57 protein-coding genes, 1 tRNA gene and 1 pseudogene (2 of these 59 cut by a window edge) are annotated in these 54,954 nt (G+C 61.1%); 33 read left to right on the forward strand and 26 right to left on the reverse strand.

Features of this window, described 5'->3' with window-relative positions:
* On the reverse strand, positions 1-324 hold the 5' portion of the coding sequence (locus AU074_RS25320; protein ID WP_076017038.1) for a helix-turn-helix domain-containing protein. 528 nt of this gene lie to the left of the window's left edge; 324 of the gene's 852 nt are visible here — the first part of the coding sequence; the start codon lies at positions 322-324; its stop codon lies beyond the left edge, outside the window.
* A 109-nt stretch (positions 325-433) separates the two neighbouring features.
* Between AU074_RS25320 and AU074_RS25325 the strand changes: the two genes are divergently transcribed.
* Positions 434-844, forward strand: a complete 411-nt coding sequence (locus AU074_RS25325; RefSeq protein ID WP_076017039.1) for a hypothetical protein — start codon at positions 434-436, stop codon at positions 842-844.
* On the opposite strand, the gene AU074_RS25330 is transcribed toward AU074_RS25325, so the two are convergent.
* The gene (locus tag AU074_RS25330; RefSeq protein ID WP_076017040.1) at positions 838-1,833 is read right to left on the reverse strand and encodes a LacI family DNA-binding transcriptional regulator; all 996 of its coding nucleotides are present in this window, start codon (positions 1,831-1,833) and stop codon (positions 838-840) included. The genes AU074_RS25325 and AU074_RS25330 overlap by 7 nt on opposite strands.
* 167 nt (positions 1,834-2,000) lie before the next feature.
* On the opposite strand from AU074_RS25330, the gene AU074_RS25335 reads away from it, so the two are divergent.
* The 3 genes from AU074_RS25335 to AU074_RS25345 are packed head-to-tail and all read left to right on the forward strand — an operon-like array spanning position 2,001 to position 5,464.
* Positions 2,001-3,131, forward strand: a complete 1,131-nt coding sequence (locus tag AU074_RS25335) for a Gfo/Idh/MocA family protein (RefSeq protein WP_173860408.1) — start codon at positions 2,001-2,003, stop codon at positions 3,129-3,131.
* 14 nt (positions 3,132-3,145) lie between these two features.
* On the forward strand, positions 3,146-4,198 hold the full coding sequence (locus tag AU074_RS25340) for a sugar phosphate isomerase/epimerase (RefSeq protein WP_076017042.1): 1,053 nt from the start codon (positions 3,146-3,148) through the stop codon (positions 4,196-4,198).
* Between the two features lie 42 nt (positions 4,199-4,240).
* Positions 4,241-5,464: a nucleoside permease gene (locus AU074_RS25345; RefSeq protein WP_083676725.1), complete on the forward strand. Its 1,224-nt coding sequence runs from the start codon at positions 4,241-4,243 to the stop codon at positions 5,462-5,464.
* A gap of 150 nt (positions 5,465-5,614) precedes the next feature.
* Here the strand turns inward: AU074_RS25345 and AU074_RS25350 are convergent, their stop codons facing one another.
* Positions 5,615-6,112, reverse strand: a complete 498-nt coding sequence (locus AU074_RS25350) for a signal peptidase II (protein WP_076017150.1) — start codon at positions 6,110-6,112, stop codon at positions 5,615-5,617.
* 171 nt (positions 6,113-6,283) lie between these two features.
* On the opposite strand from AU074_RS25350, the gene glsB reads away from it, so the two are divergent.
* Positions 6,284-7,192 carry a glutaminase B gene (gene glsB / locus AU074_RS25355; protein ID WP_010171887.1) on the forward strand — a complete coding sequence of 303 codons (909 nt, stop codon included), beginning with the start codon at positions 6,284-6,286 and terminating at the stop codon, positions 7,190-7,192.
* A gap of 45 nt (positions 7,193-7,237) precedes the next feature.
* Here glsB and AU074_RS25360 read toward each other — a convergent pair whose 3' ends face one another.
* Positions 7,238-7,573 (reverse strand): DUF6124 family protein, encoded by a 336-nt coding sequence (locus tag AU074_RS25360; RefSeq protein WP_076017044.1) that lies wholly within the window; start codon positions 7,571-7,573, stop codon positions 7,238-7,240.
* Positions 7,574-7,964: 391 nt separating this feature from the next.
* Here AU074_RS25360 and AU074_RS25365 point away from each other — a divergent pair, with 391 nt between their 5' ends.
* The gene (locus AU074_RS25365) at positions 7,965-8,651 is read left to right on the forward strand and encodes a M24 family metallopeptidase (protein ID WP_076017045.1); all 687 of its coding nucleotides are present in this window, start codon (positions 7,965-7,967) and stop codon (positions 8,649-8,651) included.
* 62 nt (positions 8,652-8,713) lie between these two features.
* On the opposite strand, the gene AU074_RS25370 is transcribed toward AU074_RS25365, so the two are convergent.
* From AU074_RS25370 to AU074_RS25385, 4 genes are read right to left on the reverse strand one after another with little or no spacing between them, the layout of a single operon-like run.
* Positions 8,714-9,979 (reverse strand): FAD-binding oxidoreductase, encoded by a 1,266-nt coding sequence (locus AU074_RS25370; RefSeq protein ID WP_076017046.1) that lies wholly within the window; start codon positions 9,977-9,979, stop codon positions 8,714-8,716.
* Entirely contained in the window at positions 9,976-10,728 is a 753-nt protein-coding gene (locus tag AU074_RS25375) for an amino acid ABC transporter ATP-binding protein (protein ID WP_076017047.1), read from the reverse strand. The genes AU074_RS25370 and AU074_RS25375 overlap by 4 nt, the downstream gene beginning before the upstream one ends.
* On the reverse strand, positions 10,725-11,393 hold the full coding sequence (locus AU074_RS25380; protein ID WP_076017048.1) for an amino acid ABC transporter permease: 669 nt from the start codon (positions 11,391-11,393) through the stop codon (positions 10,725-10,727). Before AU074_RS25380 ends, AU074_RS25375 begins: the two co-directional genes overlap by 4 nt.
* Positions 11,390-12,172: an ABC transporter substrate-binding protein gene (locus AU074_RS25385; protein WP_076017049.1), complete on the reverse strand. Its 783-nt coding sequence runs from the start codon at positions 12,170-12,172 to the stop codon at positions 11,390-11,392. The genes AU074_RS25380 and AU074_RS25385 overlap by 4 nt, the downstream gene beginning before the upstream one ends.
* 215 nt (positions 12,173-12,387) lie before the next feature.
* Here AU074_RS25385 and AU074_RS25390 point away from each other — a divergent pair, with 215 nt between their 5' ends.
* The 3 genes from AU074_RS25390 (at position 12,388) to AU074_RS25400 (ending at position 15,817) form a co-directional block, all read left to right on the forward strand.
* Positions 12,388-13,167, forward strand: a complete 780-nt coding sequence (locus AU074_RS25390; RefSeq protein ID WP_076017050.1) for an IclR family transcriptional regulator — start codon at positions 12,388-12,390, stop codon at positions 13,165-13,167.
* Between the two features lie 250 nt (positions 13,168-13,417).
* Positions 13,418-13,492, forward strand: a tRNA-Lys gene (locus tag AU074_RS25395).
* Between the two features lie 51 nt (positions 13,493-13,543).
* A complete protein-coding gene (locus AU074_RS25400) occupies positions 13,544-15,817 on the forward strand; it encodes a hypothetical protein (RefSeq protein ID WP_076017051.1) in 2,274 nt (757 codons plus the stop codon).
* A gap of 201 nt (positions 15,818-16,018) precedes the next feature.
* Here the strand turns inward: AU074_RS25400 and AU074_RS25405 are convergent, their stop codons facing one another.
* Positions 16,019-17,263, reverse strand: a complete 1,245-nt coding sequence (locus AU074_RS25405) for a saccharopine dehydrogenase family protein (RefSeq protein WP_017475085.1) — start codon at positions 17,261-17,263, stop codon at positions 16,019-16,021.
* 29 nt (positions 17,264-17,292) lie between these two features.
* A complete protein-coding gene (locus AU074_RS25410; RefSeq protein ID WP_003211413.1) occupies positions 17,293-18,390 on the reverse strand; it encodes a carboxynorspermidine decarboxylase in 1,098 nt (365 codons plus the stop codon).
* A gap of 184 nt (positions 18,391-18,574) precedes the next feature.
* Between AU074_RS25410 and AU074_RS25415 the strand changes: the two genes are divergently transcribed.
* The 7 genes from AU074_RS25415 (at position 18,575) to AU074_RS25445 (ending at position 25,103) form a co-directional block, all read left to right on the forward strand.
* On the forward strand, positions 18,575-19,243 hold the full coding sequence (locus AU074_RS25415) for a DUF2268 domain-containing putative Zn-dependent protease (protein WP_076017052.1): 669 nt from the start codon (positions 18,575-18,577) through the stop codon (positions 19,241-19,243).
* Between the two features lie 360 nt (positions 19,244-19,603).
* Positions 19,604-20,608 (forward strand): LacI family DNA-binding transcriptional regulator, encoded by a 1,005-nt coding sequence (locus AU074_RS25420; protein WP_076017053.1) that lies wholly within the window; start codon positions 19,604-19,606, stop codon positions 20,606-20,608.
* Entirely contained in the window at positions 20,608-21,612 is a 1,005-nt protein-coding gene (locus AU074_RS25425) for an ABC transporter substrate-binding protein (RefSeq protein WP_076017054.1), read from the forward strand. The genes AU074_RS25420 and AU074_RS25425 overlap by 1 nt, the downstream gene beginning before the upstream one ends.
* Entirely contained in the window at positions 21,613-22,434 is an 822-nt protein-coding gene (locus tag AU074_RS25430) for an iron ABC transporter permease (protein WP_076017055.1), read from the forward strand.
* Positions 22,431-23,225: an ABC transporter permease gene (locus tag AU074_RS25435; RefSeq protein WP_076017056.1), complete on the forward strand. Its 795-nt coding sequence runs from the start codon at positions 22,431-22,433 to the stop codon at positions 23,223-23,225. The genes AU074_RS25430 and AU074_RS25435 overlap by 4 nt, the downstream gene beginning before the upstream one ends.
* Positions 23,222-24,253 (forward strand): ABC transporter ATP-binding protein, encoded by a 1,032-nt coding sequence (locus tag AU074_RS25440; protein ID WP_076017057.1) that lies wholly within the window; start codon positions 23,222-23,224, stop codon positions 24,251-24,253. Before AU074_RS25435 ends, AU074_RS25440 begins: the two co-directional genes overlap by 4 nt.
* A gap of 16 nt (positions 24,254-24,269) precedes the next feature.
* Positions 24,270-25,103 carry a phosphodiesterase gene (locus tag AU074_RS25445; RefSeq protein ID WP_076017058.1) on the forward strand — a complete coding sequence of 278 codons (834 nt, stop codon included), beginning with the start codon at positions 24,270-24,272 and terminating at the stop codon, positions 25,101-25,103.
* A 42-nt stretch (positions 25,104-25,145) separates the two neighbouring features.
* On the opposite strand, the gene AU074_RS25450 is transcribed toward AU074_RS25445, so the two are convergent.
* Together AU074_RS25450 and AU074_RS25455 are read right to left on the reverse strand one after the other, a co-directional pair.
* A complete protein-coding gene (locus tag AU074_RS25450) occupies positions 25,146-25,595 on the reverse strand; it encodes a hypothetical protein (RefSeq protein ID WP_076017059.1) in 450 nt (149 codons plus the stop codon).
* A complete protein-coding gene (locus AU074_RS25455; protein WP_371916655.1) occupies positions 25,595-26,056 on the reverse strand; it encodes a GNAT family N-acetyltransferase in 462 nt (153 codons plus the stop codon). Before AU074_RS25455 ends, AU074_RS25450 begins: the two co-directional genes overlap by 1 nt.
* A gap of 217 nt (positions 26,057-26,273) precedes the next feature.
* Between AU074_RS25455 and metE the strand changes: the two genes are divergently transcribed.
* The 5 genes from metE (at position 26,274) to AU074_RS25480 (ending at position 33,703) form a co-directional block, all read left to right on the forward strand.
* Positions 26,274-28,562, forward strand: coding sequence for a 5-methyltetrahydropteroyltriglutamate--homocysteine S-methyltransferase (gene metE / locus AU074_RS25460; protein WP_076017061.1), 2,289 nt, complete (start codon positions 26,274-26,276; stop codon positions 28,560-28,562).
* Between the two features lie 248 nt (positions 28,563-28,810).
* The gene (locus tag AU074_RS25465) at positions 28,811-29,308 is read left to right on the forward strand and encodes a sigma-70 family RNA polymerase sigma factor (protein WP_076017151.1); all 498 of its coding nucleotides are present in this window, start codon (positions 28,811-28,813) and stop codon (positions 29,306-29,308) included.
* The gene (locus tag AU074_RS25470; protein WP_076017062.1) at positions 29,305-30,252 is read left to right on the forward strand and encodes a FecR domain-containing protein; all 948 of its coding nucleotides are present in this window, start codon (positions 29,305-29,307) and stop codon (positions 30,250-30,252) included. Before AU074_RS25465 ends, AU074_RS25470 begins: the two co-directional genes overlap by 4 nt.
* A gap of 88 nt (positions 30,253-30,340) precedes the next feature.
* Positions 30,341-32,782 (forward strand): TonB-dependent receptor, encoded by a 2,442-nt coding sequence (locus AU074_RS25475; RefSeq protein WP_076017063.1) that lies wholly within the window; start codon positions 30,341-30,343, stop codon positions 32,780-32,782.
* A gap of 372 nt (positions 32,783-33,154) precedes the next feature.
* Positions 33,155-33,703 (forward strand): DUF924 family protein, encoded by a 549-nt coding sequence (locus AU074_RS25480; protein WP_076017064.1) that lies wholly within the window; start codon positions 33,155-33,157, stop codon positions 33,701-33,703.
* On the opposite strand, the gene AU074_RS25485 is transcribed toward AU074_RS25480, so the two are convergent.
* Complete coding sequence (locus tag AU074_RS25485; RefSeq protein WP_076017065.1) at positions 33,700-35,130, reverse strand: hypothetical protein; 1,431 nt, start codon at positions 35,128-35,130, stop codon at positions 33,700-33,702. The two genes, AU074_RS25480 and AU074_RS25485, sit on opposite strands and share 4 nt — an antisense overlap.
* A gap of 171 nt (positions 35,131-35,301) precedes the next feature.
* On the opposite strand from AU074_RS25485, the gene yfcF reads away from it, so the two are divergent.
* Positions 35,302-35,934, forward strand: coding sequence for a glutathione transferase (gene yfcF / locus AU074_RS25490; protein WP_076017066.1), 633 nt, complete (start codon positions 35,302-35,304; stop codon positions 35,932-35,934).
* Positions 35,935-35,967: 33 nt separating this feature from the next.
* The gene (locus AU074_RS25495) at positions 35,968-36,699 is read left to right on the forward strand and encodes a GntR family transcriptional regulator (protein ID WP_076017067.1); all 732 of its coding nucleotides are present in this window, start codon (positions 35,968-35,970) and stop codon (positions 36,697-36,699) included.
* Positions 36,700-36,714: 15 nt separating this feature from the next.
* Here the strand turns inward: AU074_RS25495 and AU074_RS25500 are convergent, their stop codons facing one another.
* Positions 36,715-36,978, reverse strand: coding sequence for a hypothetical protein (locus AU074_RS25500; RefSeq protein ID WP_076017068.1), 264 nt, complete (start codon positions 36,976-36,978; stop codon positions 36,715-36,717).
* Between the two features lie 143 nt (positions 36,979-37,121).
* On the opposite strand from AU074_RS25500, the gene AU074_RS25505 reads away from it, so the two are divergent.
* Both AU074_RS25505 and AU074_RS25510 read left to right on the forward strand, forming a co-directional pair.
* Positions 37,122-37,766: an ATPase gene (locus AU074_RS25505; RefSeq protein ID WP_076017069.1), complete on the forward strand. Its 645-nt coding sequence runs from the start codon at positions 37,122-37,124 to the stop codon at positions 37,764-37,766.
* Positions 37,767-37,797: 31 nt separating this feature from the next.
* Positions 37,798-38,139: a hypothetical protein gene (locus AU074_RS25510; RefSeq protein ID WP_076017070.1), complete on the forward strand. Its 342-nt coding sequence runs from the start codon at positions 37,798-37,800 to the stop codon at positions 38,137-38,139.
* Between the two features lie 173 nt (positions 38,140-38,312).
* Here the strand turns inward: AU074_RS25510 and AU074_RS25515 are convergent, their stop codons facing one another.
* Entirely contained in the window at positions 38,313-39,062 is a 750-nt protein-coding gene (locus tag AU074_RS25515) for a creatininase family protein (RefSeq protein ID WP_076017071.1), read from the reverse strand.
* Between the two features lie 86 nt (positions 39,063-39,148).
* Positions 39,149-39,862: a murein L,D-transpeptidase catalytic domain family protein gene (locus AU074_RS25520; protein ID WP_076017072.1), complete on the reverse strand. Its 714-nt coding sequence runs from the start codon at positions 39,860-39,862 to the stop codon at positions 39,149-39,151.
* A gap of 37 nt (positions 39,863-39,899) precedes the next feature.
* Here AU074_RS25520 and AU074_RS25525 point away from each other — a divergent pair, with 37 nt between their 5' ends.
* The gene (locus AU074_RS25525) at positions 39,900-41,465 is read left to right on the forward strand and encodes a murein L,D-transpeptidase (protein WP_076017073.1); all 1,566 of its coding nucleotides are present in this window, start codon (positions 39,900-39,902) and stop codon (positions 41,463-41,465) included.
* On the opposite strand, the gene AU074_RS25530 is transcribed toward AU074_RS25525, so the two are convergent.
* Together AU074_RS25530 and AU074_RS25535 are read right to left on the reverse strand one after the other, a co-directional pair.
* Positions 41,462-41,962 (reverse strand): AAA family ATPase, encoded by a 501-nt coding sequence (locus tag AU074_RS25530; protein WP_076017074.1) that lies wholly within the window; start codon positions 41,960-41,962, stop codon positions 41,462-41,464. The two genes, AU074_RS25525 and AU074_RS25530, sit on opposite strands and share 4 nt — an antisense overlap.
* Before the next feature lie 45 nt (positions 41,963-42,007).
* Positions 42,008-43,066: an alginate lyase family protein gene (locus AU074_RS25535; RefSeq protein WP_076017075.1), complete on the reverse strand. Its 1,059-nt coding sequence runs from the start codon at positions 43,064-43,066 to the stop codon at positions 42,008-42,010.
* A 130-nt stretch (positions 43,067-43,196) separates the two neighbouring features.
* On the opposite strand from AU074_RS25535, the gene dapF reads away from it, so the two are divergent.
* From dapF to AU074_RS25560, 5 genes and pseudogenes are all read left to right on the forward strand, one after another.
* Positions 43,197-44,030 carry a diaminopimelate epimerase gene (gene dapF / locus AU074_RS25540; RefSeq protein WP_076017076.1) on the forward strand — a complete coding sequence of 278 codons (834 nt, stop codon included), beginning with the start codon at positions 43,197-43,199 and terminating at the stop codon, positions 44,028-44,030.
* Positions 44,027-44,536, forward strand: a complete 510-nt coding sequence (locus AU074_RS25545; RefSeq protein WP_076017077.1) for a GNAT family N-acetyltransferase — start codon at positions 44,027-44,029, stop codon at positions 44,534-44,536. Before dapF ends, AU074_RS25545 begins: the two co-directional genes overlap by 4 nt.
* A 52-nt stretch (positions 44,537-44,588) precedes the next feature.
* Positions 44,589-45,818, forward strand: coding sequence for a YgcG family protein (locus AU074_RS25550; protein WP_076017078.1), 1,230 nt, complete (start codon positions 44,589-44,591; stop codon positions 45,816-45,818).
* Positions 45,819-45,940: 122 nt separating this feature from the next.
* Positions 45,941-46,467 (forward strand): annotated as a pseudogene (locus AU074_RS25555) (N-acetyltransferase family protein).
* A gap of 45 nt (positions 46,468-46,512) precedes the next feature.
* Positions 46,513-46,725, forward strand: a complete 213-nt coding sequence (locus AU074_RS25560) for a hypothetical protein (protein ID WP_076017152.1) — start codon at positions 46,513-46,515, stop codon at positions 46,723-46,725.
* Positions 46,726-46,735: 10 nt separating this feature from the next.
* Here the strand turns inward: AU074_RS25560 and AU074_RS25565 are convergent, their stop codons facing one another.
* Positions 46,736-47,161, reverse strand: coding sequence for an N-acetyltransferase (locus tag AU074_RS25565; RefSeq protein WP_076017079.1), 426 nt, complete (start codon positions 47,159-47,161; stop codon positions 46,736-46,738).
* A 47-nt stretch (positions 47,162-47,208) separates the two neighbouring features.
* Entirely contained in the window at positions 47,209-47,925 is a 717-nt protein-coding gene (locus AU074_RS25570; protein WP_076017080.1) for a hypothetical protein, read from the reverse strand.
* Positions 47,926-48,130: 205 nt separating this feature from the next.
* Here AU074_RS25570 and AU074_RS25575 point away from each other — a divergent pair, with 205 nt between their 5' ends.
* Positions 48,131-49,117 (forward strand): NAD-dependent epimerase/dehydratase family protein, encoded by a 987-nt coding sequence (locus AU074_RS25575; RefSeq protein WP_083676727.1) that lies wholly within the window; start codon positions 48,131-48,133, stop codon positions 49,115-49,117.
* On the opposite strand, the gene AU074_RS25580 is transcribed toward AU074_RS25575, so the two are convergent.
* The 3 genes from AU074_RS25580 to AU074_RS25590 all read right to left on the reverse strand — a co-directional run bounded on the left by AU074_RS25580 (position 49,035) and on the right by AU074_RS25590 (position 51,598).
* Complete coding sequence (locus AU074_RS25580; RefSeq protein WP_076017081.1) at positions 49,035-49,439, reverse strand: MerR family transcriptional regulator; 405 nt, start codon at positions 49,437-49,439, stop codon at positions 49,035-49,037. The genes AU074_RS25575 and AU074_RS25580 overlap by 83 nt on opposite strands.
* Positions 49,440-49,470: 31 nt before the next feature.
* Complete coding sequence (locus AU074_RS25585) at positions 49,471-49,962, reverse strand: GNAT family N-acetyltransferase (protein WP_076017082.1); 492 nt, start codon at positions 49,960-49,962, stop codon at positions 49,471-49,473.
* Between the two features lie 220 nt (positions 49,963-50,182).
* Entirely contained in the window at positions 50,183-51,598 is a 1,416-nt protein-coding gene (locus tag AU074_RS25590; protein ID WP_076017083.1) for a cytosine permease, read from the reverse strand.
* Between the two features lie 250 nt (positions 51,599-51,848).
* Between AU074_RS25590 and AU074_RS25595 the strand changes: the two genes are divergently transcribed.
* The gene (locus tag AU074_RS25595) at positions 51,849-52,760 is read left to right on the forward strand and encodes a LysR family transcriptional regulator (protein WP_076017084.1); all 912 of its coding nucleotides are present in this window, start codon (positions 51,849-51,851) and stop codon (positions 52,758-52,760) included.
* Between the two features lie 117 nt (positions 52,761-52,877).
* Here the strand turns inward: AU074_RS25595 and argE are convergent, their stop codons facing one another.
* The 3 genes in view from argE to AU074_RS25610 are tightly spaced (at most 16 nt apart) and all read right to left on the reverse strand, a layout consistent with a single transcriptional unit that may run on beyond the window.
* Positions 52,878-54,023, reverse strand: coding sequence for an acetylornithine deacetylase (gene argE / locus AU074_RS25600; RefSeq protein WP_076017085.1), 1,146 nt, complete (start codon positions 54,021-54,023; stop codon positions 52,878-52,880).
* Entirely contained in the window at positions 54,020-54,697 is a 678-nt protein-coding gene (locus tag AU074_RS25605) for a DUF1028 domain-containing protein (RefSeq protein WP_076017086.1), read from the reverse strand. Before AU074_RS25605 ends, argE begins: the two co-directional genes overlap by 4 nt.
* 16 nt (positions 54,698-54,713) lie before the next feature.
* Positions 54,714-54,954, reverse strand: partial view of a RidA family protein gene (locus AU074_RS25610; RefSeq protein WP_076017087.1) — the 3' portion only. It continues 170 nt past the right edge of the window; only the last 241 of its 411 coding nucleotides appear in the window; the start codon falls outside the window, past its right edge; its stop codon occupies positions 54,714-54,716.

Here is a 54,954-nt window from a genome sequence, read left to right on the forward strand (position 1 = left end):
GCATTGCCGTGGCAGGGCGCCGGCAGCGTCTGGGTCGACCAGCAGGCAGTACACATCTGCTGCACCGGAACCGCGTGCGGCATGGGAAAGGCCGCCGGGAATCCATAGTGCGCACTGGGGTGGCACGATCCAGATACCTTCTTCGATGACGCAATGAATCACCCCGCGCAAGGTGTACATCAACTGGCCTTTGCGGTGCTGGTGCGGCGCGTGCTCCCAGCTGGCGGAGGTGCTCGAGGCGCTCACCGCGACCACGGCACGGGGAATTGCGTCGGCAAGGGCCGGGCGCAACGGGTCGCGGGTTTCGAGGCGATGGTTGTACATGGCGGGGACGGGTCTTGGCTGGAATGCGAAACATTCTGGCTATTCTGTGCAATGGCGTCCAGTGATGGCACGGCTATTATGAGAAACATTCTCGTTAAAGGTGCTTCCCATGCAACTCGACAGTTCTACATTCCCGGTGGTGAAAATCGTTTTCGACGCCCCCAGCGACACGCCACCGCAAGACACCTTTGTGGCGTTCGAGGCGTTGTTGCAGCGCGAAGAACCCTTCGTACTGCTGCATGAAAAGGCCGTGGACGAAAGCACTCACGAGCACTTCCACGAAGAACGCAAACACGCTTCTATCTGGATGAAGAAGAACAAGGTGGCCCTGCGTGCTTTCGTCAAAGGCATGATTCAGGTGGAGCCCAGCGCGGCCAAGCGCCTGGCGCTCAAGCCGTTTGCGGTGATGTTTGGCAAGGCGTGGGGCTACCCGTTATTGGTAGTCGAATCCACCGATCAGGCCTGGGCACTGGCGCGGGACGTGCTGGATACCCAGGTGTCGGACGTGGCGCACTATTGAGTCTTGGGCGCTGCCGTGCTGCCACGCAAGGTGAGCTCGAATGGCAATACCACCTGGCGTTCTGGCAGTGGCGTTTTCTCGATCAGGGCGATGAGCATCTCGACCGCCTTGCGCCCAAAGGTTTCGGCAGGCTGGGCAATGGTGGTCAGCGGCGGGTCGCAGTAGGCGGCGAAGGGGATGTCATCAAAGCCCACCAGGGAAATATCCTGGGGCACGCGCAGGCCCTGTTGCTTGATGCGCTTCAAGGCACCGATGGCCATTTCGTCGTTTTCGCAGAACAGCGCGGTGGGGCGTTCGGCCAGGTCGAGCATGCTGCCGGCACCCTCGAAACCGGCGTGCAAAGTGAAGTCGCCGTGGCAGATGAGTGCCGGGTCGCGGGGGATGCCTGCGGCGTGCAAGGCGTCTTCATAACCGGCCACGCGGTCTTGGGTCAGTGGGCTGCTTTTCGGGCCTTTGATCAAGCCGATGCGGCGGTGGCCGAGGTCGATCAAATGCTGGGTCATGGCCATGGCCGCGCCGCGGTTGTCGAGGCTGATGGTGGGATGACGGCCGTTCTGGATCACTTCGCAGGCGTTCACCAGCGGTGGTGATTCGCTGCAATCGCTGAAAGGGTCGGATGCGCGCAACTGAATCACCCCATCGGCCTGATGGGCGTGGACCAGTTCGGCGAACTGCTTTTCGATTTCAGCCTGGCCCCGGGTGTCGCACAACAGCAACCGATAGCCCGACGCCTGCGCCGCTTGCTGTGCGCCGCTGATCACCCGGGCGAAAAACGTGTTGGCAATCGCCGGTACCAGAATCACCAGGTTGCCGGTGCGCCGCGAGCGAAATTGCACCGCCATGCGGTTCGGCCGGTAGCCGGTCTGTTCCACGGCGGCGTTGACCTTGTCCCGGGTCTCGGGGAGCACGCGTTCAGGGCTGGCCAGGGTCCGTGACACGGTGGCCACCGAAACCCCGGCCAGGCGGGCGACTTCGCGAATATTGGACAAGACAACCTCGTTATCAGAGCAGCAGCCGGCAAGTTTACCGCAGTCGGGGTTTGACACCGTGAGCAACTGGGCCTAAATTTCCGGCACGATGTAACCGGTTACATCATGGCCGGTAATGACCCAAAAAGAGAAGACTTGCGATGACGGCTGCTGTGCAAAAAATAAGAATGGGCTTTGTTGGCGGCGGTGAAGGCGCCTTCATCGGCCAGGCCCACCGCCAGGCGGCGGGGCTGGATGGATGCTTTGAACTGGTGTGCGGTGCCTTCAGTCGCCAGGCCGAGAACAATCGCAACACCGGCAATGCGCTGGGCTTGCCTGCGTCCCGCTGCTACAGCGACTGGCAACAGATGCTGGCCGCCGAACAGACGCTCCCGGCCGGGCAGCGCATGCAACTGCTGGTGATCGTTACCCCCAATCATCTGCACGCACCCATCGCGACCCAGGCGTTGCAGGCCGGCTTCCATGTGTTCAGCGAGAAGCCTGCGGCATTGAACCTTGCCGAAGTGCAGGCGCTGGCAGAAGTCGTCAAAAATAGCGCCGGGCTTTACGGACTGGCACACACTTACCTGGGCTACCCGATGGTGTGGCAGGCCCGCGACATGGTGCGCAATGGCGTCATCGGCGCACTGCGCAAAGTGATCGTCGAGTACCCACAAGGCTGGCTCAGCCAGGACGTGGCCGGGCAGGGCAGCAAACAGGCTGAGTGGCGTGGCCAGCCGGAGCTGTCGGGGCTCGGCGGCTGCATCGGCGACATCGGCACCCACGCGTTTTCCTTGGCCGAGTTCATCGCCGACCAACCGATCGAACAGCTTTGCGCCAGCCTGGGCATCCACGTACCCGGCCGGCAACTGGATGACGATGCCGCCATGCTGTTCAAGATGGCCTCCGGCGCGAGCGGCGTGCTGATCGCCAGCCAAGTGTGTGCCGGTGAAGAGAACCCGCTGAAGATCCGCCTCTATGGCGACAAAGGTGGCCTGGAATGGCGCCAGGAAGAACCCGCCAGCCTGATCCATCGCTCCCTCGATCAACCCCTGCGCGTCCTGCGTTCCGGCGTCGGCCAGCCCTGGCTGTGCGACGCGGCACTGCAACGCATGCGCCTGCCTGCCGGGCATCCCGAGGGTTACCTCGAAGCCATGGCCAACCTCTACCGCGACTTTGCCACGGCCATTCGCCAAGGCACCACGGCCGCTGGCGTGCCCGGCATCGAAGTCGGCGTACGCGGCATGGCCTTTATCGAAGCCGTGATCAGCAACCATCGCGGCGACGCGAAGTGGACCCCCTTGGCAGCCCACTCATGAAGGAGATTACAAACATGCGCGGCCCCGGCATTTTTCTCGCCCAGTTCATCTCGGACGAAGCACCTTTCGACACCCTGGCCAACATCGCCCAATGGGCGGCATCCCAGGGCTACAAGGCGATCCAACTGCCGACCCTCGGCACTCGCTATATCGACTTGGTCCGCGCCGCCGAAAGCCAAGCCTACTGCGACGAACTCAAGGCAACCTGCGCCCATGCCGGTGTCGAAATCAGCGAACTGTCGACCCACCTGCAAGGCCAGCTGGTGGCGGTTCACCCAGCGTTCGATACGCTGTTCGACGACTTCGCCCCGGCCCATCTGCGGGGCCAACCCCAGGCACGTACCGAGTGGGCCATCGAGCAATTGAAACTCGCCGCCCACGCCAGCCAGCGCCTTGGTTTAAAGGCCCATGCGACCTTCTCCGGCGCGTTGCTCTGGCCGTACATTTACCCCTGGCCACAACGCCCCAGCGGCCTGGTGGAACAAGGCTTCGCTGAGTTGGCCAAGCGCTGGCTGCCTATCCTCGACTGCTTCGAAGCCGCCGGCGTCGACCTCTGCTACGAAATCCATCCCGGCGAAGACCTGCACGACGGCGCCTCCTTTGAACGCTTCCTCGACGCCGTCGATCACCATCCCCGCGCCAACATTCTCTACGACCCCAGCCACCTGCTGTTGCAGCAAATGGACTACCTGGGCTTTATCGACCGTTACCACGCGCGCATCCGCATGTTCCACGTCAAGGATGCTGAGTTCCGCCCCGATGCACGTTCCGGTGTCTACGGAGGCTATCAAGGATGGGTCGACCGTCCCGGTCGCTTCCGCTCGCTGGGCGACGGCCAGATCGACTTCAAATCGATCTTCAGCAAGCTCACCCAGTACGACTTCAGCGGCTGGGCCGTGCTGGAGTGGGAATGCTGCCTGAAGGATGCGCAACAAGGCGCGGCAGAAGGGGCGACGTTCATCCAGCAGCACATGATCCGCAAGACCAAAAAGGCATTCGACGACTTCGCCGGCGTGACGTCCGACGAGCACTCCAACCGACGGCTGCTGGGCCTGCCCGACGCCTGAACACCGCTTCTGACCCAAAATAACAATAAAACGGTGACCCCAATGAAAGCGCGACTGAGCGTCATGATGTTCCTGCAATTCTTTATCTGGGGCGGCTGGTTCGTCACCCTCGGCACTTTCCTCGCCAGCAACCTGGGGGCCAGTGGCGGGCAAATCGGCATGGCGTTTTCCACCCAGTCGTGGGGCGCGATCATCGCGCCGTTTATCATCGGCCTGATCGCCGACCGTTACTTCAATGCCGAGCGCATCCTGGCCGTGCTGCACCTGATCGGCGCAGTGCTGCTCTACCAGCTGTACCGCGCGCCGGACTTCATCGGGTTTTACTCTTACGTGCTCGCGTACATGGTCATCTACATGCCAACCCTGGCGCTGGTGAACTCGGTGGCCTTCCGGCAAATGAGCGACCCGGCGCAGGAGTTTTCGCGCATCCGCGTGTGGGGCACCTTGGGCTGGATCGTCGCGGGGTTGGTGATCAGCTTTGTATTCGCCTGGGATTCCCAGCAGTCGATCACCACGGGCGCGTTGCGCAACACCTTCCTGATGTCTGCCATCGCGTCACTGTTGCTGGGTTTCTACAGCTTCACCTTGCCGCGCACTGCGCCCTTGAAAGCCGAGGCGGGCAGTGGCGATATCAAGCAGCTGCTGGGGCTGGATGCGCTGGGGTTATTAAAGGATCGCAGCTACCTGGTGTTCTTCATCGCCTCGATCCTGATCTGCATTCCCCTGGCGTTTTACTACCAGAACGCCAACCCGTTTCTTGCGGAAATCGGCGTGACCAATCCCACCGCGAAGATGGCCATAGGGCAGGTGTCCGAAGTGCTGTTCATGCTGCTGTTGCCGCTGTTTATCCAGCGGTTCGGCATCAAGATCGCGCTGCTGGTCGGCATGCTGGCCTGGGCGCTGCGCTATGCGCTGTTCGCCTACGGCAACAACGGCGAACTGGCGTTCATGCTGTTTACCGGGATTGCGCTGCATGGCATCTGCTATGACTTCTTCTTCGTTTCGGGGCAGATTTACACCGATGCGAAAGCGCCGGAGCGCTTCAGGAGTTCGGCCCAGGGGCTGATTACCCTGGCGACTTATGGCGTGGGGATGTTGATTGGATTCTGGGTGGCGGGGCAGGTGACCGACCACTATGTGGCGGCAGGTGGCAGCCATGACTGGCGCAGCATCTGGCTGTTTCCGGCAGGGTTTGCGTTGTTGATATTTTTTTGTTTTTCGGTGGCGTTCAAGGGGCGTGAGCGGGTGGCGCAAGATCAAACGTAGGAGCTGTCGAGCGTTAGCGAGGCTGCGAAAGCGGTGGGTCAGGCAGCATCAATGTTGCAGAACTGACGCCGTCGCAGCCTCGCTAAAGCTCGACAGCTCCCACAAGTGTTCAGGGTTTTCCGGCAGCCATTCGGGTTGACTGGACAAACCTCAGACGTTACCCGGCTTCTTGAACAGATCAACCATCAGCAACAACGCACCCAAGGTGATCGCGATATCCGCAAGATTGAATACGCCTGTATGCAGCGAGCCGACATTCACCACCATGTAATCGACAACATGGCCGTCACGCAATACCCGGTCGATCAGATTCCCGGCGCCGCCCAGGGCAATCAGAAAAAGCGGCGCGGCCTTGCGCAGGGAATGGTTCCAGTTCTTCCAGGCCCAATAACCGGCCCAACACACTACGGCGGCCACACCGACGATAAAGATCAGTTGCTTGACCTGGGTTGGCAAACCAGCGCCGAGGCTGAGGAATGCGCCCGGGTTCAGGCTCAGTTCCAACGCCATGTTCACCGGGCTTGAACCGAACCGGAACGTCGTGGCTTGCAGCGAAAACAGCGCCAGCAGTTTGATCAACTGGTCCAGGGCAATAAAGGCAATGCCCATCAGCACAGCAAAGCTTCGTCCTCTCAAAGCGTCCTGCATCTTCAACGTTCCACTCCTTCGTGTGTTTTCGCCTGAATCGGCGGCGGCCAGAAGATATCGCACGGCCTGCGCAGCGTCCATCTTTGCACCAGCAGCCTGCCTGGTGCCGGTGTTTCAGGTATCCTCCGCGCCCCGCTCAACAACTATTCCCAAACCATGCCAGAACAAAACATGCAGGCCCTGTTGGAGTCGATCCTCGACGAAGTTCGTCCACTGATCGGCCTCGGCAAGGTCGCCGATTACATCCCCGCACTGGCCGACGTACCGGCGCAGCAACTGGGCATTGCCGTGTATGGCAATGACGGCTCGTTCTATTGCGCGGGCGATGCTCACACGCTGTTCTCCGTGCAGAGCATCTCCAAGGTGTTCAGCCTGGTGCAGGCCATCGACCATGGCGGCGAAAGTATCTGGGAGCGCCTGGGCCACGAACCGTCGGGGCAGCCGTTCAACTCCATGGTGCAGCTGGAGTTTGAGCGCGGGCGGCCACGTAACCCGTTTATCAACGCCGGGGCATTGGTGATCTGCGACATCAACCAATCGCGCTTTGCTGTACCGATCCTGTCCATGCGCGACTTCGTGCGGCGGCTGTCGGGCAACCCGCAGATCCTGGTCAACAGCGTCGTGGCTGAATCCGAAGCCCAGCACGGTGCGCGCAATGCGGCGATGGCATACCTGATGAAGTCGTTCGGCAACTTCCACAATGATGTGGATGCGGTGCTGCACAGCTACTTCAACTACTGCGCGTTGCAGATGAGCTGCCTGGATTTGGCCAAGGCGTTTTGCTTTCTGGCGAATGAAGGCGTGTGCACTCACAGCGGCGAGCAGATTCTGACGGCGCGCCAGACCAAGCAAGTGAACTCGATCATGGCCACCAGCGGGCTCTATGACGAGGCGGGGAATTTTGCTTATCGCGTTGGCTTGCCAGGCAAGAGCGGGGTAGGCGGCGGGATTCTCGCGGTAGTGCCGGGGCAGTTTACGGTGTGCGTCTGGTCGCCGGAGTTGAATGCAGCGGGCAATTCGCTGGCGGGGATGAAGGCGTTGGAGTTGTTGAGCGAGCGGATTGGGTGGTCGGTGTTCTAGGGCTTGATCGCTCCCACGCTTTGCGTAGGAGCGCTGGCCTAAGTTTTAGGCCGTTGGGTGGGTCACATTCAGTGCCTTGTCGACCAGCAATTGAACGCCTTCGATCATGCGGCAGATGCCCAGCGCCACATTGCGTTGGGCTCCGTCGACTTCAAAGGCCAAGTGGGTGGCGATATCGCTGATGGAGGCCAGGTCCTGGGACGCGTTGACCAGCAGGGTTTCCGTGCCCAGGTCGGCGCGCACGGTGAAGAGCCCATCGGTAGGTTCGGGTATCGGTTTGCCGGGATTGAGGTAGTGGTTGATCGCGCGATAGGCCACTTCGTGCAGTGTGCTGGTGTCGAAGTCTGAATGGCCAGGGGGATTGGGGCTGTCTTTAATCATGGTGAAACTCCAAGGGAAGTGGAGCTGCCACGATTCGCGGTCAAACGAATTAGGGTGGCAGCTATACGCGGGTTGACCGACCGGTCCCAAGGAAACCCGGCATACCCGAAGGTATCCCGCGTACAGCTGCCGCGACACGATACAACAGGCGTGAAAAAAACGCCTGAGTCGATGTTGGCACAGGTGTACTTGGGAAGGCGGACGGTCAAATCCGGTCGCTGAATTGGCAGCGACGGCGAAGGTTAATCAGCCCCCGTCCGACCGACAACCTGAAACAGCTGTCGGAAAAATCCGAGAGCGGTTTCTTCCCGAACTTCATCTGTCGCCAGCCGCGCGGTCAGGTCTGCTGCTGATACTATCGACGCAATCACCCATCAGTCAGAGACGGTCCATGTTGCCCAATCGTGTCGTCCAGACCGCCGCCAAGTCGGTGCTGCAGCAGCTCGTTACGCGAATCACGCCACAGTCAACCGAAGCCTCCATCGCCGAAATGGCGACGCAGATGCTCGCGGATTCCGGCTATCCGGAGACCTGGTATTACGACTGCCCGACCTTCGTGTTGCTGGGTTCGCGCAGTGTGGTTTCGGTGTCGGGACGCGACTATCGGCCCAGTGACGAAGCGGTTGGTTTACACAATCTGATCACGGTGGATTTGAGCCCGAGAGCAGGCAATGTGTGGGGGGACTGTGCCCGCTCTTTCTATGTGGAGGAGGGTGTATGCAGGGCGGTGCCGACGGGGGCGGAGTTTGGCAGGGGCTATGAAGTCGAGCACCAGCTACACGCGATGATGCGCACATTCGCCCGGCCTGAAACCACGTTCAACGACCTCCACGCATTCGCCAATGACCTGATCGCATCCGAAGGTTTCGAGAACCTCGATTTCGCTGGCAACGTCGGTCATAGCATCTGCGAACAGCGTGACCAAAGGCTCTACATCGAAGCGGGCAATCACCGGCGTCTTGAAGAGGTGGCGTGCTTTACCTTTGAGCCGCATATTCGCGAGCGAGGTGGTCGCTGGGGGTATAAGCACGAGAATATCTATTTCTTCGGCGACGAGGGTGAGGTCTGCGAGCTTTGAAGATGGCGCAGGTCTCCTGAGGAGACGCGGCGCCTTCGAGTTTTTCGCGAGCAAGCTCGCTCCTACAGGGAGAGGCGATCCAGCAGGCTGTACCACGCCACGCCCGCGCCGATGTAGAAGCGTTGCAAGCCATGCATCGGCAACCGTTGCAAAGGTGTCACCGGGTACGCAAATGCTGAACGGCTGTCACACAAGCGTCCCGCCAGTTGCTGGCCCAGGCTGGTACACAACGCAATCCCGCGCCCGTTGCAGCCCAGCGCCAGGGTCAAGCCGGGCGCGGGTTCGTGGACGTGGGGCATAAAGTCCCGGGTGATCGCGATCCGTCCTGCCCAGCGGTACTCGAAGTCCAGCTTGCCCAGCTGCGGAAACAACAACGCCAGCGAGCGTTCCAGGTGCGCAAAATCCGCTGGGCCGGTGGGGTCTTCGAACAGTCCGCGCCCGCCCATCAGCAAGCGACCATGGGCATCCTTGCGAAAGTACAGCAGCAGCCGTTGGGCGGTGGATACGGTTTCCTGCCCGGGCAAAATGCTCTCTGCCGCAGCCCCGCTCAACGGTCGGGTGGCGACGATAAAGCTGTTGGCCGCGAGCACACTCTGGGCCATGCCGGGCCACAAGTCGCCGCTGTAGCCGTTGGTGGCCAGTACCACCTGGCCGGCCGACACCTGCGCGCCGCTGGCGGTTTGCAACTTCCAGCCAGCCCCCGCCTGTTGCATCGCGGTCACGGCGCTTTGCCCGTGAATGCGTACGCCCGCCGCCTGCGCTGCACGCACCAGGCCCCGAGCATAGGCCAGGGGTTGGATGGCGCCAGCGCGGCCGTCCAGCCAGCCACCGGCAAATGCCTGGCTGCCCATGCGAGCAGACACCGCGCCGGCATCCAGGCGCTGCACCGGCACTCCGCGACGCTCCCATTGTTCGGCGCGAGCATGCAGGCCCGCCACGCCTTTTTCGGAATAGGAAACCTGCATCCAGCCCTTGCGCGTGGGGGCGCAGTCAATGCCATGGCGCTGGATAAGGTTGAACACCAGGTCCGCCGAGTTGGACACGGTATGGATCAGCGGCTCGGCACGCTCGGCACCGTACATCTGCACCAGTTGATCCGGGTCGTATTTGAGCGTCGGATTGACCTGCCCGCCATTGCGCCCGGACGCGCCCCAGCCAGGTTCGTTGGCTTCCAGCACGCATACGCTCACGCCACGTTCCGCCAGGTGCAGGGCCGTGGACAAGCCGGTGTACCCGGCGCCGACGATGGCCACGTCCACCTTCAATGACTCAGCCAGCGCGGGTGTCGGCGGTGCAGCGGGCGCGGTCGCGGCCCAGAGTGACTTCATGACACGCTCCGAGTGTTGGCGGTGGGGTGCAGCACGCGGCGCAGGAAGTCCTGGGTACGTGGTTGTTGCGGGTTGCCCAGCACCTGTTCGGCCGGCCCGCTCTCCACGATGTAGCCGCCGTGCAGGAAGCACACGCGGTCGGCCACTTCCCGGGCAAAGCCCATTTCGTGGGTGACCACGATCATGGTCATGCCTTCATCGGCCAGGGTGCGCATCACCTCCAGCACATCGCCCACCAGTTCCGGGTCGAGGGCCGAGGTGGGTTCGTCGAACAGCATGGCGTCGGGCTTCATCGCCAGTGCGCGGGCGATGGCCACCCGTTGTTGCTGGCCGCCGGAGAGTTGTTCCGGGTAAGCATCGGCCTTGGCTGACAGGCCGACTTTATCCAGCAGCGCCAGGGCTTCTTCGCGGGCCTGTTTCAGCGGTTCGCCTTTGACGTAAACCGGGCCTTCCATCACGTTTTCCAGCACGGTGCGATGGGGGAACAGGTTGAAGCGCTGGAACACCATGCCCATGCGGCTGCGCAGGGCATGCACGGTCTTGCTGCTGCGCTGCACGGTCTCGCCGAATACGCGGATGGTGCCGCCGTCGTAGGCTTCCAGCGCGTTGATGCAGCGCAACAGGGTGGATTTGCCCGAGCCGGACGGGCCGATCAGGCACACCACTTCGCCCTTGGCTACGTCCAGGTCGACGCCGTGCAGCACGCGATGGGTGCCGTAGTGTTTTTGCAGTTGGCGAATATCGATCATACTTTTTTCCTCCGGCCCAGGTGCTGTTCCATGCGGCGCAGGCCATACACCAGCGGCAGGCTCATCAGCAGGTAGAGCAGGGCGACCAGGGTGTACACGGTCATGTTCTGGAAGGTGGATGAGGCGATCAGTTGGCCCTGGCGCGTCATCTCGGCGACGGTGATGGTCGACACCAGGGACGAGTCCTTGAGCATCATCACCAGGGTGTTGCCGTAGGGCGGCAAGGCGATGCGAAAGGCCTGGGGCAGGATCACCCGGCGCATCATCAGCACCGAGCGCATCCCCAGGGCTTCGGCGGCTTCACGCTGGCCCTGTTCGACGGCGATGATGCCGGTACGGAAGTTCTCCGCCTGGTACGCCGAGTAGGCGACGCCCATGCCGATCACACCCGCCTGGAATGCGCTGAGGTGCACGCCCATGTCCGGCAATACGAAGTAGATGTAGAACAGCTGCACGATGATCGGCAGGCCACGAATCACGTTGATCACGGTGCTCGCTGCCCACGACAGCGCACGGATCGGCGACAGCTTGAGCAACGCCAGCACCAGGCCGATCGCACTGCTGAGCAGGAACGACAGCACGGTAATCTGGATCGTTACCCAGGCGCCTTGAAGCAGGATCGGCAAGAAGTCCTGGGCGTTTTGCAGGAATTCAGCCGGGTTCATGGTTGCACCTGGGCATCAAGTCCCCACTTCTTGAGGATTGCGTCCAGGGTGCCGTCAGCCTTGATGCTGGCGATGGCCTGGTGCAGGCGGGCGAGGGTTTCGCTGTCGCCCTTGCGCACCACCAGGCACACCTCGCCGACGTTCACCGGCTTGTAGTCGGCGGCGAGCTTCACGCCTTTGAACAGCTTCTGGCGGATCTGGTAGGCCACCACTGGCTGGTCACCCACGGCGGCCTTGATGCGGCCCAGGCTCAGGTCGCGGACCATTTCGCCGATGGAGTCGTAGGTGCGGATTTCCTTGAAGATCCCCAGCTTGTTGAGCATGTCGTAGAAGATCGTGCCGGCTTGCACACCCACCACCTGGTCTTTCAGGGAGCTGAGGTCGGGATAGGCGGCGTTGTCGTCTTCGCTAATGATCAACCCTTCACCGTACGCATACACCGGCGCGCTGAAGTCCACCACCTGGGCGCGCTCCGGGGTCTTGAGCATGCCGGCGGCGATGAAGTCGAGCTTGCCGGAGGTGAGCGACGGGATCAGTGCGGCAAAGTTGGTCTGCTCGATTTCGCTGGTGAAACCACCGGCCTTGCCCACGGCATTGGCGACGTCGACCATCACGCCCTGGATGCTGTTGCTCTTGATGTCGAGGAAGGTGAACGGCGAACCGCTGGCCGTTGCACCGACTTTGTACGAGGCCGCACCGGCGGCGTGCACGGTTGCTACGCAAAAGGTGGCGCAAATACCGAAGGCGAGGCGGCGAAACAAGGGCGAAAGACTGTTCATCGGGTTACTCCAGAAGGAAAACGGATCGTCAGTACCGCAAGCGGTTGGAAAGCAAACCGCAAGCTCTATGCCATTTCGATTCAATTAAATCGTTTAGCGGTGTAGTAAATCGACAAAATGAACCATTCGTATCGGTATGCGATTTTAAGTGGTCGAATTTCGCAGTTTGGTGTAGAAATATCGCCACGCTTGATCGACCTGACCGCGAGTTCGCCATGTCTGAAGAACGCAACAGCTTGCACAACCAATCCCTCGAAAAAGGCCTGTCGGTGCTCAAGGCATTCAGCGCACAGCGCCGCAGCATGAGCCTTGCAGAGGTGGCCGAGGCCGCCGGCATGACCAAAAGCTCGGCCCAGCGCATGGTGTTTACCCTGGAAAGCCTGGGTTACCTTCGGAAACACTCGCGCACGCGCCATTACCAACTCACACCGCGGGTCTTGGAGTTGGGCTTCAGCTATCTGGATGCGCATTCGTTGATTGAGGTGGCCAACCCGTTCCTCTCGGAATTGACCCGGCTGACCGGAGAAACCTCGTGCCTGACCGAGCCTGCGGGATACGACATGACCTATATCGCGCGGTTTGTCAGCTCGGGTTTCGTGCCGGTGCACATGCCGATTGGCTCGCGGGTGCCGATGTACTGCACCGCGTCGGGGCGGGCGTATTTGAGTGCGTTGCCGCAGGATGAGGCGTTGGTGTTGATTGAGAACAGCCAGCGGGTTGCGCATACCAGCCAAACGTTGACTGAAGTCGACAGGATCATGGCGTCGTTGCAGCAGGTGCGCGAACAGGGCTATGCGGTGAATGGCCAGGAACTGTTCCTGGGCGACATGACCATCGGCGCGCCGGTGCTGGGGGCGAATGGCCGGCCGGTGGCGGCGGTGCATGTGGTGGCGCCCACCAGTCGGTGGAGCAGGGCGGATGCGGAGAAGCAGTTGGCGCCGGCGTTGTTGCAGTGTTCAAGGGCGTTGAGCAATTCGGCGCGCAACCTTGAATAGCCCCATTCTCAAGAACACAGCAAATCAAAAATGTGGGAGCGGGCTTGCTCGCGAATGCGGTGTATCAGTCGCCAGATGCAGTGACTGGCACACCGCATTCGCGAGCAAGCCCGCTCCCACATTTTGATCTTCAGTACTCTTTGAAATTTATGGGTGCCTGTAGGAAAGCAAACATCTACGTCAGTTAAATCTTAATAAGGGTAGGGGTCCTTCACATTCTCAAGGCATTGCTCGACAATGCGCCCACTGTTCCGGAGTAGTTCAGCGGTAGAACACTCGGCTCTTAACCGGGTGGGCGCTGGTTCGAATCCAGCCTCCGGACCCATCCATTACACAGCAGTCTGGACATACTTCCAGATCACACGGAGTGACTAGCATGGATGCAGGTTATGCAGTCTTCCAGCTGTCCAGGGCACTGCTTGCGCACGATCAAACTTGTAACCCTCTCGCCCGTTTTAATGCCCGCAGACGCATCTCGCGCTGGAAACAGGTTATTGCGCACATTCTGCAAAGCACCGCAGAGTATGGCTCTCGTACCCCGATTGCTGAGGTTCCCGCCTGGGTTACGCTGGAAGTAACTACAGGGGGGTTCGCTACCGGTAATCTGTTGGCAGGTGGCGAATTGACCGACTATGAGCGTGAACTGGCCGCCTCCCTCCCGGGGATTCGTCGAGGGTTCGAGCGGTTGGATATCAATTCCTGGCATCTCACAGATGACGGTCTTGATGCGCTGCAGCAGCTTCTGGCCAGTTGTGACTATCGAGTTGATGTGCCGGAAGAGGCAGCGTTACTGACCGTGGCTTGGTTGTCAGGCCAGCGGCGTACTGACGAGGCGCGTGCCCTCATAGAGGCCATTGTTCCTTTTTTTGACCGATTGCGTTTCTTTCCGTCGATCTCTACGCAGCTTCCGATCTCCGCCACGCAGGTACATGTCGTTGACGCGGGTGAGGTGAAGCAGTCTCTTATAACCTTGCCTGCTCAGACTCAGATCGCTGTGCAGAAACAGGCGATCACAAGACGGTTACCCCTTTATGATTCGGCCATCGCACATTTCCTCCTGACTTATCAGGCTGGCTGGCCTTGCCGTCATTACCCACCTCAGTGGCACGAGCACGCGGCCGAACTGGAGGAAAATTATAAAAAACTTGGCATCGACAGGTGCTCCCCTGACCGCTTGGCGGAACTGTTTTCTTTACTGGAGCAATGCTCCCGCAATGCTGAATCGCTCACAGGGCGTCAGGTAGGTCGTATACGACGAATTGTCGATGACTTCGTGCGCAAACATGGCACTCCGGACTCTGCCTCTCACTTAGCGTTCCGCGCGAACCAGCTTCGCCAGGTGGCGGGGCCAGAGCATCATCTAATTGCGCGTGTCGTGGCAAAGCGTCTGTCCAAGTATCCAGCGCAAAGTGGCATTTCGGATTTTGTCGATTTGGCCGCGCCGCTCACTGCTGCGGAGGCATCGGAATGTGCGCAGGCCGAGGGTGTCGCGATACCAACGGCGATCCTGCGCCGTATTCAACGCTGTCGGAGCGGGACGATTAGCGAACTGATCAAGCATGGGCTGATCACTTCGGGTGACACAGTCGCACGGGTGCTGCCCGCGATGACCGCTCAGCTTAGTAGCTCGGGGTTGCGGGACGAAGCGTTGAGGATGGTCTACGCCTCGACCTACCGGGCGTTCCGTCGGCGGCGTTCATTATTACTGTTGAATCTTGAGCGTCAGGTTGGCCTGAGTGAGTTGCCCTGGATTGCTGCAATTGAGCGCGACCGGCAGTCAGGCATTGGTGCAGCCAGTGTCGCCAGACAATCCCTCGTTGAGTCAGCGGCATTAACGCTTCATGCCTTCCCTTACGCTATCCTTCCTAACAAGCTTCTCAAGGAATATGGAGCACTGGCGGACACTGCGGAACTAGATCTTCCCTTCGTGGAAGAGGTCGCTGCAGATATCTTCATGGGGCAGTTTTCCAGTAAGTTCGCTGACGCTGCCAGGCGAACGGGGCCGGTGATAGCAGGGTCACTTTATATACGTTACTACGCCATTGATACCGACGAGCTGGCCGGCCTCGTCACCCGAGGGCGGCGACAAGCGCGAGTGGCGAGCGATGCGTTCGCGGCCTTGTGCGCGGGGCGTGCGGGAGCTGAGTTAGGCACTTGGCATCCGGCAACCAATGGCACCATTCTTGAGCAGCAGCAGATTTTAACCACGCAGAACCTTGCGGTATTGTTTGAATCGCTTGGGTTGAAGGTTTTGCTACGGTCTAAATTAGGCAGCATGGTGCAGGCGTGTTTTGAGTGGATATGTAGACGGCATCAGATGAAGATCGAGCATTATCATGCTCGGTTGATAATGCTCAAAAATACCGCCTATGCCTGGCGCCAGATGGTGTTCTACCTGGCGATGCTCGATGAAGATGATCGCAGAGAAGCCTTGGCGTCTATTGAGGCTTATTTCGCCATTCAGCCAGTGGCTTTTCGAGAAAGATTCCTGCCGTTGATGAGCGGCTTGCGCAAGGCTTGTGCTGGCGAAGTATTGCCTCAGCGCGCTCCAACTGAGGATGGTGCGAGAGTTTTTCTGGGATGGACAACGACGCGGCATTGGTTACTACCCCCGCAGGAAGTTACTTCAATCCGAGCTGTTGAGCAGTAGTGACGCTAAAGATTCAAGTGTGGGAGCGGGCTTGCTCGCGAATGCGGTGTATCAGTCGCCAGATGCAGTGACTGGCACACCGCATTCGCGAGCAAGCCCGCTCCCACATTTTGATCTTCATCATTCTTGGAGATGGGTGTGAGCCCCAACAAAAAATGCGCCCCTTCGGGCGCATTTTTTTGTTCGGTCAACTTTCGCCTATCAGGCAATCGCATCCCAAGCACGATCACCATTCTCGTCTTTAATACGAGTCGGCAACCCCATCACGTCCAGCGCTTTCAGGAACGGCTCAGCCGGCAGTTCCTCGACGTTGGCCATGTGCTTCACATCCCACTCGCCACGGGCAACCAGCAGCGCTGCGGCCACGGGTGGCACGCCGGCGGTGTAGGAGATGCCCTGGCTGTCGGTTTCGGCAAAGGCTTCTTCGTGGCAGGCCACGTTGTAGATGAACAGCTCGCGTGGCTGGCCATCCTTGGTGCCCTTGACCAGGTCGCCGATGCAGGTCTTGCCGGTGTAGCCCGGTGCCAGCGACGACGGGTCAGGCAGCACGGCCTTGACCAGTTTCAGCGGCACGACTTCCAGGCCTTCGGCGGTGGTGACCGGTTTTTCGGAGAGCAGGCCGAGGTTTTTCAGCACGGTGAACACGTTGATATAGTGTTCGCCGAAGCTCATCCAGAAACGCACATTGGGCACGTCGAGGTTTTTCGACAGCGAGTGCACTTCATCGTGGCCGGTCAGGTACAGGTTCTGCGAACCGACCACAGGCAGGTCGTCGGTGCGTTTGACTTCGAACATGGTGTTGCTGGTCCACTGGCTGTTCTGCCAGCTCCACACCTGTCCGGTGAATTCGCGGAAGTTGATTTCCGGGTCGAAATTGGTGGCGAAATATTTGCCGTGGGAGCCGGCATTGACGTCGAGAATGTCGATCGAATCAATGCGGTCGAAATGCTTTTGCTGCGCCAGCGCGGCATACGCGTTGACGACACCCGGGTCGAAGCCCACGCCGAGAATGGCCGTGATGTTCTTCTGTTTGCACTCTTCCAGGTGGTTCCATTCGTAGTTGCCGTACCACGGCGGGGTCTCGCAGACCTTGCCCGGCTCTTCGTGGATGGCGGTGTCGAGGTACGCCACGCCCGTGTCGATGCAGGCACGCAGTACCGACATGTTGAGGAACGCGGAACCGACGTTGATGACGATCTGCGATTCGGTTTCGCGGATCAGTGCCTTGGTCGCTTCCACGTCCAAAGCGTTCAGCGCAAAGGCTTGAATCTGGGCGGGTACCTTGAGGCTACCCTTGGCCTTGACGCTGTCGATGATGGCCTGGCATTTGGAGATGTTGCGCGACGCGATAGCAATACGACCGAGTTCGTCGTTGTGCTGCGCGCACTTGTGGGCCACCACCTTGGCGACACCTCCTGCACCAATGATAAGAACGTTCTTTTTCAATTGCTTTATCTCTCCTTTATCTGTCCGCTTTACGAAAGGCTGGACAGGTAGTCGTCGTAACCAAATTCACGAACCACTTCGACTGTACCGTCGAGTTGTTTCACTACGATGGACGGCATTTTCAGGCCGTTGAACCAGTTTTTCTTGACCATGGTGTAGCCTGCCGTGTCGATGAACGACAGTCGATCGCCGATGGCCAGCGGCTGATCAAATTGATACTCACCGAAGATGTCCCCGGCCAAACACGACTTGCCGCACACCATGTAGGTGTGTTCGCCATTGCTTGGCGCCAGCTTGGCGTTGAGGCGATAGATCAGCAGGTCCAGCAGGTGAGCCTCGATGGAGCTGTCTACCACGGCGAGGTTCTTGCCGTTGTAGAGGGTGTCGAGCACGGTCACTTCCAGGGAGGCGCTGTTGGTGATCGCGGCTTCGCCGGGTTCCAGGTACACCTGCACGTCGTACTTCTGCGAGAACGCCTTGAGGCGCTGGCAGAAGGCGTCGATGGCATAGCCTTCACCGGTGAAGTGGATGCCGCCGCCGAGGCTGACCCAGTTGACTTTGTGCAGCAGCGCGCCGAAGCGTTCTTCGATGGTGTTGAGCATCTGGTCGAACAGGTTGAAGTCACCGTTCTCGCAGTTGTTGTGGAACATGAAGCCGGAGATCTGCTCGATCACACCTTCGATCTTAACCGGGTCCCACTCGCCCAAACGGCTGAACGGGCGCGCCGGGTCGGCCAGCAGGTAGTCGGAGCTGCTCACTTGCGGGTTGACGCGCAGGCCGCGGGTCTTGCCTTCGCTGCGTTCGGCAAAGCGCTGCAGCTGGCTGATGGAGTTGAAGATGATCTTGTCGCAGTTATCCAGCATCTCTTCGATTTCATCGTCGGCCCAGGCCACGCTGTAGGCGTGAGCTTCACCTTCGAACTTCTGGCGACCCAGCTTCAGCTCGTACAACGACGACGAGGTGGTGCCGTCCATGTATTCCTGCATCAGGTCGAACACCGACCAGGTGGCGAAACACTTGAGGGCCAGCAGAGCCTTGGCGCCGGACTGTTCGCGCACGTAGGCGATCTTCTGCATGTTGACCAGAAGCTTCTGTTTGTCGATGAGGTAGTACGGCGTTTTGATCATTTTCAGAGCCTGCGGCGGTGCCTGCCAAAAAAGGACACGCATTGTGCCCGCACTTGGGACAGATCGAAAGGTTAGTCAGCGGAATTTGCTGGCCCGGTTATAAGCTGGCCTGTGAATATGACAGCCCGTCGGTATGATGAGCCGCTTTGATAACGCATCCCGGCTTTGGCGACGAGAGGTGAGAATGGACGCATGGACGCTGCATTGGCTGGAAGCTTCGGGGAGCCTGGCGCAGTTTCGCCCTGAGCTGATCCGTGAATTTGAAGTCGCCTACGAGGCCATTGCGCAGCTGATGCCGCCGCCGCGCCTGGACATTCTGATCCAGCGATTGCCGGGGGAGACCCTCCCGGAACTGGGCCTGGTGGGGCGCGCTTATCGCAGCACCCTGTTCAGCATGACCCTTGACCCCGACAATCCGAATTTTCTCGCCAGCCTGCAAAGCGGCGCGTTGCGCCGACATGTGGTGCATGAAGTGCATCATTGCCTGCGCATGGCAGGGCCCGGCTATGGCTGGACGCTGGGGGAGGCGATGATCAGTGAAGGCCTGGCCGGGCAGTTTGTGCGACGGGTGCTGGGCAGTGAGCCGGAGTTGTGGGAAAGGGCGCTTGCACCACAGGAGCTGCTGAGTTCCCCGGTAGACCGCCAGCTTCTCGAGGCCACGTATTACGACCACAGCGAATGGTTCTTTGGTACCGGCGCGCGGGCAAGGTGGTTGGGGTACACGCTCGGCTACCAGATGGTGGAGGCCTGGCTGGCAACGCAGGGCGACGTGGACGCCGCCACATGGGTCAACGTGCCCGCCCAAGACATACTCGCCAATGCAACCAAGCAAGGGCTCGTGACCCCGCCTTGAAACACAAAACCACCAAGCACCCCCCATCCCCTGTGGGAGCCGTCGAGCTTTAGCGAGGCCGCGAAGGCGGCGGCACAGACGACAACCTGGTTGCCTGACACACCGCCATGGTGATCGTTCCCACGCTCTGCGTGGGAATGCCGCCTCGGACGCTCTGCGTCCATCGGGCGATGCAAGGTTCACGTCTTGCGCAGTGGTGACGCGGAGCGTCACGGGATGCATTCCCACGCAGAGCGTGGGGAACGATCATCAAGTAAACCCCCATCCACACTGACATCAAACCGTCATCTCCCCATCGCCTGACTGCCACATTCCCCCGTTACTGTCCTCGCCAATGAGATCGATCTCAAGCGAGTGACAATGACTGATTTGAAAGACGTAGCGCGGCTGGCCGGCGTATCCCGCGCCACCGCCGCCCGCACCTTTGCCTCCCCGGAACAAGTGCGCCCGGCCACCCGTGAACAGGTATTCGCCGCCGCCCGCGAGCTGGGTTTCAGGCCCAACCTGCTGGGCCGCCAATTGCGCCTGCAAACCACCAACCTGATCGGCGTGGTGGTGCCCAACCTGCTTAACCCGGTGTTCGCCGAGCAGTTCCAGGCCATGGAGCGCGCCGCACGCCTGCGTGGCTATAACCTGTTGCTGGCCACCACCGACTACAGCGCCGAGCGCGAAAGCAGCGTGGTGGAAGAACTGCTGCGCCAGCGCGTCGACGGCCTGGTGCTGACCGTCACCGACGCCGAAAGCAACAGCGTGCTCCACAGCCTGGCCACGGAAGAAACGCCGTTCGTGCTGGCCTACCACCAACCCGACAACCCCAACTACAGCGCCGTCTCGGTGGACAACCGCGCCGGCATGGCCCTCGCTACTCGTTATCTGCTGGAAGCGGGCCATCGCCGGATCGCCATGGTCGCCGGCCCCGCGTTGCAGTCCGACCGGGCCCGCCTGCGCTACGCCGGGTATTGCGATGCCATGGGCGAGTACGGCCTCGATAGCCAACCGGTGATTGAAATGCCGGCCCACACCCAAGCCGAGTTCGCCGCCATCGAACCCTTCCTGCAAGGCCCCCAGGCCCCCACAGCACTGGTGTGTTCCAACGATTTTCTCGCCATCAGCCTGATCGCCGAACTGCGCCGCCATGCCTGGAACGTGCCCGAACAACTCTCGGTGATGGGGTTCGACGGCATTTCCCTGGGCACCCAGATGCACCCGACGCTGTGCAGCGTGGTGCAGCCCATCGCGCTGTTGGCCAGCACCGTGATCGACCAACTGCTGGCGCAAATCGCCGGCAACCCACCGACTTCCCACTGCCTGCCGTGCCATATCCGGCCGGGCGAAAGTACCCAACCCCATAAAGGAGACGCTTGATGAGCATGCTCAGTAAAACCCTGGCGGCATTGCTGCTGTGCGGCACGGCCAGCCTGGCCCAGGCCGCCGACACCGCGATTTGCTACAACTGCCCGCCAGACTGGGCGGACTGGGGCTCGCAACTCAAGGCCATCGCGGCGTCCACCGGTGTGCAGGTGCCGCTGGATAACAAGAACTCCGGCCAGTCCCTGGCGCAGTTGGTGGCCGAGAAAGCCGCGCCGGTGGCCGATGTTGTCTACTACGGCGTGACGTTCGGCCTGCAAGCGCAGAAGGCCGGGGTGGTGGAGGGCTATAAACCCAAAGGCTGGGAACAGATTCCCGCCGGCCTGAAAGACCCGGACGGCCAGTGGTTCGCGATTCACTCCGGCACCCTCGGCATCATGGTCAACGTGGATGCCCTGGGCGGGCTGCCGGTGCCGCAAAGCTGGGCCGACCTGCTCAAGCCTGAGTACAAAGGCATGGTCGGTTACCTCGACCCGTCCAGCGCTTTCGTCGGCTACGTCTCGGCGGTGGCGATCAACCGCGCCATGGGTGGCGACCTCGATAACTTCGCGCCGGCCATCGACTACTTCCAGAAGCTGGCGAAAAACGCCCCCATCGTGCCCAAGCAAACCGCCTATGCGCGGGTGCTCTCCGGTGAGTTGCCGATCCTGGTGGACTACGACTTCAACGCCTATCGCGCCCGCTATAAGGACAACGCCAACGTCGCCTTCGTGATTCCCAAGGAAGGCAGCATCAGCGTGCCGTACGTGATGAGCCTGGTGGCGAACGCGCCGCACCGCGCCAACGGTGAAAAGGTGCTGGACTTCGTTCTGTCCGATGAGGGCCAGGCACTTTGGGCCAAAGCCTACCTGCGTCCGGTGCGGCCAATGAAGATGCCGGCGGAAGTCGCCGCGCAGTTTCTACCGGACAGCGACTACGCCCGCGCCGGCGTGGTGGATTACCAAAAAATGGCCGCCGTGCAGGAAGCCTTCGCCGCGCGTTACCTGAGTGAGGTCAAGTAGGTGAAGGCACTTTTGCGGCCAAATCCCGCCTGGGCGCTGGCTCCGGCGTTTGCGGTGCTGCTCGCGTTCTGGCTGTTGCCGCTGGCGCACTTGATAGTGCTGGGCGGCGAAAGCCGCGACAGCCACGGCAGCGGTTACTGGCAAGTGCTGAGCAGCGCGCAATACCTGGGCAGCCTGGCGCAAACCTGCGTGCTCGCGGTGCTGGTGACGTTGGCGGCGCTGCTGGTTGGCGGTATCACGGGTGTGTTTCTCGCCCGCCAGCAATTTTTCGGGCGCTCGGCGCTGGTGGCGTTGTTGACGTTTCCCCTGGCATTTCCCGGCGTGGTAGTGGGCTTCCTGGTGATCCTGCTGGCGGGCCGCCAGGGCTTGTTTGCCGCACTCGGGCTTCAGTTGGTCGGTGAACGCTGGATCTTTGCCTATTCCTTGGCAGGGTTGTTTGTCGGCTACCTGTACTTCTCGATTCCACGGGTGATCCTCACGGTGATGGCGGCGTGTGAAAGCCTCGACCGCAGCCTCGAGGAAGCCGCCCATTCACTGGGGGCCGGGCATTGGCGGGTGGTGTGTGACGTGATCGTGCCGGGCCTGGCGCCGGCCCTGGCATCCTGCGGGGCGATCTGTTTTGCCACGTCCATGGGCGCCTTCGGCACGGCCTTCACCCTGGGCACACGGCTGAACGTGACGCCCGTCGCTATCTATAACGTGTTCACCAACTACGCCAACTTTGCGGTGGCGGCAGCCCTCTCGGTGGTGCTTGGCGCGGTGACCTGGGCCGTGCTGTTGTTGACGCGGCGCCTGGTGAAAAACGCGGGGACGGTCCTGTGAAGCGCTCATCGCTGTTTGTCATCCAGTTGCTGTTTACCTTGCTGGTCTGCGCCTTCATGTTGGTGCCGGTATTGATGTCATTGCTGGCGGGGCTGACGCGCAACTTCTTCGTCGGCCTGTCCAGCGGCCTGACCTTCGACTGGTTGATCCAGGTCTGGCAGGCCTACTCGCCGACGGTCTGGCTCTCGCTGCAACTGGCCCTGGTTTGCGCGGTATGCGTCTGCGTGATCGGCGTACCGGCGGCGTATGCCTTGGTGCGTATGAACAACCGCTTCAGCCGCGCCTTCGAGGAATTGATGGTGCTGCCGGTGGCCATGCCCGGCCTGGCCAGTGCCCTGGCGTTGTTGCTGACCTACGGCCAATTCGGAGGGTTTCGCAGCAGTTGGTTGTTCATTCTGGTGGGGCATGTGTTGTTCACCTTGCCGTTCCTGGTGCGCCCGGTGATGGCGGTGATGCAACGCCAGCAACTGCCGGTTCTGGAAGAGGCTGCCGCCAGTTTGGGCGCAGGCCCCGTTCGACGCTTTTTCAGTGTGGTAGTGCCTAATTGCCGGGCGGGGATTCTCGCCGGAGTGCTGATGGTCGTTACCTTGTCGCTGGGGGAGTTCAACCTGACCTGGATGCTCCACACGCCGATGACCAAGACCTTGCCCGTCGGCCTCGCTGACAGCTATGCCTCGGCCCGCCTGGAAATCGCCAGCGCCTACACCCTTATCTTTTTGCTGATGATCGTACCGCTGCTGATTGCGTTGCAGGCCATCAGTGCTCGTCTGTCTCGTGGAGAGCGTCGATGACCGCTATCACCATTCGCCTGAAGGGTTGCCGCAAGGCATTCGCCGACGGCACCGTTGCTGTGCAGAACCTCGACCTGACCATCGAGGGCGGCGAAACCCTGGCCATTCTCGGCCCGTCCGGTTGTGGCAAAACCACCACCTTGCGCTTGATCGCCGGCCTTGAGCGTCCCGACGTGGGCCAGGTTTTTTTCGGTGACACCGACGTCACGCGCCTGCCCATCGAGCGCCGTGATGTGGGCATGGTGTTCCAGAATTACGCCTTGTTCCCCAACCTGGATGTGGCCGGCAATATCGTCTACGGCCTGAAAATTCGCGGCGTCGCGCCGGCAGAGCGCAACAAGCGCTGTGACGAACTGCTGGAGCTGGTGGGCCTGCAGAACCATGGCAAGCGCAGCATCCATGAACTGTCCGGCGGCCAGCGTCAGCGTGTGGCATTGGCTCGCGCCTTGGCGCCTCGGCCCAAAGTGCTGTTGCTGGATGAGCCGTTGGCAGCGCTCGACGCACAGTTGCGTGAGCGCCTGCGCAGCGAGCTGGATCAGCTATTGCGCGGCCTCGGCATCACCTCGGTGTTCGTCACCCACGATCAGGGAGAAGCCATGGCCCTGGGAGATCGCATCCTGGTGATGGAGCAGGGGCGTATCGCGCAACTGGCCAGCCCGCGGGAGATCTACCAGCAGCCGGCCAACGCGTTTGTTGCAGGCTTTGTGGGCAACCTGAATGCCTTTTCGGTGGTTGATCGCACGGCCCATGGCTTGAAAGTGTGTGGCGGCGAACTGCCGTGGCACGAGCCCCATCTGCCGGCCACCGTGTACTGCCGCCCCGAGCACCTGCGGGTGATGGAGAGCGAAGGGCACCTGCACGGGCATTTGCTGGCGCAGTTTTTCCAGGGCGCCCAAAGCCGCCTGCTGGTGGATGTCGGTGGCCCGCAACCGCTGCTGGTGGACAGCAGCGACAACCAGCTTCACGCCGTCGGCGCGCCGATTGCCCTGGCCATCGCCCCACACAAGCTGTTCACCCTGCATGCCTGACTTCAGAGAGCCTATTTTGAACCGTCCGTTTCTTGTTGCGCAGATCAGCGACCTGCACCTTAAAGCCGGGCAACGCCTGACTTACGGCGTGGTCGACACTCTCGGTGCATTACGCCGTGCCGTCGACCACCTGAATGCCAGTTACCCGAGGCCCGATATCGTGGTGATCAGCGGCGACCTGGTGGACTTTGGCCGCGCCGATGAATACGCCGTGCTGCACCCCGAGCTGGCCCGTTTGCAAATGCCTTGCTACCTGGTGCCGGGCAATCACGACAACCGCCAGCATTTGCTCGACGCGTTTCATGATCACCGCTATTTGCCGGCGAGCGCCGACGGCCCGCTGGACTGGGTGGTGGACGACTATCCGGTGCGGCTGATCGGCCTGGATTCGACGATTCCCGATACCCATGGCGGCCAGCTGCTGGACAGCCAATTGCAGTGGCTTGATCAGCAACTGGCGCTGCAGCCGCACGTGCCGACCCTGCTGATCTTGCATCACCCGCCGTTTATCAGCGGCATCGGCCATATGGACCGCGAGCCGTTCCGTAACGCCCCTGCGCTGGAAAAGGTCATCGCACGCCACCCTCAGGTGGAACGTCTGCTGTGTGGGCATTTGCACCGGCCGATGCAGCGCCGTTTCGGCGGCAGTGTGAGCTGTGTATGCCCGGGCACGTCCCATCAAATCGTGCTGGATCTACAGGAGGTTGCTCCGGCGCATTTCAATCTGGAACCGGCGGGTTATCTCTTGCACCGCTGGGATGAACAGCAGGGCTTGGTCAGCCACAACGGCGTATTCGGGGACTACCCGGGGCCGTATCCGTTTTATGACGCTGATGGGTTAATTGACTGAAGTTTTCCGTAGGTTTATCTCTTGCGCGGTGGCGCTCCGATACTAATCGCTGCTGCTGCCGAGCAAGATCCAGCGCTTGCCCGAGGCATGGATGTCATAGGCGAACTCCCAGAACACGGGATAGCCTGGATGGCCGTTGGCGAGATAGAAATCATAGGCTGCATCAGCGTTATCGAGTTGTGCTCCCTGCAACAGTTGTTCGGCCAATGCCCGAATTTCTGCGTGTTTGATGTCGAGGTCTAGCGGGCCTGAACCGAGGTCGCCAGGGTAGAGCAGCCACTCAAGCACTTGCTCGCGAACTTCGTTGAGACTGACGGGAGCACAGCGACTCACCACGCAGGATGAGTTGACCGCAGACTTGAGGATGTCTATCAACGGGGCGCCCGAATCCAGAGGGCCGTAGACGTCCAACGAGACCTGATAGTTGTTGCCATACAGAAGATGTTCAAGCCGTTTAATGTATTCAGGCCGGTTGTCGTTGGTCACCTGCATTAAGCCTCCTGATCAATTAACGATTTTGCATGAGTTGCATGTTTGTCCTGTACCGGCTCAAACCCGCAGCGCAGGTAAAAGGCGGCACCTTCTTGGGTGTCGGTAGACAAGCGCACAACACCGAACTGCTGCGCAGCGTGTTTCAGAAGCTGACTGACCAATGCTTTGCCCACATGGCATCCCCTTGATGCCTGTGCGACGTACACCCGGCGTAGCCTGCCAACCTCCGGACCGGCATAAGGGTCATAGGACAGCCCGCCAATGGCGATCAACTGCCCGTTATTGAATACGCCCAAAAGACATTCGCCGGGTCGATCAAAACGGTTGGCGCCGCTCTTCCACTCTGCAATCAGGCGCGTCAGAAACCTGAAGCCTTCAGCGATGGCTTCTGCTTCCAGTATCAGGAGTTCTTCGGTCAGCGCTGAGAGTGTGCGTATCGAAAAGTCGCGCGTTGTATGGATCACCGGAGCTACCTTTGTTTTTGTTCGGGTCGCGCTACTTTAGCCTGAGATGCGCCCGTCGACTTGCCATCGCTGCTTAGTCGCGAAGTAGTTCTGCATATCGCGTCGTTCGATTATCATGAGTAGAACTTGTGATCATCTGGAATAAAATGAGTTTGTCTCACTATCACCCGATCCCGACAATAGCTCCCATACACACACATTGGAGCTTTACGTCATGGCTGTTGCCCATTCCCTTGGATTCCCGCGCATTGGTCGCGATCGTGAACTGAAAAAAGCGCAGGAAGCGTTTTGGAAGGGTGAACTCGATGAAGCCGGCCTGCGCGCCGTAGGTCGTGAGTTGCGCAAGACGCACTGGGACCTGCAAAAGAAAGCCGGCATCGAGTTGCTGCCCGCCGGTGATTTTGCCTGGTACGACCAGGTACTGACTCACTCGCTGATGTTCGGTGTGATCCCTGAGCGTTTCCGCCCGGCCGATGGCAAAGCCACCCTGCACACCCTGTTCGGCATGGCCCGTGGCGTCAGCGACAACTGCTGCGGCGGTGCCCACGCCCAGGAAATGACCAAGTGGTTCGACACCAATTACCACTATCTGGTGCCTGAGTTCAGCGCCGACCAGCAGTTCCAGCTGGGTTGGGATCAACTGTTCGAAGAGGTCAAGGAAGCCCGTGACCTTGGCCACACCGTCAAGCCGGTGGTCATCGGCCCGCTGACGTACCTGTGGCTGGGCAAGGCCAAGGGCGGCTATTTCGACAAGCTCAACCTGCTGGACCGACTGCTGCCGCTGTACGGCCAGATCTTCCAGCGCCTGGCGGACCTGGGCGTGGAGTGGGTGCAAATCGACGAGCCGATCCTGGTGTTGGACCTGCCGCAGGATTGGAAAAATGCCTTTGAACGTGCCTACAACCTGATCCAGCGTGACCCGCTGAAGAAGCTGGTGGCCACCTATTTTGGCGGCCTGGAAGAGAACCTCGGCCTGGCAGCCAACCTGCCGGTGGACGGCCTGCACATCGACCTGGTGCGTGCGCCGGATCAGTACCCGACCATCCTTGATCGCCTGCCGGCTTATAAGGTGCTGTCCCTGGGCGTGGTCAACGGCCGTAACGTATGGCGCTGCGACCTGGAAAAAGCCCTGGCCACCTTGCAGCACGCTCATGAGCGTCTGGGTGATCGCCTGTGGGTGGCGCCGTCCTGCTCCTTGCTGCACAGCCCGGTGGACCTGGGCCGTGAAGACAAGCTGGATGCCGAGCTGAAAAGCTGGCTGGCGTTTGCCGTACAGAAGTGCGAGGAAGTGGCGGTGCTGGCTCAGGCCGTGAATCAACCTGAAGCGCCAAACGTGATCGCCGCCCTGGCTGAAAGCCACACCGTTCAAGCTGCCCGTGCCGCTTCCCCGCGTATCCACAAGCCCGCGGTGCAAGCCCGCGTGGCGGCGATCACCGCCAAGGACAGCCAGCGTCACTCGCTGTTTGCCCAGCGTATCGAGAAACAACGGGCTGGCCTCAACCTGCCGCTGTTCCCGACCACCACCATCGGTTCGTTCCCGCAAACCGCCTCGATCCGCCTGGCCCGCCAGTCCTACAAGGCTGGCAAATTAAGCGAAGCCGAATACGTCGAAGCCATGCACAGCGAGATTCGTCACGCTGTAGAAGTGCAGGAAAACCTTGGCCTGGACGTGCTGGTGCACGGTGAGGCCGAACGCAACGACATGGTCGAATACTTCGCCGAGCAGTTGGACGGTTATGTATTTACCCGTTTTGGCTGGGTGCAGAGCTACGGTTCCCGTTGCGTGAAACCCGCAGTGATTTTCGGTGACCTGAGCCGTCCGAAAGCCATGACCGTGGAGTGGATCCGCTACGCCCAAGGCCTGACCAACAAGGTGATGAAGGGCATGCTGACCGGCCCGGTGACCATGCTGATGTGGTCGTTCCCCCGTGAAGACGTGAGCCGCGAAGAACAGGCTCGCCAACTGGCCCTGGCGATTCGTGATGAAGTGGTGGACCTGGAAGCCGCCGGCATCAAGATCGTCCAGATCGACGAAGCCGCGTTCCGTGAAGGCTTGCCGTTGCGCCAGGCGCAGTGGAAGGAATACCTGGATTGGGCCACTGAAGTGTTCCGCCTGTGCGCCTCCGGCGTGCGTGACGAAACCCAGATTCACACCCACATGTGCTACAGCGAGTTCAACGATGTGATCGAGTCCATCGCGGCGATGGATGCTGACGTGATCACCATCGAAACCTCGCGCTCGGACATGGAGCTGCTGGAGGCATTCGAAGCCTTCGCTTACCCGAACGACATTGGCCCGGGGGTGTACGACATCCACTCGCCACGGGTGCCGGATGCGTCGGAAATGGCCAACCTGCTGCGCAAGGCGGCCAAGCGTATCCCGGCTGACCGTTTGTGGGTCAACCCGGATTGCGGTTTGAAAACCCGTGGCTGGCCGGAGACTGAAGCGGCGCTGATACACATGGTGACTGCAGCACGTCAACTGCGGGCCGAACTGGCCTGATCCAAACACCCGGAATCAAACGCCGGGTGAAGATCAAAAATGTGGGAGCGGGCTTGCTCGCGAATGCGGTGTATCAGTCGCTGGAGAGGTTGACTGACCCACCGCATTCGCGAGCAAGCCCGCTCCCACATTGGGTCTCCGGCGTTATAAAAATCATGAAATTGCCAGCATCACCCCGCGCAGACTAGAATGCGATCAATTCTTAATTACGCTTGGGCCTCACCGCCCGGCGCGCCCCGGTGATCGGCATGTCGTCTCCCCTCAATCTGCATATCCAGGACCTGTACTGCGAACACCATGGATGGTTGCACCGTTGGCTGGACCGCAAGCTGGGCAATGCCAGCGATGCCGCAGACCTGGCCCATGACACGTTCATGCGCCTGCTCACCCGGCACACCAGCACCCACCTGGGCGCCGAGCCACGGGCGTTGCTCACGCATATCGCCAAGGGCTTGATGATCGACAGCTGGCGCCGCCAGGAGGTGGAACGCGCCTACCTGGAAACCATCGCCCACCTGCCCGAACAGCATGTACCTTCGCCGGAAACCCGCTGGCTGATTCTCGAAGCGCTGTACCGCATTGAAGCGATGCTGCGGGATCTGCCGGAAAAAACCCGCCAGGCATTCCTGATGTCGCAGATCGACGGCCTGACCTATCAACAGATCGCCGATGCCCTGGGTGTGTCGCTGATTTCAGTCAAACGCTACATGCGCGATGCCTTCCTGGCCTGCCTGAGCGTGGCATGAGCCAGTCGATTGATCCGCTGATCCTCGGTGAAGCCGCCGCCTGGATGGTGCAGTTGCAGTCCGGCAGCGCCACCGATGAAGACCGTCGCGCCATCGCCCAATGGCAGGGCCGCAGCGCCCAGCACGCCCAGGCCTGGCAACGGGCGCAGGCCGTTCTGGGGGACTTCAGCAGCGTGCCGGCGGCGATTGCCGGCGATACCTTGAAGCGCATCGGGCGCAAAAAATCCCTTGGCCGACGCCAGGCGCTCGGGTTGTTGCTGGCGGCGGGCCCGGCGGCCTGGCTGGCGTATCGGCAGGTGCCGTGGCAGCAGTGGACCGCCGACCAGCACACGGCCATTGGCGAACAAAAGAACCTGACTTTACCCGACGGTACACGCCTGCTGATCAACACCGGCAGCTCGCTGAATATCGCGTTCTCCGATCAGGTACGGCGCATCGAGTTGCTCAAGGGCGAAGTGTTGATCACCACCGCCAAGGACTCAGCCCAACGTCCTTTTATCGTTCAGACCCGCCACGGCACCGCCCGCGCCTTGGGTACGCGGTTCAGCGTGCGGGTGGGTGAGCAGGCAAGTCGAGTGGCCGTGACCGAAGGCGCGGTGGAGTTGCTGGCGGAGCATGCCCGCCAGGGCGTGATCGTCAAGGCGGGCGAGCAGGGCGCCTTCAGTGCGGACCGTGTGGCGGCCGTCGAGCCATTGGATGTCAGCGCCCTGACCTGGGAAAACGGCATGCTGCTGGCCCAGCACATGCGCCTGGCGGACCTGCTGGATGAGCTGGGACGTTATCGCGCCGGTGTGTTGCGCTGCCACGACTCGGTGGCCAACCTCACGGTATCGGGCGCGTTTTCCCTGCGGGATACCGACGCCAGCCTGTACCTGTTGCAGGAAACCCTACCGGTCAAGGTCAGCAGCCTCACCGGGTATTGGGTGACGGTCGAGCCACGCTGAATTTTTTCAACGTTCGTTGATACCTTTTTCGTTGTCGCCCGGTGTAGGGGAGAACCCTCAACATTGCTCCGCGCCGACAGGAATGCCCATGACCGCCAGACCGCTCCCGTACTGCCCCCGTCCGTTGAAGGCATTGAGCCTGGCGGTCGCCCTTGCTGCCGTCGCACCGCTGCAGAACGCCCAGGCAGAAGAAGCTGCGCCAAGCAGTGCGGCGCGCAGCTATACCATCGCGCCGGGGCCGTTGGGGAATGTGCTGGCACAGTTTGCGGCGTTGTCCGGGGTGCCGTTGTCGTTCGATTCCACGTTGCTCAACGATCAACAAAGCCCGGGGTTGCAAGGCAGTTACAGCGCGCAATCGGGCTTTGCCCAGTTGCTGCAAGGCAGCGGCTATACCCTGCAAGGCACCAGCGCCAATGGCTACACCGTGGTGCCCCAGGCCAGCGGCGATGCGTTGGAACTGGGCGCCACCACCATCAGCGGCGAGGCGAGCGGGGCGCAGGCGGACACCTATGCCGGCGGCCAGGTGGCACGCTCGGCGCGCCTGGGCGTGCTGGGTAACCGGTCCATCAGTGACGTGCCATTCAGCGTGGTCAGCTACACCTCGAAAACCATCGCCGACCAACAGGCGCGAACCGTGGGCGATGTGTTGCTCAACGACGCGTCGGTGCGCCAGTCGTCCGGGTTCGGCAACTTCTCCCAGGTGTTCACCATTCGCGGCCTGCCGCTGAGCACCGATGACATCGCATTCAACGGCCTTTACGGCGTGCTGCCCCGGCAGATCATCACCACTGAAGCCCTGGAGCGGGTGGAGCTGTTCAAGGGGCCCAACGCCTTCGTCAACGGCGTATCGCCTTCGGGCAGCGGGATCGGCGGCAGCGTCAACCTGGTGCCCAAGCGCGCCGAAGACATGCCGACCCGCAGCGTTACCCTCGATTACGCCAGCGACAGCCAGACCGGTGGCCACATCGACCTCGGCCAGCGCTTCGGTGAAGACAACCGCTTCGGCGCCCGGGTCAACCTGGCCCGGCACGGCGGCGAAACCGCCGTGGATGACGAAAACAAAAGCTCGCAGTTGATCGCCGTCGCCCTGGATTATCGCGGCGATCGTTTGCGGGTCTCCACCGATTTTGGCTACCAGAAAGAGCGCATCAATAATGGCCGCTCGGTGGTTTACCTGACCGGCACCAAAGTGCCCGGCCCGCCGTCGGCCAAGGACAACTACGCCCAGGACTGGAGCTGGTCGGAGCTTGAAGACACCTATGGCATGGTCAACGCCGAATATGACTTGAACGATAACTGGACCGCCTACGCCGCGGGTGGCGCCAAGCACACTCGGGAGAACGGCCAGTATTCGTCGCTGTATGTCGGCAACGATGGCAGCGCCAAGGTGGGCTTCCTGTATTCGCCCCATGACGAAGACAACAAAAGCGCCATGGCCGGCTTGAACGGGCACTTCGCTACCGGGCCGGTGACCCACCAGATGAACTTCGGGCTGTCGGGGATCTGGGGCGAGCAGCGCTCGTCTTACGAGGCGATCTTGCAGGCCAACCGTCAACCGGGCAATTTGTACAACCCGACGCAAACACCGCGGCCGACCAATACCTATTTCGGCAGCGATATTCACGACCCGCGTGTTGTCGGCAAGAACCGCATCAAGAGTGCGGCGGTATCCGACACCTTGGGCTTTTTGGATGATCGGGTGCTGTTGACCCTGGGGGTGCGGCGCCAGACGATCGAGGTGGACAGCTGGAACACCGCCACAGGGGCGCGTGGTACGCCGTACTCCGAGTCCATCACCACGCCGGTCTATGGCCTGGTGATCAAGCCTTGGGAGCACGTGTCGTTCTACGCCAACCGTATCGAAGGCCTGGCTCAAGGCCCGACGGCGCCACTCACTAACGTGACCAATCCCGGCGAAGTCTTCCCGCCCAAGCGCAGCAAACAGACGGAAGCCGGGGTCAAGCTGGACTGGGAAAACTATGGCGCCACGCTCGGCGTGTACCGCATCGAACAGCCGAACAACGCGACCACCCGATTCCCGGGCCAGAGGCTCGATACCTTCACTGTCGACGGCGAACAGATCAATAAAGGCGTAGAGCTCAACGTGTTCGGCGAGCCCATCGACGGCCTGCGCCTGCTGGCCGGTGCCACCTGGATGGACACCGAACAGAGGAGCACCTCCAACGGCGCCACCGAAGGCAACCGCGCCGCCGGTGTGCCGCGCTTCCAGTACAACGTGGGTGCGGATTGGGATGTGCCGGGTATCCAGGGGGCGGCGGTCAGCGCACGGATGCTGCGCACCGGTGGCGAATACGTCAACGCCGCCAACAGCCTGAGCATCCCGGCCTGGACCCGCGTCGACCTGGGCGCGCGGTATGGCTTCAAGGCGGACGACAAATGCATCACCCTGCGCGCCAACGTCGAGAACGTAGCGAACAAGGCGTACTGGTCGTCGGCGTCGACGGCGAATAACTACCTGACCCAGGGTGAGCCGCGGACGGTGAAATTGTCGGCGACGGTGGATTTCTGAGCCTGGGAAAACCTATCGAAGTGAATGAAGACCTTCTGGGGAGAAAGCTTGTTGTGATGAGGGGGCTTGTTGTGGCGAGGGGGCTTGTCCCCCGTTGGAGTGCGAAGCGCTCCCAGCTTTTTTGGGGCCGCTGCGCAGCCCAACGGGGGACAAGCCCCCTCGCCACAAAGATCCCGCTGATCAGGTAGCCCAGCATCCCGAAGCTGTCGTTCAGCGAGCCGATAAAGTTCCAGATCGCCCCCTTAAACCTGGGCAAGGCGTAGGATCATCCACACTACTTGTGTACGGTGGAAACACTCAGACACCTTCCGAAACTTTATAGGTGTTGTTTAAAGTGATGATGAACTGTGTGGCGTGAGCGAGGAGAGGCTTGTGACGACTATCGAAAATGGAGCGCTGGCTGTTATTGAGTTCTGGAAACAGGCGGGGCCCAAGCTCTGGTTCGCCAAGGATGAAGGGTTTGACCGGCGTTTTCGCGAGGCTTTCTACACCGTGCATTTGCAGGCGGCCCGGCGCGAACTGGAGGGCTGGATGCAATCACCTGAAGGTGCGCTGGCGTTGCTGTTGCTGCTGGACCAGTTCCCGCGCAATACCTTCCGGGGCACGGCGCATATGTTCGCCACCGACCCGCTGGCGCGCCTGTATGCGCGGCAGATGGTAGAGGCGGGGATGGACACGTTGATCGAAACCCCGCTGCGGGCGTTTTGTTATTTGCCGTTCGAGCATTCTGAAGACCCCGAGGATCAACAGTTGTCGCTGGCGCTGAACAAGGATCTCGATGCCAATACCTATCGCTGGGCCAAGGAGCACGCCCGCATCATCGAGCGGTTCGGGCGCTTTCCTCATCGTAATGAGGTGTTGGCTAGAGCCACGACAGAAGAGGAGCGGGCGTTCCTGGAGGACGGTGGATTTTCGGGCTAGGCCTCGGGTTCAGCCACTAAGTCTCTGACGCCCGCCTGACGAAAACGTCGAACGCCCTTGAGGTCAATCGCCCAACGCAGCGCTTCAGTTGCTGACGGACGTTCGCCATGGGTAATCGCCGCCTCATCGGTGGTCAGTCTGCCAAGGTAGCCCTGCTTGCCGCCGCGTTCACTCCAGTAGTGAGTGTGGCTGAGCCAGGACCTGGCGAGCCAGCCTTTCCATTTGCCCACGGTGACCGGCAGATCCAGCACACCGGGGCCCATCACCGGGCTGACCGGGCCGCCGACGATGTCGCCAAACAGGCCCAGGGACGCGGGGAAGTAGAGGTTGGTCCAGCGGGTCACGGCGAAGGCCGCGGCATGGTGCAAGTACAGGGGTGAAAATGGGCGGCCGCCCACGGTGAACGGAAGCCGGCCGCTGTAGCCGTAGCCCTTTTCGTCGAGCGTAGGCGGGCACGCAGGGACTTCGCGGCGCTCGATGCGGCGCTTGAAGTCGCTCACGCTGCGGCCCAGCAACAGGCTGGCGTGGGCCATCGGGCTGCCGAGGGTGACCAGGTCGGTGATGCGCCACGGGTTGCCGAGGTTGCGTTGTTCGATAAAGGCTTCGGCCTGCTGCTCGCGAAACCTGAGGAGGCTTTGGAGGCGGCCATCGAGGGCGCTTCCGGCCTTTGGCAGCGTGTCCTGCACCACTGGCTGCAGTCGCTCGTGGTTGGCATAGCGGGCGGCGAGTTCCGGGTTGTTGGGGTGCAACTGGTCGTGATGCTCATGCCACAGATAGCCGACGATGTCGTAGGCAATCACGCTGCCCAGGCTGTGGCCGACGACGATGATGCGGTCGTAATCACCCTTGTCGTGCAGGGCGCGCAGCAGGTCGACGCCGTCGGCGCGGATCTGTTCGCGCACCACCACGTTTTGCGGGTTGGGGCTCAGGTAGCGGGCGGCGTCGCCGAGGTACGACAGCGCCGAGTACTTCAGGGCCAGGCCGATCACCGCCAGCAGCACCGGGATCAGGGCAAAGGGGTTGTCGCTGTGGGGGAACCGGCCATACAGCGTCGCCAGGGTGCCGCTGACCAGCAGTCCAAGCAGGGCCAGCAAGGTCCAGCGGGTGGCGCGCCAGATTGGCACGATAGCGGTTGGAATGTCCCGGCGCGGGCGCTTGAAAATGTCCCAGAGCCAACTGAGCAGATGCCCGACCTTGGTGCCCTGCATCTTGTGGGCCCAATAATACTCGTAGAAATCGGTGGTGTTGCGGCCCGCCGACTTCAATACGCGCAAATCGAAATTGCGCGAAAACCGGTCGGGTTTGCTCCAGTAGAAAGGCTTCGCCTCGGGGGTGTCCGTCGGGATCACTGCTTCCACGAAGCCGCGCAGGGTGTCCATCGGGCGCTGCTCGCCGATGCCGTGAATGACGACTACCGCTTGTTTCATCTTTTGATCGTTCCTTGATCTGTTTTTCGGAGCGTTACGGGCGGGGTGCAAAGGGCCATAGTATTGCCATTATCGATGGTATTCCAGCCAGGAATGCCCCCATAAAAACCGCGCATTTCATTTGCGCGGCGCGATCTCGTAGTGTGGTGCTCCCACCAAGGAGATGTCGCCGTGAACCATCGCCCGCTGAGCCTGTACGTTGACGCCCACTTCACCAGTCCCTACGCGATGTCGGCGTTCGTGACCCTGCGGGAAAAAGGCCTGGAATTTGAACTGATCACCCTGAACCTCGACACGGCCGAGAACCAGACCGAAGCGTTCGCTCAGTTGTCACTGACCGGGCGCGTACCGACCCTGGTGCAGGGTGAGTTTGCGCTGTCCGAGTCGTCGGCGATTACCGAGTACCTGGAAGAGGTGTTCCCGCAGGTGCCGGTGTACCCGGCCGAACCCCGCCAGCGGGCGAGGGCGCGGCAGGTGCAGGCGTGGCTGCGCAGTGACTTGATGCCGATTCGGCAGGAGCGCTCGACCCTGGTGGTGTTTTACGGGCTCAAGGGCGAACCGCTGTCGCCCGTTGCTGAAGCGGCGGCGCACAAGCTGATCAGCGCGGCACAGGCGCTGTTGGCTGACGGCCGCGAGTACCTGTTCGGCGAGTGGTCGATTGCCGACGTGGACCTGGCCGTGATGCTCAACCGGCTGATCCTTAACGGTGACAGCGTGCCCGCCAACCTGGTGGCGTACGCCCAGCACCAATGGCAACGGCCTTCGGTCCAGGAATGGGTCAAGCAGGCACGACCGTCGCTGTAGTCACCTTCTCAATTACTAAGTGAATCCTGGTCCATGAATATACTGTCGAGTGACTCCCGCCTGCCGTTGTATCAGCGTTTTCGGGATCATCTGATTGAGCAGATTGCCAATAATCACTGGCGTGCCGGTGCGGCCATTCCTCCCGAAGCGGTGCTGTCCACCCAGTACCAACTGTCTACTGGCACGGTGCGCAAAGCGATCGAGGCATTGGTGGGTGAAGGCATTCTGGAGCGTCAGCAAGGCCGCGGTACGTTTGTGCGCCGTCCGAAGTTTCAGTCGTCGTTGTTCCGGTGTTTCCGCTTCCAGGGCCCGGGCGGCGAATGCCAGTTGCCGCAGAGCCGGATCCTGTCGGTCAAACCGGTGAAGGCGCCGTTGTCGGTGAGCGAAGTGCTGGGGTTGGCCCCGGATGCGCCGGTGATTTGCATCGTGCGCGTGCACGTACTGGACACGGGGCCAGTGCTGGCCGAAGAAATCTGGCTGCCCCGCGCCCGGTTCCAGGCACTGCTGGACGTGGACCTGACCCGGCAGGGCTTGTTGCTGTACCCGACCTACGAAGAAGTCTGCGGGCAAGTCGTGGCGTCTGCCGAGGAAGCCCTTACCGCCGAGTCCATAGATGACGTGTGGGCGCGCTGGCTGCAGGTGCCGGTGGGCAGCCCGGTGATGGTGATCGAACGGCTGGCCCGGGATTACGCTGGTCAACCCCTGGAGTTGCGACGCGGTCGTGGCCACGCCGAACATTTCCGTTACCGCGTGGATATTCGCTGAACGGGTAGCGCGGCGCTATTCGGCTTCCAGCAGCACCAACCAGGTCTGCACCACCCGGCGGTCAAGGTCTTCCCAGTCGGCCATGCCCAGCACCCGGGTGGTGTTCAAACCGCGCAAGTAACCGCGTAGTTGCTGGGCGATGGCGTAGATCACTTCAGGTTCTGCGGCGTTATCCAGCAGCACGTCCTCATAATCGACCAGGTAATCGGCAACCCGCTCGCGAAACTCCGGCAGCACGGCTTCACGGATGCGATCGAAGGTTTTCTGGTGGGGCTTCATAGGCGTTCCTTATCATTTTGTGTGAGGCGGCCTGCACGACACTATTGCTCTAGATAATAGTCACCATCAAGTATTGCGAGTTCTGTTTTTCTGAAAAAGGAGGACAATTGCCATCATTGAACATGCTGTGTAAGGACGCTGCGATGAGGACTTTTACCGGATGGGCGCTGATGGCGCTGCTGATGAGCTCAATGGCTGCCTCCGCGTCGGCAGTGGCGGGCGGGCTTCAAGCCAGCCATCTGGCGCCAATCGTCGCCAGCCCGGTCGGTTTGCAGCGTTCGCAATCGGTGGGCGTGCTCTACAGCGACAACACCCTCGACAACCTGCAGTACCTGGGGCGCTATCACGACATGGCGGTCAATGGTGCCAAGGACCAACTGGACGAGCAGATCCGCCGGGCCTTCGTCGACAGCTCCGACCCGGACCTGGCGATTGACTGGCTGATGACGTCGTTGCGGCACACCTTTGCTTCAGTCACCCGCTACGACAACCTTGATGCGCTGTTGCAGGCGCACCCGGATGTGGTGGTGATGCTCGACACCTACAACCAGTTGCTGACTCAGCACAATGATTTGGTGGAGGCGCGGTTTGTGGCCAAATTCTATGACCTTGACCTGCAATACATCGCCAAAGCCGAGGGCTCGATGCAAATGCACTTGCCTAATGTGTGGGTACATGACAAAACGGCGCCCCAGATCGCTGCACAGATTGGGCAGCAGCGCGACGTTCAGCTGAATGCATTGAAACAGTTCGATGCCTCGCTCAAGGCGCTCGTCGCCGCAGGCTAACGCCCACTTCGTTTATTTTTCAGGAATTTCTATGCGCTTGTTGTTCGTGCCAGCGATGGCTTCTGCTGCTTTATTGACGGCGGGCTGCGCGTCTGCCCCCAACGCACCGACCCTGACGCTGCAAACCAGCAAGTCTCCCGATGCGTATGTTGAGTGCGTGGTGCCCAAGTTCGAGAAAAACGGCATGACCTCCACGGTCACGCAGAACTCTCGGCATGCGCGGATCGTGGTGAGCAGCAAGATCGCCGCCGACAACATTCTGGAAGTCTACAAAGCGCAGGACGGCGGCAAGGTGTTCTTGTATGAGCGCAAGCCGGTGGCGTCGCCGTTCAAGCCTTCGCGTTTCGAGCATGCGGCGCGGGATTGCCTATAACCGAATGGCGCCGGTCTGTCGGCTGGCGGTGATCTAATGTGGGAGCTGTCGAGCCCCAGCGAGGCTGCGATGGCATCGCTGCGGTCTGACAGTGACACCGAGGTGATCCCATCGCAGCCTGGCTAAAGCTCGACAGCTCCCACAGTTGATCTTCATTGTCTTGAGCGAATCATTCAGCTCGGCTTTGGCTCGCTGCTGAACGTCTCGACCGCCTTCACCAGGCCCTTGGCCGCCAACGCCACCAACTCACCACCTTTTTGCGGGGTGGCCAGTGCCGGGTCCGAACCCATGCGCCCATCCGGGAAACGTGCACGGAAGTCGCGGGCTTCGCGGATCGGGCCGGTGTTGGCGATTTGCGGCGAGTAGTCAGCCGACTTGATCGAATCCGGGTAGGCCCATTGGGTCACGGCGATCTCCGACGGCGTGGCATGGCTGCCATGGCCCACCGGGAACTGCTGGTGCGCCAGCTCGCTCACGCCTTCCAGGTCCCACCAGTTGCACAGCTTCAGCGCATAACCTGACGGGCGACCGGTAAAGCTGGCTTCGGCATACAGCTCGGAGAACGCCGCTTCGATCGAGGCGATGTTACCGCCGTGGCCATTGAGGAACAGGATCTTCTCGAAACCATGGCCCGCCAACGAACGCACCCAGTCGCCGATCGCGGCGATAAAGGTCGAAGGGCGCAGGGAAATGGTGCCGGGGAAACCCAGGTGGTGTTGGGCCATGCCGATATTGAAGGTCGGGCCGATCAGGATGTCGGCATTCTTTTGCGCTTCATGGGCGATGATTTCGGGGCACATCCAGTCGGTGCCCAGCAGGCCGGTGGGGCCGTGTTGCTCGTTGGAGCCGATGGGAATCACGATGCTGCGGCTGCGTTCCAGAAACTGGCCAATCTCGATCCAGGTGGATTGATGTAAAAGCATTTCAGGTTCTCTCTCTCATCAAGCCCAGGAACACGGTGGAGTTCCTGGTGGCATGAGCCGCATGGTGCACGGCAACGGCGAGACCATCAACCGCCTTTGACGGTACCGGCACTCGCCATCTGGCGTGGCTTGCAGTTCAGGTACGCCGAGGACTTCAGCCAGCGCTGGTCGGGGTACCAGGAAAACATGAACTGGCCATCCTTGAGCTTATCCACCACTTGGCGCGCCACTTGCGGGCGCACCGCCGGGCAGCCCTGGCTGCGGCCGATGCGGCCTTCGCGCTTGCTCCACAAGGGGCTCACGTAGTCGGCGGCATGAATCACGATGGCACGGTCCCGCGCACGGTCATTGAAGCCCGGCTCCAGGCCGTCCATGCGCAACGAGTAGCCATGGGCGCCTTCGTAGCTCTCCTGGGTGCGGAACAGCCCGATACTCGATTGGTAGCTGCCTTCACGGTTGGAGAACTGGGTAGCGAAGTTTTCCCCGGATTTTTGTCCGTGGGCCACCAGGTCCCGCAGCACTAATGTCTTCTTGCGCAGGTCGAAGATCCATAGGCGACGAGCGGTCGAAGGTTGGGAATAGTCGATAACCGCCAGCCGGTCGGACTGTTCGATGCCATTGCCCACCGCGCATTGCATGGCGCTCAAGGCACTTTTCAATACGTCGGGGTTGAGTTCTGGAGCGGCGTGGGCGAGGCTGCTATACAGAGTAAGAGGTTTACCCGTGTCTGCGAGCGCAACGGTGCTCAGCGAGGCAAAGGTCGAGATGATCAGGCCGAGTCGGCAGCAAAAGGTCAGCATGTATAGAGCATCTCCGCCGTGGATGGGAGCTAAGCGATTGTTCAAAAAACACGCATGTTACTTGAGCATTTGCCTGCTCGTTGCACCGCTGGTCGCGACAGCCGAAGACCTGCTGGTGGTCTCGCCGGCCCCGGTGCAACTGGCGCTCTCGCAATTGCCGAGTGTTTGCCCAGGCCTTACCGGGCAAATTGATGCCCCTTCCCAGGCGCGCCTGCAGGCTTTTTATCAGCAGCAGGGCGACGTGGTGCTCTGGTCCGAGGGCGAGCGCCGCAGCGCGTTGCAAGCCCAATTGCTGATGCTGGCCGATGACGGTCTCGACCTCGCTCACTATAGACTGCCCCCGGTAGATGCCACGGGGAACGTGCTGTGCAGCGACATCGGCACCAGCCAGCAATACTTGCAAGCCCTGCAGGATCTGCATTTCGGTCGCTTGCAGCAGTCGAGCTTCGAGCCCGTCTGGCATTCGCAACCACCGGCCCTTGACCCCGACACCCAACTGCTGGCGTTGGCCGGGCCGGGTTTGCAGGACATCGCCCAAGCCTTCGACCAGGCCCGCCCGAGCGCGCCGTTGTACCTCAGCCTGCGCAGCGCCTATGCCGCCTTGCGCCAACAACCGTTGCAGCATTGGGAGGCGGTAGCCAGCGGCCCGCTGTTACGTCCGGGCATGGATGATTCGCGGGTGCCGCAACTGGCGCGGCGCATGGTCAATGGCGGCTACCTGGCCAGCCCTTCTTCGGGGACGCAATACCGGGGCGAGTTGGTCAACGCGGTCAAGACCTTCCAGCAAAGCCATTCCCTTCAAGCCGACGGCGTGATCGGCCCCGGCACCGTCACCGAATTGAACATCAGCCCGGCGATTCGTCGCGAACAACTGCGCATCAACCTTGAGCGGTTTCGCTGGTTGTCCCGGGACATGGAGCCCGATGGTGTGCTGGTGAACGTTGCGGCGGCGCAATTGAGCTTCTACCAAGGCGGTGTGCCTGTGTGGCAAACCCGGCTGCAAGTCGGCCGCGCCGACCGCCAGACGCCGTTGCTGAAGTCGCGCATCACCCGTCTGACCCTGAACCCCACCTGGACCATCCCGCCCACCATCATGCGCGAGGACAAGCTGCCGGCGATCCGCCTCAACCCCGAATACCTGCGCCAACAGAACCTGCAAGTGCTCGACAGCCAGGGCAACCCACTGGCGCCGGAGCAGGTCGACTGGTCGCACCCCGGCAACATCCTGCTGCGCCAGGGCGCCGGCCCGCGCAACCCGCTGGGCCGGATCGTGCTGCGTTTTCCCAATCCGTATTCGGTGTACCTGCACGACACACCGAGCCAACCGCTGTTCTCCAAGGGCCCGCGGGCCTTCAGTTCGGGGTGTGTGAGGGTTGAGCAGCCACTGCTGCTGCGGGACTTGCTGGTGAGCCCGGCGGAGAAGATCCGCACCGAAGAACTGCTGGCGACGGAAACCACCCACGAATTCCGGCTCGCGACACCAGTGCCAGTGTTGTTGGGGTACTGGACGGTGCAGGTCGATGGCCAGGGCGCATTGCTGTACGCGCCGGATATTTACGGGCGGGATCCGGTGTTGATGAAGGCGATGGAGAGTGCGCTCTAAACGCTTAGCTGCGCGTTGATCATCGTCAGCGCCTGATCGGGCGACAAGTGCGCGGTATCGACAGTAAATGGCGACTCGGCCCATGGCTCGTATTCATGGGCCAGGACAGACTGCCAACTGGGCGGAGTAAGCCCTGGAATGTCGCTGGTGCGTGATTCCACGCGGCGTTGATGTTCCGGCGTGTCGGAGCAAATCACCTGGATATTCACCAGCGGCTTACCGGCGCGTAGAGCGGTGTCGCGCCACGCCTGACGACTTTCAGCCACCGGGTTCACGCAGTCAGCGACAACCGTGTGGCCCAGCAGAAGATTGCTCAACGCCAGCGCATTGGCCACCTGATAGCCGCTGCTGCCCACGCCTTGCTCCAGAACCCCGGCATCCCGGATGGCCTGCTCGATGGTATCGATGCGCAGGTAAACGGCACCGGTCTGCACAGCAAGGGCCTTGGCAATCGTGGTCTTCCCGGTGCCGGGCAGGCCGCTGAACACAATAAGCATCGTCGATCCTTCGAATGGGTGGGGCGGGCCAGTCTAACGGGTCACTCACTTCAAATAACAGGCGCTGATCCAGTCCGAAGGCTTGGGTGAGAGCTGTTCGGCCACCGGCAAATACCGCGCGTCCAACTGCGCTGCCAGCCAGTACAGGGTATTGCTGCTCTTGGGGTTCCACTCGCCGCTGTAGCCCGGTTCGCCGATGCGGGCACGGTCCCTGTCGAACTGCACGTGGGTGTTCACGAATTCTTCGTGGCTGCGCTGGCCTTTGGCATATGGCGCCAGCCAGTCCAGTGCCTCGCTCAGCGAGCCGCCGTGGGACGCGGTGAAGTCCAGCCAGTTGCCGCCAATGCCGTAGGGCTTGGCCGCCAGCGCCGCTTGAACCAGCGGCTCCAGGTCGTAGACCACGTAGTGCAGGGCGTCACGGTCGTGGAAGTCGGTCACCGAACCGTCGGGCAGCACATTGTCGGTGATCTGTTGCTGGAACAGCTTGAAGGCCTCTTCCAGCATCTCGCGGTCGCCCAATGCGGCGGCGGCTACCGTAACCAGCTTCACGCGGTGGCTTTGCCAGTTATTGGTGTTGGTGGCCTTCTTGGCACCATGGAACTGCTTGATGCGTTCGATATAGCCATTGCCCAGGTTGGTCAGCAGCGCGCGAGTGGCGTCGCGGGTCTGGGGGCGCAGATCGCTGGCGGTGAGCGCGTAGGCGTTCATCAGCATATCGAGGTTGGTTTCGTCGATCGGGTTGAAGTCCGGCTGATAGGTGCTGGCCCACGCGCTGAGGTAGTCATCCACTTGCTTGAGATAGCCCGTGTCGCGGCTCAGGCGCCAGGCCAGGGCAGCCTGGCGCATCACCGGCCAATCCTTCTCGGCGGCGATGCTTTGCTCGCGAATGCCGTGGTTGGGCAGCGTGCCTTCGGTGTGCAGATGGGGCAGGGCGTCGGGTTGGTCGCCGAGGTGGCGCTGGGCGGCGGCCAGGAGCGACTTGGAGGTCGGATTCGAGGTGACGGGCTGGCAGGCACTCAGCACCTGGGGCGCAGCACAGGCGGCTTGGGCGAACGAGGCGAGCAGCGCGGCCAGGGCCACGGTTTTCAGAGGGCGTTGTAGCATGCTGTTCCTCAGGGATGGATTGACCCGGACGGGGCAAAGTCACGCTACCATGCCCGTGACGAGTATTTGATGAAATACCCGCCAGCCCTCTATCCTTACAGGGCTTGCCCGGTCTAGAAAAGGACGCCCCATGACCTTGCAGTTCGTGAAAATGCACGCCCACGGTGATGACTTCGTGGTGATCGACCGACGCGGCCAGGATGACCCGATCACCGCGCACATCGCCCGCCGCCTGGGGGATCGCCATCGCGGCATTGGCTTCAATCAATTGGCCGTGGTGCTCGATTGTGCTGACGCCGCCGCCCGCATCACATTCTGGAACCCCAACGGCACGCCGCTCGACACCTGCGGCAGCGCCACCCGTGGGGTCGCGGACATGCTGATGCGCGAAGCCGGCACCGCTACCATCGTGCTGCGAACCAACCGGGGGCTGCTGACCTGCGTGCGCGAATCAGGGCAGCGGGTGTCGGTGGACATGGGGCGGCCGTCATTAGGCTGGGAAGAGATTCCGCTGGCGCAAGCGATGGCCACCGAATGCTTACCGCTGAAGGGCGACCCGGCGGCGTGCAGCATGGGTAACCCGCATTGCACCTTCTTTGTCGATGATCTGGCGGCGGTCGATATCGCGGCTCTTGGGCCGTCACTGGAAACCCACCCGCTGTTCCCCAGCAAGACCAACGTGCATTTCGTGCAAGTGCTGGATCGCAGCCATATTCGTCTGCGGATCTGGGAGCGTGGCGGCGGCATCCCGCAGGGCTCGGGTTCGTGCTGTTGTGGTGCGGTGGTCAACGGGATTCGTCGCGGGCTGCTGGATGACACCGTCGACGTGCAATGCGATGGCGGTACCGTGACGGTGCATTGGGATGGCAGTGGTGGTGTGGTGCTGACCGGCGCCGTACAAACGACGCTTCACGGCACCGTTGCCGATCAGCTTTTGCAGACGCTAGCGCACGAAATCTCATGAGCCCCGTCACTGTTCGCCCCCTTAAATACGACGACAGCCTGCAAATGCTCACCACCCTGATTCACCAGGCGTATGCGCCCCATGCGGCCCAAGGCCTGCGTTATTGGGGCACCCATCAAACTGTAGCCGACACCGCCACCCGATTTGCCTCGGGACTTGGCTTTGTCGCCGAAGTGGCAGGGCAGATCGCTGGAACCATCACCTTGCGCCCGCCACAACCTGAATCACCGGCCGCGCTTTATCGGGATCCCGAGACCTGGAGCATCAGCCAGTTCGCTGTGGCGCCGTCACACAAAGGCTGTGGCATTGGGCTCGCCCTGCATGAACATGCACTGGCGGTAGCGTTGTCGAACGGCGCCAGGCGGATGGCACTGGATACCGCCGAGCCGGCCAAACCATTGATTGCCCTGTACCGCCGATGGGGCTACCAGATCGTGGGCGAGCAGGATTGGCGACCGCATACCAATTACTTGAGTGTGTTGATGACCCGCTCGTTGCGGGCGTGATAGATAAGCTAGAGTCAGGGCTTTAAGGATGAATGGTTTGGGTAACCCATACATGGTGATATTTCCACGGCGATCCTTGCTCGGCCTGTTGGTCGTTTTTCTGGTGGGTTGGTTTTGCATGGTCTCGGCCCACGCCGAAGACACTGCGCCACCCGACCTGGTCAAGGTGCCCCTGGACCGGCGCGTGATCGACCTGACCCACACCCTCGACTCCGCCACTCAATCCCGCATGACGGCGCTACTCGCTGGCCTGGAACAACGCAAGGGCGCCCAGGTGGCGGTGATGCTGCTGCCGAGCACCGATGGCGTGGGCATCGAGGACTTCGCCAACCAACTGTTCCGTGCCTGGAAACTGGGGCGCAAGGACGTCAACGACGGCATCCTGCTGCTGGTGGCGAAGGACGATCGCAAGGTTCGGATCGAAGTCGGTTACGGCCTGGAAGGCGTGGTCACCGACCTGCTGGCCCACCGCATCATCGAAGAACACATCACCCCGGCGTTTCGCCAGGGCGATTACGCAGGCGGCGTGCAGCAGGCGGTGGATGACCTGACGCTACTGGTGGACGGCGGCAACTTGCCCGAGGTGGCCAAGGCCGGTTTTCCGCCTGAAGCGTATGCGGTGCTCCTGGCGTTCATTTTTGGCGGGGTGGTCGGGGTATTGATGGGGGCCGAAAAACTCCCTTGGCGCCGGGCCCTGATGGCGGTGGTCGTTGTCACCGTGGTGCTGGTCGCGGTTGCGGGCGGCAAAGACTGGCCGGTCTATTTGCTGTTGCTGCCACTGTGCATGTTGATCGGTGGCGCTACTTTCGGCGCGTTGTGGCAGGCGAGGGCGGCGTTTTACAGCGTGCTGGTGCTGTTGGGCTATATCGCCGGCGTGCTGCTGACCGATAATTTCGTGCGCGAGATATCCCTGATCCACTGGCTGGCTTATCCATTCGCAGGGCTGCTGGTCCTGGGCCTGTATCTCGGCCTGTTCCTGGTGATGAAGAGCATGTGGCAAGAGAGCCAGGTTAGCTTTTTCGTGCGGCTGGTGGCGGTGCTGGTGGTGTACGGGATCGTCGGGGCATTGATTGAGAAGGGCACCACGGGATGGCTGCTGGCGTTCCCATTCGCCTCGTTTGCGGCGCTGTTCATCTTTGCCCATGGTATTAGCGGCGGGTCGGGATCGGGGTCGAGTTCGGGCGGGGGATCGAGTTCCTCCAGTTCGGGCTCCAGTTCCAGCAGCAGCTCATCGGGTAGCGGCGGTTCCAGCGGCGGGGGTGGTGCGTCGGGGAGTTGGTAAGACTCCCCCCGGAATTTAATCGGGCTGGTTAGCAATCCAGCCCTTGAAGCTGAGAGTCGCGTAGAACAGATGTGCAGTTGTGTTAAAACATTGCCCTTCCTGATGATGAGAGCGCCCATCGAATGCTCCCCGACATACTTATCCGCGATGCACTCCCTGAAGATGCGTTATGCATTGGCGTGCTGGGCATGCAGGTTTTTCTCGATACCTACGCCACCGAAGGCATTCGCGACTCCATCGCCGCCGAGGCGCTGCAAGCGTTTTCTCCCCAGACAATCTCCGCGCTGATTGCTCAGCCGGGCACGGCCATTATCGTCGCTGAATCCAACGGGCATCTGGTGGGGTTTGCCCAGGTGGTGATGAATGCCGACCATGAGCTGATCTCAACGCCGAACGCCGCCGAGTTGCAGCGACTCTACATCCAGGAACGGTTTACCGGCCTGGGCCTCGGGTACCGCTTGCTGCAAGCGGCTGAGCAGCGTGCCGGGAGGGCGGTGCATCGTTGTTGTGGGCGACGGTGTGGGTCGGCAACGAGCGGGCGCTGGGGTTTTATCCGCGGCGTGGTTATGAGCTGTTGGGCGCGCCGACTTACACGTTTCAGAATGAGAGCCATGAAAATCGGCTGTTTGGTAAAAGGCTTGGGGTTTAGCCGCCAGAGATCGAGTGAGCAATTTTCCATTGGAGGAGCAGGATGATGGCTGAGGGATTTGCACTCGAAAAGGTGGCCTATCTGGAATTTCAGCGCCTTCTGAAAACCGGGCATTTTGCGCATCAGCGCACCGGCCAAGCGTTCTACAACCACTTCAACTTGCACCGGCTTTCGGATCAACAAGCGCTAGCCGGGTTATATGCGGCGGATGGACGTCAGGCGATAAAGCTGATTGAGCGTATGTTCGTGATCGAGTGAAGTAAGTCCCTCAGAGCGTTTTGCTCAGGAACACCCGGCTGCTGCCTTCCGGGTTGCAAGGGATCTCACCAAAACGCACCCAGCCATTCTTCTCGTAAAATTCCGGGGCCTGGAAACTGATGGTGTACAGCACCGCCGAGCGGCAGCCACGGTGACGGGCTTCATCTTCGAATGCCTTCAGCAACGTTGTACCCAGGCCTGAGCCACGCAGCGCCTTGGGCAGATGAAACAGATCGAGAAAGGCCATGCCAAGAGTGGTTTTGCCGGTGATCCCGCCGAGGACTTCACCGGTGTCGGGATCTTTTATCAGCACCGTCAGCGGGCGCCGATCATTGGAACCGGTGATGTGTTCGTTGAAGGCGGCAAGGCCGCTGCCGAGGATGCGCTCGGCCTCGGCATTCGGCTGGTCACCTACTTCAATCAGATGCGGTGTCATCACGTTGTACTCCTTGGGGCATGTCACGCTTCAAACAGGTCGCGGGATTACCTCACCTGCATGATTGTCATCTGCTTGCCAATGTCGTCGCTCTGGTCGGTGCTGGCGTGGTAGAAAAAACCATAGTCAACCAGGTAGTAGTAATGCTGCATCGGGGCCGGCGGCAGGTTTTCACGGGGCTGGCGGCAGCTCAGGGCCTTGGCGTTGCCACTCAAGCTGGGGTTTAACTGACTGGCAGAAACCTCATTGTCGATCGTGCAAACCGTCTTCCATGTGCTATCCATCAAGGTCCCGAGGTAGGTGTTACTGAGGGTTTGCCGGCGGGTATAGCTGACTTGACTGCCCACGTTCAATTGCTTCCAGTCGCCTTCAAAATTCAGGCTGCCGACCAGGGTGGTGGTTTGCGCACTCTTGTTCGACTCGCTGCTGGAGAGCGTCAGCAGGCCGCGCCAACTGATTTGACGCCCGCTGTGACCGTTCTCGGTGTAGTTGATCGCCAACTGGCCAGTCGCCGGGTCGGGGGCTATAAACGACTCGATACGTTCTGGTTTCGAGGTTTTGAGGTAGATAGAGGTGCCTGTCAGATCCAGGTAGCTCAGCGCCTTGCTCGGCGTCGGCATCTGCAACTGCTCGATGCTCTTGATCACGGCTGGGTTGATGTCGGGCAGTTTATGGGTCGTGACATCGCCATGGCTGACGCGGGATGTGGGGGTGGAGCAGGCGCTCAGGGCGAGGCAGGCGAGGGGCAGGATCAGGCGTTGCACGGGTGTCTCCGTTGAGTCCGTTCGGGGGAGGCGCCGGGGGCGCGTAAATAGGCGCACAGCATAGCGCCTGGGCATTGCAGGCGTCAGCGTTGTTTGATCAATGTTTGTTCCCTCTCGCCTGCTTGACTCTGTCCCGCGGGGCAGACTTTAGGCTGTTTTCCAGGCGAAGGAGGAGTGCAATCCTCCCGCGAAATGGAGATTTGGTATGCGATGTCTGGTGACGGGCGCGAACGGGCACCTGGGGAATAATCTAGTCAGGGCACTGCTGGAACAGGGTCACACCGTGCGCGCCGGCGTGCGCAACACAAACAATCGCGCACCGTTCGCCGGGCTTGATTGCGAGTTGGTCTACGCCGAGTTGCAGGATCAAGCTTCCCTGCTCAAGGCACTGGAAGGTGTCGAGGTGCTGTTTCAAGTGGCAGCGGTGTTCAAGCATTGGGCCCGAAACCCGGCGCTTGAAATCATCGAACCCAACGTCCAGGGCACCCGTTGTGTCTTGGAGGCCGCTGCCCAGGCGGGCGTCAAGCGGGTGGTGTATGTCAGCTCTGTGGCCGCGGTTGGCCATGACGGCACTGCACTGGACGAGGAATGCTGGAATAACGAGGCGCAAAATGCCTACTACCTCTCCAAGATTCTCTCCGAACAAACGGCCTGGAAAACAGCTGAAGCATTGGGCCTGTGGATGGTCTCGGTGCTGCCGTCCGCGATGGTCGGGCCAAATGCGGAACGGTTGACCGACACCATGGGTTTTTTGCAGTCGGTACAGCAACGCAAACTGCCGCTGGATCCGGGGTTTCATTTCAACTTCGTGGATGTGCGGGACGTGGCCGACGGATTGATCCTGGCGGCGGAGAAGGGGCGCCCGGGTCAGCGCTATATCCTGGCCAACGAGCACTCATCGTCACTGGCGGATCTGCTTGATGTGCTTGCGAGCGACTACCGCCGACCTCCATCCGCGCCTCGCTGGCTACTGATGGCGGTTGCGTGGTTTCAGGAGCGACGGGCGCAATGGACAGGAATGCCTGCGCAGTTGCTGCTCAGCCAGGTTCGTCTGTTCCGGGGTGTTCGCCAGGAATACAGCATCCTCAAGGCAAAAACCGAGTTGGGTTTCAACCCTCGGCCGCCTGAAGCGGCATTGCGGTCGGCGTTCGCTTACCTGCAACGTCGAACAGTGCGTTCATCTCACCTTTGAGCGCCACCAGATGCAGATCCAGCGCCTGCAACTGCGCGATCTTTTCCTGGACTTGCTGGCGCTTCAAATCCACCGCCTCATTTGCCAGCGCTAACGGAAAAGCCTTCAGTCGATTCTTGGCGGCGATCAGCGGCCCCATCTCTGCCAGCTTGAAACCGGCCACCTGCGCCTTGCGGATCAGGTGCACGATTTGCAGATGGTGCGCGTTATAGAGGCGGTACCGGCCTTCCCGCTGGGGTTCATTGATCAGCCCCAGTTGCTCATACAGCCGGATAGCTTTTGGTGTGCAGCCTGTGAGCTTGGCGAGTCGTCCGATGAACATAAGCAAAATCCTTTTCCTGAAGCAGCCAATACTAGATATCCATCACCATCTCATGCCACGCCATCCCGCCATGGTCAGACGCCGACGGCTGCACATAGCGATAGCCCATGCGCTTATACAGCTCCACATGGCGGTCCTTGCACATCAGGTGGATGGTCTTTTTGCCCATCGCCTGCATGCGCTGGATAAACGCCTCCATCAAGCGCGTCGAGTAGCCCTTGCCTTGCTGGGCGGGATCCACCACCACCGACATGATCACCACATTCGGCGCGTCGGCTGAATGCCCTACCAACTCCTTGAAGGCCTCATCCGACATCACCACTTCATCGGCGCAACCGCAGTTGATGAAACCGACCACAACGCCATCCGCCTCCAGAACCAGAAAGCCTTGCGGGTACAGCGCGATGCGCGTGGCGATCTTTTCCAGGGTGGCGGCTTCGTCGCCTTCGTAGGCCGAGATTTCGATCTCGTAGCAACGGTTGGCGTCGGCGTGGTTGGCGTTACGGAAGGTGAGGGCGGGCATTGGGTTACCGGAGAAATTGAACGACGGCCCCATGATAAAGAAAGAACACCCCGACAGCACCGCCGAACACAAAACCCACCCACACCCCCGCCCCCCTGTGGGAGCCGTCGAGCTTTAGCGAGGCCGCGATGGCGGCCTTCCTGACACGACCAAGACTCGCCAAGCCCTATAACGAGAAAACCCGCAAATGCGGGTTTTCTCGTAACTGAGCCAGGCTCTTTTAAACCCCACCCACCAACTTCCCCCCCTCCAACCGGCGCTTATACGCACTGTCCCGACTCGCCAACCAGAAATACAGCGGCGACGTCACCACCAACCCCACCAACCAGGACAAATCCGCCCCATTGATGTGCTCTGAAATCGGCCCGACATACAGCGGCGTATTCATAAACGGAATCTGCACCACAATCCCCACCGCATACGCCACCAGCGCCTGAGGGTTGTACCGCCCGTAAATCCCGCCATCCACGCGAAAGATCGAACCAATATCGTACTTGCCCTTATGGATCACATAGAAGTCGATCAGGTTGATCGCCGTCCACGGCACCAGTACCACCAGCAGCACCAACACCATGTCCACGAAGTGCCCGATAAAATCCTTCGAGGCAAACACCGCGGCAATCGAACACGCCGCCAGCACCAGTACCGAGATCACGGCACGCGCCTTGGCGGTCGGGATCCAGCGGTAGGCAAAGGTCTGTACCAGGGTGATCAACGACAGCACGGCGCCGTAGAGGTTGAGTGCGTTATGGCTGATCACGCTGAGCAGGAACAGCAACAGCATCAGTGGCCCAATGGAGCCAGTCGCCAGTTTGACCGCGTCCATGGTGTCCATGCCCACCGGCGTAGCCAGTACCGCAACCGCACCAAAGATGAACGACAGGCTGGAACCGAGCACGGTGCCCAAATAGGTGGTCCAGAACGTCGACGCCACCGGCACATCCGCTGGCAGGTAGCGGGAGTAGTCAGAAACGTACGGCGCAAACGCGATCTGCCACAGCGCGGCCAGCGACACGGTGGCCAGCCAGCCGGAGATGTTGAAGTTGCCGCGGGTCAGGAAGTCGGCCGTCTGCACATGGGTGAAGATGTAGCCGAAACCCAGCACGATGCCCGCGCCCAGCACCCAGGTGCCGATGCGGTTGAGTACGTGGATGAAGCGGTAGCCGATGATGCCGATGATGCCCGAGCCGATGGCGCCGATGACGATGCCGACTGGCACCGGGATCGCGTCGACCACGCCATGCAGGGATTTGCCCGCCAGCACGATGTTGGAGGCGAAGAAGCCGATGTACATCACGCCGGCGATTACCACCACCAGCAGTGCACCGAGGGAGCCGAACTGGGCGCGGCTCTGGATCATTTGCGGGATGCCCATTTGCGGGCCCTGGGCCGAGTGCAGCGCCATCAGCACGCCGCCGACCAGGTGGCCGACGAGGATGGCGATGATGCCCCACACCAGGTTCAGGCCGAACAGTTGCACGGCCAGCGCGCCGGTGACGATGGGCAACGGCGCGATGTTGCCGCCGAACCACAGGGTGAACAGGTCTCTTACCTTTCCGTGGCGATCTTCCGGGGGCACGTATCCAATCGTGTGTTTTTCGATAAGCGGGGCGGAGGATGTTGCAGTGGTAACCATGACGAGCTCCAAGGCAAGGTGAGTACGTTGACGTACTTCGCTGGGCGGCGCGTGTGCGTCGCTTTTGTTGTTGGAGTGATCATGTGCAATGGTCACGGGTAGGTAAATTAGTAAGTTTGTTGCTATAGACCTTAAAAATAATATCTCGCGGCGTTTTTTGCTCCGGTATGTTGCATGGACTTGAATCGTCAAAAAAAGCGGCTGTTCTTGCACGTGTTTGGGGCGAAATCCCACGTTTCTGGAGGTCCCGATGGCTGCCTATAATCTGCGCCAGCTCAAATATTTTGTAACCACCGCCGAGTGCGGCAGCGTGGCCGAGGCCTCGCGCAAGCTCTATATCGCGCAACCGTCGGTGTCGACGGCCATCAAGCAGCTGGAAGACAGCTTTGGCGTGCAGCTGTTTATCCGCCACCACGCCCAAGGCGTGTCGCTGACGCCGAGCGGTGCACGGTTTTACCGCAAGGCCCTGGAGCTGCTGCGGGTAGCCCATGAATTCGAGCAGAACGCCCTGGCAGACAACGACGTGGTGGCGGGGCAGATCGATATCGGGTGCTTCGAGACGGTGGCGCCGCTGTATCTGCCGCGTTTGATTGCCGGCTTCAAGCAGCGCTGGCCGGGGGTGGAAATCCGCCTGCGGGACGGTGAACAGCAGGAGCTGGTGCAGGCGCTGACCGCCGGCAGTATCGACGTGGCGATGCTGTTTGAGCATGACCTGGGCAGCGCCATCGAGACCACACCGTTGATGCCGCCGCAGCAGCCCTACGCGTTGTTGCCGGCGGATCACCGGTTTGCGCAGCAGGCCAAGGTGTCGCTGGCGGATTTGGTGCTGGAGCCGATGATTCTGCTGGATGTGCTGCCGAGCCGGACGTACTTCGTGAGCATCTTTGAAGAGCGTGGGCTGACGCCGAATATTGTCTTCAGTTCGCCGTCGATCGAGATGGTGCGCGGGATGGTGGGGCGCGGGTTTGGCTTTTCGATTCTGGTGACCAAGCCGTTTTCCGAGTACTCCTATGACGGGCAGAAGCTGGTGTGTGTGCCGTTGGCGGAGACGGTGACGGGGTCGGGGTTGTCGGCGGTGTGGCTAAGGCGGGCGCCGCTGACCAAGCCGGTGCAATTGTTTGTGGAGTATTGCCGGGAAGAGCTGGCGCGGTTACTTGGGTAAAACACAGAGCAAAATGTGGGAGCGGGCTTGCTCGCGAAAGCGGTGGATCAGTCCATACATCGGGTGACTGTCACACCGCATTCGCGAGCAAGCCCGCTCCCACATTTGGCCCGCGTTTCAGGCGCGAATCGAGTCGAGCATGCGCAACAGCATGGCATCGCAACCCTTCAGTTGCTCCACACTAACAAACTCATCCGGCTTATGGCCCTGGTCCATGCTCCCGGGCCCGCACACCACTGTGGGAATGCCCGCCGCATCAAACAACCCACCCTCAGTTCCGAACGCGACGGTGCCAAATTCCCGCGAGCCGCAAAACGCCGCAATCAGCTCAGCCGCCTGGCTACGCTGGTCGGTGGCCAGCCCTGGGTACGCCGACAATTCACTAAACCGAATCGCACTCTGCCGGCTCACCGCTTGCATACGCGGCAACACCTGCTGCATCGCATACGCCTGCAGTTCCTCAGCCACTTCCCCCGGGTCCATCGACGGCAAGGCGCGCACTTCAAAGTCGAAGCGGCAATCCGCCGGGACGATATTCAGCGCCTTGCCCCCGGAAATCACCCCGGTTTGCACGGTGCTGAACGGCGGGTCAAAACGCTCGTCCTGATGCACCTTGAGGCGCTGGCCAATCCGCCCCAGCTCACCAATCAACTCCGCCGCATACTCGATCGCATTCACGCCCTGAGGCGCATACGCCGAATGGCACGCCTCGCCATGCACTTCGCAGCGCATGGCGAGCTTGCCTTTATGGCCCAGCACCGGCTTCAGCTCGGTGGGCTCGCCGATAATGCACAGCAGCGGTTTCACCGGCCATTGCTCCAGCACCTTGAGCAGCGAACGCACCCCAAGGCAGCCGACTTCCTCGTCGTAGGACAGGGCGATATGCACCGGCATCCGCAGGTCTGCGTTCACCAGCGACGGCACCAGCGCGAGCACGCAGGCGATGTAGCCCTTCATGTCCGCCGTGCCGCGGCCATATAACTTGCCGTCGCGCTCGGTCAGGGCAAATGCGGGCAGTGTCCAGGGTTGCCCGTCCACCGGCACCACGTCGGTGTGCCCCGACAGCACAATCCCGGGCACATTCGCTGGGCCAATGGTCGTGAACAGATTGGCTTTGCTGCGCTCATCGTTGTAGATCAGCTCGCTGGCGACACCGAAACCCGCCAGGTAGTCGCGCACGCACTCGATCAATTGCAGGTTGGACTCGCGGCTGGTGGTATCAAACCCCACCAGCGTCTGCAGCAATTCGCGGCTGTTGCTCATCGTTCGTCTCCGGCCACGCCGTAGCCCGGTGAACGGTCCGGGGCCAGGGCGCGGTCGATGTAGTCCTGCACCTGTGGGCGATAGGCGTCCCACAACTTCTGCAGTTCGCCTATCGGGTTCTCATCGGCCCAATCCACCCGCAGGTTGATGATCGGCCAGGTCAGTTCGCCCACCACCACAACCGCTGCCGAATGCACCGGGCCGGCCTCGCCACCGGCGGCGATGGCGGCATGCATGGCGGCCAGCAGGCGATCGGTGAGTTGGCCTTCGCCCTGTTCAAATGCGTTGACCATGGCCTGGATCACCGAGCGGTCGGCGAGCATATTGCCGGCCGCGACGCACTGTTCACCCGACACCGCGTTATGGGTGCCGAGGGTTTCGCTGCCGCTGAAATGCACGGTGCGCCCCAGGTGATCAATCGCCGTCAGTTGCCGGTATTGGCTGTAGCCGTTGCGGGTGAGTGCCTTGTCCACCGCGTCGGCGGGCTCCAGGCCTTGCTCCAGCAGGTCGAGTACATCCGGGCCTAGAGCGGGCAGGGTGATGTTCTGGGTCGAGACCGCACCCACGCCGGGCCGCAGCCAGGGGCAGCGGGCGCCCACGGCGATGCTTGAGGAGCTGATGGCAATGCCCATCTGGCCGGTTTCCGCGCAGCGGGCGACGATTGAAAAGGTCATGTCGTGCCTCCTTGGGTTACTCGGGGATGACTGCAATCACGTCGATTTCCATCAACCACTGTGGCTGGCCCAGGGCCGACACCACCAACCCGGTGGAGATCGGGAACACGCCCTTGAGCCACTTGCCGACTTCCTGGTACACCGGTTCGCGGTAGCGCGGGTCGATCAGGTAGGTGGTGGTCTTGACGATGTGGCTCAGGTCGCTGCCGGCTTCTTCCAGCAGTTGCTTGACGTTCTTCATCGCCTGTTCGGCCTGG

This window comes from Pseudomonas sp. ATCC PTA-122608, assembly GCF_001952855.1.
In the GTDB taxonomy this organism is placed as follows: Bacteria; Pseudomonadota; Gammaproteobacteria; order Pseudomonadales; family Pseudomonadaceae; genus Aquipseudomonas.

Excerpts from the sequence above, each read along its gene's own strand:
- AU074_RS25325 (WP_076017039.1), top strand. The coding sequence starts at position 434 with ATGCAACTCGACAGTTCTACATTCCCGGTGGTGAAAATCGTTTTCGAC.
- AU074_RS25335 (WP_173860408.1), top strand. The coding sequence starts at position 2,001 with ATGGGCTTTGTTGGCGGCGGTGAAGGCGCCTTCATCGGCCAGGCCCAC.
- AU074_RS25340 (WP_076017042.1), top strand. The coding sequence starts at position 3,146 with ATGCGCGGCCCCGGCATTTTTCTCGCCCAGTTCATCTCGGACGAAGCA.
- AU074_RS25345 (WP_083676725.1), top strand. The coding sequence starts at position 4,241 with ATGAAAGCGCGACTGAGCGTCATGATGTTCCTGCAATTCTTTATCTGG.
- AU074_RS25350 (WP_076017150.1), bottom strand. The coding sequence starts at position 6,112 with ATGCAGGACGCTTTGAGAGGACGAAGCTTTGCTGTGCTGATGGGCATT.
- glsB (WP_010171887.1), top strand. The coding sequence starts at position 6,284 with ATGCAGGCCCTGTTGGAGTCGATCCTCGACGAAGTTCGTCCACTGATC.
- AU074_RS25360 (WP_076017044.1), bottom strand. The coding sequence starts at position 7,573 with ATGATTAAAGACAGCCCCAATCCCCCTGGCCATTCAGACTTCGACACC.
- AU074_RS25365 (WP_076017045.1), top strand. The coding sequence starts at position 7,965 with ATGTTGCCCAATCGTGTCGTCCAGACCGCCGCCAAGTCGGTGCTGCAG.
- AU074_RS25370 (WP_076017046.1), bottom strand. The coding sequence starts at position 9,979 with ATGAAGTCACTCTGGGCCGCGACCGCGCCCGCTGCACCGCCGACACCC.
- AU074_RS25375 (WP_076017047.1), bottom strand. The coding sequence starts at position 10,728 with ATGATCGATATTCGCCAACTGCAAAAACACTACGGCACCCATCGCGTG.
- AU074_RS25380 (WP_076017048.1), bottom strand. The coding sequence starts at position 11,393 with ATGAACCCGGCTGAATTCCTGCAAAACGCCCAGGACTTCTTGCCGATC.
- AU074_RS25385 (WP_076017049.1), bottom strand. The coding sequence starts at position 12,172 with ATGAACAGTCTTTCGCCCTTGTTTCGCCGCCTCGCCTTCGGTATTTGC.
- AU074_RS25390 (WP_076017050.1), top strand. The coding sequence starts at position 12,388 with ATGTCTGAAGAACGCAACAGCTTGCACAACCAATCCCTCGAAAAAGGC.
- AU074_RS25400 (WP_076017051.1), top strand. The coding sequence starts at position 13,544 with ATGGATGCAGGTTATGCAGTCTTCCAGCTGTCCAGGGCACTGCTTGCG.
- AU074_RS25410 (WP_003211413.1), bottom strand. The coding sequence starts at position 18,390 with ATGATCAAAACGCCGTACTACCTCATCGACAAACAGAAGCTTCTGGTC.
- AU074_RS25415 (WP_076017052.1), top strand. The coding sequence starts at position 18,575 with ATGGACGCATGGACGCTGCATTGGCTGGAAGCTTCGGGGAGCCTGGCG.
- AU074_RS25420 (WP_076017053.1), top strand. The coding sequence starts at position 19,604 with ATGACTGATTTGAAAGACGTAGCGCGGCTGGCCGGCGTATCCCGCGCC.
- AU074_RS25425 (WP_076017054.1), top strand. The coding sequence starts at position 20,608 with ATGAGCATGCTCAGTAAAACCCTGGCGGCATTGCTGCTGTGCGGCACG.
- AU074_RS25440 (WP_076017057.1), top strand. The coding sequence starts at position 23,222 with ATGACCGCTATCACCATTCGCCTGAAGGGTTGCCGCAAGGCATTCGCC.
- AU074_RS25450 (WP_076017059.1), bottom strand. The coding sequence starts at position 25,595 with ATGCAGGTGACCAACGACAACCGGCCTGAATACATTAAACGGCTTGAA.
- metE (WP_076017061.1), top strand. The coding sequence starts at position 26,274 with ATGGCTGTTGCCCATTCCCTTGGATTCCCGCGCATTGGTCGCGATCGT.
- AU074_RS25465 (WP_076017151.1), top strand. The coding sequence starts at position 28,811 with ATGTCGTCTCCCCTCAATCTGCATATCCAGGACCTGTACTGCGAACAC.
- AU074_RS25470 (WP_076017062.1), top strand. The coding sequence starts at position 29,305 with ATGAGCCAGTCGATTGATCCGCTGATCCTCGGTGAAGCCGCCGCCTGG.
- AU074_RS25475 (WP_076017063.1), top strand. The coding sequence starts at position 30,341 with ATGACCGCCAGACCGCTCCCGTACTGCCCCCGTCCGTTGAAGGCATTG.
- AU074_RS25485 (WP_076017065.1), bottom strand. The coding sequence starts at position 35,130 with ATGAAACAAGCGGTAGTCGTCATTCACGGCATCGGCGAGCAGCGCCCG.
- AU074_RS25495 (WP_076017067.1), top strand. The coding sequence starts at position 35,968 with ATGAATATACTGTCGAGTGACTCCCGCCTGCCGTTGTATCAGCGTTTT.
- AU074_RS25500 (WP_076017068.1), bottom strand. The coding sequence starts at position 36,978 with ATGAAGCCCCACCAGAAAACCTTCGATCGCATCCGTGAAGCCGTGCTG.
- AU074_RS25505 (WP_076017069.1), top strand. The coding sequence starts at position 37,122 with ATGAGGACTTTTACCGGATGGGCGCTGATGGCGCTGCTGATGAGCTCA.
- AU074_RS25510 (WP_076017070.1), top strand. The coding sequence starts at position 37,798 with ATGCGCTTGTTGTTCGTGCCAGCGATGGCTTCTGCTGCTTTATTGACG.
- AU074_RS25515 (WP_076017071.1), bottom strand. The coding sequence starts at position 39,062 with ATGCTTTTACATCAATCCACCTGGATCGAGATTGGCCAGTTTCTGGAA.
- AU074_RS25520 (WP_076017072.1), bottom strand. The coding sequence starts at position 39,862 with ATGCTGACCTTTTGCTGCCGACTCGGCCTGATCATCTCGACCTTTGCC.
- AU074_RS25530 (WP_076017074.1), bottom strand. The coding sequence starts at position 41,962 with ATGCTTATTGTGTTCAGCGGCCTGCCCGGCACCGGGAAGACCACGATT.
- AU074_RS25535 (WP_076017075.1), bottom strand. The coding sequence starts at position 43,066 with ATGCTACAACGCCCTCTGAAAACCGTGGCCCTGGCCGCGCTGCTCGCC.
- dapF (WP_076017076.1), top strand. The coding sequence starts at position 43,197 with ATGACCTTGCAGTTCGTGAAAATGCACGCCCACGGTGATGACTTCGTG.
- AU074_RS25545 (WP_076017077.1), top strand. The coding sequence starts at position 44,027 with ATGAGCCCCGTCACTGTTCGCCCCCTTAAATACGACGACAGCCTGCAA.
- AU074_RS25550 (WP_076017078.1), top strand. The coding sequence starts at position 44,589 with ATGGTGATATTTCCACGGCGATCCTTGCTCGGCCTGTTGGTCGTTTTT.
- AU074_RS25560 (WP_076017152.1), top strand. The coding sequence starts at position 46,513 with ATGGCTGAGGGATTTGCACTCGAAAAGGTGGCCTATCTGGAATTTCAG.
- AU074_RS25565 (WP_076017079.1), bottom strand. The coding sequence starts at position 47,161 with ATGACACCGCATCTGATTGAAGTAGGTGACCAGCCGAATGCCGAGGCC.
- AU074_RS25575 (WP_083676727.1), top strand. The coding sequence starts at position 48,131 with ATGCGATGTCTGGTGACGGGCGCGAACGGGCACCTGGGGAATAATCTA.
- AU074_RS25580 (WP_076017081.1), bottom strand. The coding sequence starts at position 49,439 with ATGTTCATCGGACGACTCGCCAAGCTCACAGGCTGCACACCAAAAGCT.
- AU074_RS25585 (WP_076017082.1), bottom strand. The coding sequence starts at position 49,962 with ATGCCCGCCCTCACCTTCCGTAACGCCAACCACGCCGACGCCAACCGT.
- AU074_RS25590 (WP_076017083.1), bottom strand. The coding sequence starts at position 51,598 with ATGGTTACCACTGCAACATCCTCCGCCCCGCTTATCGAAAAACACACG.
- AU074_RS25595 (WP_076017084.1), top strand. The coding sequence starts at position 51,849 with ATGGCTGCCTATAATCTGCGCCAGCTCAAATATTTTGTAACCACCGCC.
- argE (WP_076017085.1), bottom strand. The coding sequence starts at position 54,023 with ATGAGCAACAGCCGCGAATTGCTGCAGACGCTGGTGGGGTTTGATACC.
- AU074_RS25605 (WP_076017086.1), bottom strand. The coding sequence starts at position 54,697 with ATGACCTTTTCAATCGTCGCCCGCTGCGCGGAAACCGGCCAGATGGGC.